Below are 56,652 nucleotides of genomic sequence, written 5' to 3'. Positions count from 1 at the left end.
GTTTCCCTGGCGCGGAACAGCGTACAGGGCGGCGATATTACGCTGCGCAACGCGTCGACGCTGAAGGTGCAAAACGCGAACGCCAGCGCCGTGACGGCCTACGGCAGCCAGGTCACGCTGATGGAGGGCGGCGCGAACCAGGGGCGCATCGATCTGCACGACGGATCCACCCTTGACATCCAGCGACGTAATCACGGCGCGGTGACGGCGGATCACAGCCAGATCACCCTGGGTGAACAGGCAAATAATCAGGGGGAGATCGCGCTGCGCAATGACGCTGTGCTGCTCAGCGACGGCAGCACCACCAATGCGATTGCCGCCGACAATAGCGTGATTGTGCTGAGACACGGCGGGGTGCATCAGGGGACGATGACGCTGAGCAACGACGCGACCCTGTGGAGTCAGGCAGAGGCGAGCCGCGGCGCGATCTCGGCTGATGCCAGCCGCGTGATCGTGGGCGCCGGCGGCAGTCAATCGGGGAATATCACTCTGACCAACGGCGCGGACTTGATCCATCGTGGCGCGCTGCTGGCCGGTGAGATCACGGCGTCCGATAGCCAGGTGCTGCTGGACAGCGGCAGCGTTCATGTTGGCGCGACGACCCAGCTGACGGATAACGCCACCCTGACCGTGAAGGGGGAGAGCCGCGCCGATGCGATCCTGGCTGACAATAGCCATATCGTTCTTAGCCGCGGCGGCCAGCTGAAGGATCAGGGCACGCTGGCGCTGAAAAATGGCTCGACGCTGGCGCTGGAAAACCAGGATAGCAGCGTCATTACGGCCGCGGCCAGCCAGATTACGCTGGCCGCGGGCAGTGAGCACACCGCCGCGATCGCGCTGAGCGATCGCGCCAGCCTCGATATTCAGGGGCAAAACCGCGGCGTCATCAACGCGAACAACAGTCAGGTGACGCTGTCAGACGCCGGGCAGCACCGCGGGGCGATTAATCTGGCAGAACACGCGGCGCTGACGCTGCAGATGTCGCTGGACGCCATCGCGCCCCGCACGACGGTACGCGCCCTCGCGGCGCGGCCGCCTCAGGTCGATGGCGATATCGATCTGCGCGGCGCCTCGACGCTGAACTCAATGGGGCAGAGCAAGGGAACGATGACCGCCGCCGGCGGTAGCGTCCTGAATTTGGGAGCGCAGAGCGCACATCAGGGCGATATTACGCTGAGCGACAGCGCGCAGCTTAACGCGGGGGGCCGCACCGAGGGGACACTGAGCGCCGATGCCAGCCGCGTGACGCTGCAGGCGGGCGGGCAGCATACGGGGGCGGTGGCCCTGAACCGTGGCGCTACGCTGACCATTCAAGCGCCGACCCCGGCGCCGGAGGCGATCGCCATCAGCGCGGATGGCCGCGAGGCGATGCAGCTGCAGGGAGAGGTGACCCTGACGGCGGCGTCATCGCTGATCTCGGCGGGGAGTATCGATGGCGCGGTGAGCGCCTCAGAGAGCGCGCTGTATCTGCTGCCGGGGAGCCTGCACCGGGGCGGCGATATCGCGTTAAGCGATGGCGCGACGCTGGCGCTGGCGGGGCGTAATCAGAGCGCTATCCTCGCCGAGGCGAGCCTGCTGACCCTGGGGCGCAGCGCCGCACAGCGGGGCGATATTGCGCTTAGCCAGGGGGCGCGCCTCGTCAGCGAAGGTCGCAGCCAGGGGAGGGTGAGCCTGAGCGACAGTGAGGCCTACTTTGGGCCGGCGAGTCAGCACCGGGGCGATCTCTTCCTGCAGGGCGACGACGCTCATCTGGCGGTGCTGCCGGGGGCGTCGCTGCAGGGCGATCTGTCTGTCGACGGTGCGAGTCTGCTGCGCTTTGGCGTCCCGCCGGCGCCGGAGATCGCCGCCGCCGCACCGCTCGCCGTCGGGCCGGTGGACTACCGCGGTCGCATCGCGGCGCCGCAGGCCCACGCGGAGATGCGCGATACCCTGTGGCGGGTGAACGGTGATTCCACGCTCGGCTCGCTGCGGGCCGAGGCGTCCCTGATCACCGCGACCGACGGCGCCTTTATGACCCTGAGCGTGGACCGCCTGCACGCCGACGGCGTCGCGCTGGCGCTGCGCGCCGACGCAGAGGCCAGCGATCGGCTGGTGATCAACGAGCGCCTGAGCGGTGGTCACAATACCGTGCTGGTGAACTATCTGGAGCCGACGCTGCCGGAGGCGCCGCTGAACCTAAGCCTGATCAGCGCCCCGGCGGGCAGCGATCGGGAGACCTTTACCGCCCGCCGGCAGCATATGGGCTTTAGCGAGGTGATGCCGGCGCTGGTCACCCGAGAGGCGGACCGTCAGCTGGACTGGGTGCTGATCGGTTTTGATGTGGCGCCGGATAGCGAGCGTGAAGAGGACGCCGCCAGCCTGCTCGCGCTGAACTACCGCAGCTTTATGGCCGAGGTGCAGTATCTGGACAAACGCCAGCTGGATCTGCGCAACGATCCGACGGACAGCGGCGTGTGGGCTCGGGTTCTGCACGGGGCGGGCAGCGCGGCGGAAAACTACCGCGACCGCTATCTGCACCTGCAGGTGGGGGCCGATCGTCGCTATGGGCTGGGGGAAACGGGCGATCTGTTCGCCGGCGCCACCGCTACCTTTACCGATGGCCGGGCCAGCGGCGATGCCTTTAGCAGCAAGAGCCGTGCGCTGGGGGCCGGGCTGTACGCCACCGCGCTGTTCCCCTCCGGACTGTTTGTCGATCTGAACGGCAAATATGTCCACCACAGCACCGAGTACCAGGTCAGCCTGGCGGGGCTGGGGGAGCGCAAGGCGACCAACCATGCCTGGTACGCGCGCGCCGACGTGGGCTACCGCTACGGGCTGAGCGAGAGCGCCTTTGTCGAGCCGCACCTGGAGATGGTGTACGGTACGTACTCATCCACCCGCTTCGACTGGCGGGATCAGGGGATGGCGGTGTCGCTGGCTCAGCCGCGCTTTACGCCGCTGCTGGCGACGGCGGGCGTTGCGTTGGGCAAGCAGTTTACGCTGGGGGAGTGGCAGACCACGCTGCGCGCGGGGGTGGATTACCAGCGCGAGCTGATTTCGGGGGGGGATACGCTGCTGCGTGACGCCAGCGGCGAGCGGACGATCCGCGGCGAGCGCGACGCTCGGCTGCGCTATAGCCTGGGGGCTGAGAGTCGGATAGGCGACGCGCTGCAGCTGGGACTGGAGGTGGAGCGCAGCAGCCTGGGGGATTACAACCTGGACTATAGCGTCCAGGCCACCCTGCGCTATCGCTTCTAAAAGGAGGCGCCCGCGGGAGAGGCGGGCGCGAAGCCGGAGCATGAATGCACTGAGGGGCGGCGGGTGCGCCCCGAACGCGCTCAGCCGTTCAGCAGATGGCCCATTTTGGCGGCCTTGGTCGCCAGGTAGCGTTCGTTCTTCGGGTTGCGGCCGACGATCAGCGGAACGCGTTCGACGATATTGATCCCCGCCTGGGTAAGAATATCGACTTTGTTCGGGTTATTGGTCAGCAGCCGGACCTGGCTGACGCCCAGCAGTTTGAACATATCGGCACACAGGGTAAAGTCACGCTCGTCGGCGGCAAAGCCCAGCTGATGATTAGCCTCGACGGTATCGGCGCCCTGATCCTGCAGCGCATAGGCGCGGATTTTATTCAGCAGGCCAATGTTACGCCCCTCTTGGCGGTGGTACAGCAGAATGCCGCGCCCCGCTTCGGCGATATGCTCCAGCGCGGCCTCGAGCTGAAAGCCACAGTCGCAGCGCAGGCTGAACAGCGCATCGCCCGTCAGGCACTCGGAGTGAACACGCGCCAGCACCGGTGTCTCACCGCTGATGTCCCCATAAACCAGCGCCAGATGATCGTGACCGGTGGCAATCTCTTCAAAGCCGACCATTAAAAAATCGCCCCATGGCGTCGGCAGTTTTGCCTCTGCCACTCGTTTAAGCTGCATGTTTGTCTCCACAACCATATCATTTTTGTCATCGTGACAGCGTCACCTTTTGCGGTGCTCACCGTGGATGTAGATGACACAGTGATGCGCGCGGAGTGCGTGACGCCTTCCTAACTTTGTCCTAAAAGCCTGACGCTATTTTGCCACAAAACGGGCGGCGATCCCGGCTTGGAAAACACATTTATTGCTACCCAGCTTGAAAAAAACGGAATAAAAATGCTGCATGAATAGCAGAAGTATTATTGGATATAGAGATCTGCGAGAAAAGGTTAACGGCTCAGGAACGAACGGATGATGATGATGGTCAAAAAGAGCGCGCCGGCGCTGCTGGTGCTGCTGGTGCTCCCCCTGGCGCTGCAGGTGAGCGGCTGGCGGTGGTCTCCGGCCTCGCTGGGGGGCGACGGCCCATACTGGTTTGTCGTCACGCAGAGCGTCAGCCAGCCATGGGGGATACTCAGCGCCGCGCTACTCGGCGGGGTGGTGGTTCGCCTGCTGGCGCTGCGCGGGCGGGCCGCGCTGCGACTGTTCCTGCTGCTGATGCTGTGCGTCGGCAGCGCGCAGGGCGTCAATGCGGGGATCAAGCGCTGGATCCAGGCGCCGCGTCCCTATGTTCTGAGCCTGACGGCGGCGGCGGGCGTGGCGCCCGCCGATTTTTACGCCCGCAGCGCGGCGGCGCGCCACGTCGCATCGCAGCCGGCGTGGCTGGGCGACCACTGGGCGCGGGAAACGGGGTTTGCCTTTCCCTCTGGCCATGGGCTGTTTGTCGCAACCTGGGTGGCGCTGGCCGCGATCGTACTGCCGCGGCGGCGCTACGCCGTGATGGTGCCGCTGTTGGCATGGGCGGCGGCGGTGATGTACAGCCGTTTTGCGCTGGGGATGCATTGGCCGCGCGATCTGCTGGCCGCCGTGTTGCTGGGCTGGCTATGGGCGCTGCCGTTCGGCTGGTATATTCACCGCCGGGGGCTGAGCGGGGGGCAGATTGGGTAAAATGGCGTCGCTTACCGCTGCGCAAATGTACCGGAGCACAGCGCGGATATAAGAATCCGGTGCCTTTCTGGCGGGCGGGGTTTCCATGCCCCATGACTAAATGTTAATTTAGAGATGGTTTCGATTTTTTAAGCATTATTCATTTGCTTAACCTGAACAACAGGAAGAAATGTGAAATATTTGCTGATTTTTCTGATCGTCCTGGCCATTTTTGTACTGTCTGTCACCCTTGGGGCGCAAAATGATCAGGTCGTGGCCTTCAACTATCTGTTGGCCAAGGGCGAGTATCGCCTGTCGACGCTGCTGGCGACGCTGTTTGCCGCCGGTTTTATCCTTGGCTGGGTGATCTGCGGCCTGTTCTATCTGCGCGTACGCCTGGGTCTGGCGCGGGCGCAGCGTAAAATTCGCCGCCTAGAGCAGCAGTTGGCGCCGACGGAGCCGCAGGGCAGCAGCGCCGCGGCTTCGGCTACGAAGGAATAACCGCTATGCTTGAGCTGCTGTTTCTGCTTCTCCCGGTAGCGGCTGCCTACGGCTGGTATATGGGGCGCAGGAGCGCACAGCAGGATAAACAGCAGGAGGCTAACCGCCTGTCGCGCGAGTACGTGACCGGGGTGAACTTTCTGCTGTCTAACCAGCAGGATAAAGCGGTTGAGCTGTTTTTGGACATGCTCAAGGAAGACAGCAACACCGTTGAGGCTCACCTGACGCTCGGCAACCTGTTCCGCTCCCGCGGCGAGGTCGATCGCGCCATCCGCATTCACCAATCCCTGATGGAAAGCGCCTCGCTCTCCTTTGAGCAGCGCCTGCTGGCCGTACAGCAGCTGGGGCGTGACTATATGGCGGCGGGGCTGTATGACCGGGCGGAGGAGATGTTCAGCCAGCTGGTGGATGAGGCGGATTTCAGGGTGTCCGCCCTGCAGCAGCTGCTGCTGATCCATCAGGCGACCAGCGACTGGCATAAGGCCATCGACGCGGCCGAAAAGCTGGTGCGGTTGGGCAAAGATCAGCAGCGGGGCGAAATCGCGCACTTTTACTGTGAGCTGGCGCTACAGGCGATGGGCAGCGACGATCTCGATAGGGCGCAGAGCCTGCTGAAGAAAGCCGCGGCGGCGGATAAGGGCTGCGCCCGCGTCTCGATAATGCGCGGGCGGGTGTTCCAGGCGCTGGGCGAACCGGCCAAAGCGGTTGCCGCCTTTTCTCAGGTGCTGGAGCAGGATAAGGCATTTGTCAGCGAAGTGCTGCCGCTGATGGAGACGTGCTACCAGGCGCTGGGGCAGCCTGAGCCTTGGCATGACTTTTTGCGTCGCTGCGTCGATGAGGACGCCGGCGCCAGCGCAGAGCTGATGCTGGGACAGGTTATCGAGGCGCAGGAAGGGCTGGAGGCGGCGCAGGTGTACGTCAGCCGTCAGCTGCAGCGCCACCCGACGATGCGCGTATTCCACCGCCTGATAGACTACCATCTGGCCGAAGCGGAGGACGGACGCGCCCGCGAAAGTCTGCAGCTGCTGCGCGATATGGTCGGCGAGCAGATCCGCACCAAGCCGCGCTATCGCTGCCTGAAGTGCGGGTTTACGCCGCACAGTCTGTACTGGCACTGCCCCTCCTGTCGGGCCTGGGCGACCATCAAACCGATCCGCGGCCTGGACGGCCAATAGGCGCGATTTTACGGCGCACTGCACGTACGCCCTAGGCAGAGCGGGGCGTGCTGTGTACAATGCCGCTCCTGAAAAAGGTATTTCTCCGCTAACGCCAGATTCAGGAACCCACCATGTCAATATCTACTCCGATGCGTGCCCATAGCCACTCTCCGATCGTTGTCGCCCTTGATTATGCCGATCGCAACGCCGCCCTCGCGCTGGTGGATGCGCTCGATCCGCGCGACTGTCGGCTGAAGGTCGGTAAGGAAATGTTCACCCTGTTCGGCCCCGAGTGGGTTCGCACTCTGCAGCAGCGCGGATTCGATGTTTTTCTGGATCTTAAGTTTCACGATATCCCCAATACCGTCGCACGCGCCGTGGCAGCGGCGGCGGATCTGGGGGTGTGGATGGTCAACGTGCACGCCAGCGGCAGCCTACGCATGATGAGCGCGGCCCGAGAGGCGCTGCGGCCCTACGGCAAGGAGGCGCCGCTGCTGATCGCCGTGACGGTGCTGACCAGCATGGAGCAGGCCGATCTGCAGGCGATCGGTATCGACGAGGCGCCGGCCGACTATGCCGAGCGCCTGGCGCGTCTGACGCAGCAGTGCGGGCTGGATGGGGTGGTCTGCTCGGCCCAGGAGGCGGTGCGCATCAAAGCCGCCTGTGGCTCCGCATTCAAACTGGTGACGCCGGGGATCCGGCCCGCGGGCAGTGAGGCCGGCGATCAGCGTCGGATTATGACGCCGCAGCAGGCCGTCGCCGCCGGGGTCGACTATATGGTGATCGGACGTCCGATCACCCAAGCGGCGCAGCCGGCCGAGGCGCTGCGCGCCATTCTGGCGACGCTGGCCTAAATCGAGACGGGAGCAGGTAAAAATGCAAGAGAGTAACAGTCGCCTGGTCTACACCACCGACGCGGGGCGTATTCATGAAACGGCGGCCGCGGCGCCGCGGCCAAAGGGTGACGGCACGGTGCGTATTCAGCGTCAGACCAGCGGACGTAAAGGCAAAGGGGTATGCGTGATCACCGGCCTGGATCTGGACGACGCGGCGACGCTGGCGCTGGCGGCCGAGCTGAAGAAGCGCTGCGGCTGCGGCGGCAGCGCGCGCGATGGCGTTATCGAGATCCAGGGAGATAAACGCGATGTGATTAAGCAACTGCTGGAAGCGAAAGGGATGCGAGTCAAGCTGTCCGGGGGCTGATCGTGCGCGCATTCTGACAAGAAAGCCGGCGTAAGCCGGCTTTTTTATCGGTGAGAGGGGGGATTACTTGCCCACCTGGTGGCCGATAAGACCGCCGATGGCGGCGCCGCCCACGGTGCCGAGCGCGCTGCCGTCGGTCAGGATTGCGCCGCCCAGGGCACCGGCGCCCGCGCCGATGGCGGTATTGCGATCGCGTTTGGACATGTTGGAACAGGCGCTGAGCGAGGCGGCAAGCGTCAGCGCAAGGGCAACTGTAGCGACGCGTGTTAAGGTACGATTCATATTGGGCTCCTTACTGCGTTCCGACACGTGTTGAGTATAGTCTATGCGCTGACGGAACAGGGGGATGACGGTGAGAGCAGTATAGGCGCAGGAGAAAGGGCGAACAGGTAAATAGTCTGATTTGCAGCGTCGCCCTACGCTGGACGACGCTGCGACGGCGGTGCTCGCCGCGATCAGCCGTGCGGCTGACGGCGTCGGCGCAGCAGCAGCATCAGGGTGCCCAGCAGTCCGCTGACCAGCAGAACCACCGGCAGGATGAGCAGGATGGACATCACCTGATCCTGGTGCTGTTTAACGAAGGGAATGTTGCTGATGGCCAGCCCCAGCCCCATGACCACGCCGACCCACAGCAGGGCGCTGAGCCAGTTGAAGAGCTGAAAGCGGGCGTTATGCAGCCCGGATAGCCCGGCCAGCACCGGCAGAATGGTGCGGACAAAGGCCAAAAAGCGGCCGATCAGCAGCGCCATCAGACCGTGGCGATGAAACAGATTGTAGGCGCGCTGGTGGTACTGGGGCGGTAGCCGCAGCAGCCATCCCTGAACCAGGCGGGTATCCCCCAGCCAGCGCCCCTGCAGATAGCTGAGCCAGCAGCCCAGGCTGGAGGCCACGACCAGCAGGCACAGGGTGGGGAAAAAGGGCAGTACGGAGCGGGCGATCAGGGCTCCAGAGAGCAACAGCAGGCTGTCGCCGGGCAGAAAGGCGGCGGGCAGCAGGCCATTCTCCAGCACCAGCGTGGTGAACAGAATGGCGTAAATGACCCAGACGATATGCGGATCGCTCAGCACGGCGAAATCTTGTGCCCACAGTGCATGCAGGATCTCTTTAATGACTTCCATTACCTTACCTTAATTAACTGCGGACAGGCGCCTGGGGAAACATTGGATCGGATGCCCCTGACCCAGAGAGCGTAACAGACGCTGCGCCAGTCTGATAGACAGCGTAATTACCTACCCAATATAGCACAAGGCCGCCGAAAAACGGACGCGCTGCGATGTTACCATAAATAAAATCATACAATTGTAAATCAATCTGAAATAGCGTGCGGTAATGTGACATCGTCGGCAACGGGCTGAAAAACGGGGGGAATATCGGATGAACCGCAGACGTTTTCGTAAGCCGTTTGGGCGCCATCGCGTGGGCGAGGCGGCGTTTGCGAGGGAAACAGACTGATACAGAATGGTTGCCGCCACAACAGATTGGCGCTTTCATTGTATTATTGACGGATTAGGATAGTAGCAGACCGTTTTTAGGGGAAAGTATAATGAGTAAAGCCGTTCTATGGCTGGGTGTCGGCCTGATGGCACTGTACGTCGGCGGCGCGGCGGCGGAGCCCAATACCTCCGTGGCGATCGATGCGCCGCAGCCCGTCATCGCCTCCCACGCCGCGGCGTCGCCGTCCGCCGCACCCGCGGCACCGTCCGGTGCGGCGCAGGCGCAGATTAAGGTTCCCGCCGCCAGCCTGCGCTATGCGCAGGCGCTGCAGCTGGCGTTTTATCATGAGGTCTACCGGCGCTGTAATCAGCAAAATAGCCTGTCGCCGCTGTATAGCGCCACGGTAGATGCGCTGCGCACGGTGACCTCGCTGGGGGAGAAGAATCGCCTGACGGATCTGCTGTATAACGAGATGGCGGGTAACGCGCTGGGAATGGCGATGGCCAGCGATCCGGATCGCCAGCGCTGCGCCGTGGCCGGCGATATTTATCAGCAGCTGCTGAACAGCGCCGCGCCCGGCGCTCTGCAGCAGGATTTCCGCCTGCAGCTGCCGGCCGATGAGCCGCCCCACGCCTAGCGCTGCGTTTAGGCGAGCCCCAGCTCTTTGGCGGCGTTGGCGATGATCTCCAGCGCCCGCCGGATCTTCACTTCAGACAGGGCGCTAAATCCAAACAGCATCAGCGGCGCGCCGTTGTGCTCCATATAGGCGCATTCCGAGCCGTTGCACATGCTTTGCAGCGTATCGAAGCGCACGCCGTCGCGCAGGCAGCGCTCGCGCAGCTGATTAACCCGCTGCGCCGGGAGATCGGTCTTCAGGGTCAGGTGCAGTCCCGATGAGGTGCCCAGCAGACGCGCGCGTGGAAACAGGGCGCTTAGCCCTTCGCGCAGCAGCTTCTGCCGCGCAGCGTACTCCAGCTCCAGCTTGCGCAGGTGGCGGTGATAGCCCTGATCCTGCATAAAATCGGCCAGAAACTGTTGATATAGCCAGCTGGCGCCGTGGTTCCACAGCGCCTTCAGATTAAGGATCGGCTCCACCAGCCGATCCGGGCAGACCATAAATCCGAGCCGCATGCCCGGCCCCAGAGTTTTGGAGAAGCTGCTCAGGTAGATCACGTTGTTAGCGTCCTCCAGCGACTTTAGCGCCGGCAGCGGCTGCGTCCCGTAGAGGAACGTGGTGTCGTAGTCATCTTCGATCACGTAGGCGTTGGAGCGGCGCGACCAGTCGAGCAGGGCCAGGCGGCGCGCCAGCGGCAGGGTGCTGCCCACCGGATATTGGTGCGACGGGGTCACATAGGCCAGCGCGCACTGCTGCTCAGGCAGCAGATCGGTGCGCAGTCCGCCGTCATCGACCGGGATGGCGTGAATATGGGGAGCGAAGCTGTTGAACAGGTTCCAGGCGCCGGAGTAGCACGGCGATTCGACGGCGATGTGCTCCTGCGGCGTCAGCAGGGTGCGCGCCAGCAGCGCCAGCCCCTCCTGCACGCCGTTGGTGACGATGATGTGCTGCGGATCGGTGTGGATGCCGCGGGCGCTGGCCAGGTATTTAACCAGCTCCTGGCGCAGCGACAGCAGTCCGGCCGGAGGATGATAGCGGGTCATCAGCAGGTGCTTGCTGCGCGAGGCCTTGTTGTTCCAGCTGCGCCAGCGCTGCCAGGGAAAGGCCGACTCATCGGGATTGCCCAGGCTGAAGAACAGCGGGCTGTTGACGTCGACGTAGGTTTCCGGCGCCTGGGTACACAGCACGCTGGGCGGATGATCCAGCTCCTGCTGCGCCGCCGGGGTCTCCGGCAGATCGATGTGGCTGGCCAGCACGACGTTATAGCCGACGCCGGGGCGACTGGCGATGAACCCCTCCTGCAGCAGCTTCTCATAGACGGCGGTAATGGTATTGCGTGAGACCTGCAGCTTGCTGCCCAGCTCGCGAATCGAGGGCAGGCGTTCGCCGCACTGCAGCGAACCATCGTGCAGGGCGGTATGAAACTGTTGGTAGATTTGTTTTTGCAGCGAAAGTGGGCTGTTACGGTCCAAAGTAAACGACAGCATGCCTGTTCCAAACGGGATCAATGACCTAATGGATCCACTATTATCACAGTGGATGGCGATGTGCACGCGGCATGCGCGGCTGTCCACATAAATTGTACGGCGCTGTCAGCGCTTGGCGTTTACCTTGGATGCTCAGGCAAACCACAGGTAGTAGAGATCAAAGGCCAGCAGCAGCAGTGAGACGGCCAGATAGAACAGCAGGTGGTGACGGACGTTATCGATAAAGCGGTGAATCAGGCGATTGAACATGGGCTTTCACGGCGCAGGAGACGGAGCCTGAGTATAGGTAAAATGGCGCGCGCCCTCAACCCGGGCGCAGACCGCGGCGTTAGGCCGCGCGGACGGACGCGACGTCAGTAAATATGGCGGATCAGGTTATACAGATAGCACAGTTCGATGCGATTCTTGACCCGGATCTTTTCGACCAGACGGCGCTTATAGGCATAGACGGTGCGCGGGCTGAGGCGCAGGCGCTGTGCGATACGGTGGTTGGGCGTCTGCTGCATCCAGTCGTGCATCACCATGATTTCACGCGTAGTCAGCAGCGGCCAGGCGCCGTAGCGCTGCTCCAGCAGGTGCGCCGGCGGCGTCTGGCGCGGGGCGTGACAGCAAAGCAGGCGCAGCAGGGTTGGCGTCATTTTTTTATTGATGAGGTAGATGTTGCGCTGAAGGTAGAGCGGCAGCTGCGTATAGGGATAGTGAGCCTGGGTGTAAATAAAGCAGGTCGCCCGCTGCGGATAGCGAAAGAATGCCTGCAGCGGCAGGTCGAGAGGATCGTGTTTACAATAAGGCGTCAGGTTGGCAAAGATAATATCTGGGTTTTTCTCCATTCCGCCGGCGATGAGCGCATCCAGGGTTGAGACATAATTAACATTTATATTTTTTTCATTTTGAATAAAAAGACTGATCCCCAGCCGGGTATAGCGGCAGGGTTCAAGCACCAGTAGTTCCATGGGGTATCCTTAACGCTGGCATCGTCCGTGTTTGCCGTTATCGCCGCTATTACCGTTGTGCCGGGGTGCAGGCAGGAATAAACGCATGCGGAGGGGCGCAGAGAGAAAACGGCGGATAATACAGGAGCACAGCCTAGGGTTTTATTACCTACGCTGTCAATGGAAAATATATTATTGCGTCAACTAATGCATTATTTCTATCTGTAAATAATAAAATATATAAAGAATGAATTTATTATTGTCACTATTTTCGTTTTTATCAAAAATAATCCGATCGGTCGCGCGTCCCCGATCGGTAGAGGACTATTCCGTGCGCGGCGCAAAGCGGCTCAGGCGGAAAGGGGTTAAATCGTAGCCGGGCGCGGCGTCCGTCGCCAGGCGCACCACCAATTCTCCCAGCGCGGTGGCGAACTTAAAGCCGTTGACGCCCAGTCCGCTGACGATGCTGATGGCCGGGGCGGTGGGCAGCGTATCGATTATAAAGTGGCCATCCGGCGTCATGGCCACGCTGGCAATATCACCGTAGAGGCAGTCGCCTGTCTGGGGCAGAAAGGCGCGCAGGTAGTCGTGGATTTCGATATCTTCGCCGACGTCCCGCGCGCTGGGGCAGCGGGCGCTGGGCGAAGGGGGGATGAGGCCGCCATCGTAGCGCCCGGCCTTCAGGGCGCCGTCGACGGCGGGAAAGCTGTAGAAGTGGGCGCCCTGGGGCATCATCGTATGCAGGGCCGGGAAATGGCGCTGTTCGCTGAAGCGAGCGTCGGCCTGATACCAGGCAAAGGGTTTACACCGGGTTTGCAGCGGCAGCGTAGGCAGCAGCGCGCGCACCCCGGCGCCGGCGCAGAGGGCGACGCGGCGCGCCCGCCATTCGCCGCGCGGGCCGAGCAGACGCACGCCATCGCGCTCGGCCAGCACGGCGTGCAGCGGACAGTCAAAATAGGGGTGAGCACCCAGCTCAACGGCTTTTTCAAGCAGGGTGGCGATAGCCAGATGGCACTTCAGATAACCGGCGTTGGGCTCCAGCAGGGCGGCGTAGTGCTCCGGCGCGGTAATCGTCGGCCAGCGTTCGCGCAGCGCGGCGCGATCCAGGGCGTGGATGGCGATCCTGTGGGCGCGGGCGCTGGCGTGGATCTCGCGGAGAAAGGCGGTATCTCGCGGCGCCAGGCTGAGCACGCCGCAGCGGTGAAACAGGGGCAGGGCGCTGATCTCCTCTAGCGCCTGCCACAGCTGCTGGGCTCGCAGGGCCAGCGGCGTATAGATATCTCCGCCGGCGCCGGCGTGGCGGATAATCCGGGTGTCACCGTGGTGGCCACCCAGGCGGTGCGGCGGGCTGTGGCTGTCAAACAGCGCGACGCGCAGACCGGCCAGCGCCGCGTAGTAACCCGCTGCCGCGCCGACGGAGCCACTGCCAACGATAGCCAGATCATAATCCATATCCGCCTCCGAGAGGTGGGGCCCAGCCCCGTGGCCCGCGCATCGCCGCGGGATATGGATAAGTATATATCGGGATAGCGGGCGCTGCATGGCACCCCGCTATCGCGCGCGGCGGGATGGGAAAAAGAAACACCGCCGCGGCGGTGTTGGTGTGGGGTGTCGGCCACCGCCGTGGGCGGCGGGGCGGGATCGGACGGGGGCGCGGTGCTAATCCCACCGTCCCTAGTGCCTGATGTAGTCACTCTGCAGGCAGTCGCCGGACTCAATTTTGGCAATGCCCGCTTCCAGTATGGTGATCAGTTGCCGGGCAACGTCGGTGGTTAACCACAGGGTACGGTCAACCCGAGCATCTTCCGGTGGCTGATTCTGTGATGAAAGATAGTGAAGGCGGATCATGAGAGCGTCGTAGCTGTCTACGGTACTGATATCCCAACCAATAACGGGATGCGTCTGGATAACTTCATCCTTGCCGTTCATAAGACCCCCTTAAGCGTAGTGACTGACATGAGTTACTCACCAGGATCAATAAACGCATACCATGCGCTTTCTCAGTATATGCATCTCTGGGCCGCCCGGCCTATTTTTTCTGCACGCGGGGCGGCGTCGCTACTCGGGGTCGTCGGGAGAGAACCAGTCGTCGGCGCTTTCCCAGGTCTCCTGCAGGATGGTTTCGACGATCTCCCGATCGCTCTTGATGCCGCCCAGTATGCTCAGGCCGTTGGCGCCGGCCTGGCGCACCTGCACGGCGCAGTCGGGGTAGTGGCGCTGGATTCGGCGGGAAAATTCCTGGTGAAAGGCGTCAAGCGCACCCGGAGGCAGAGGGTTGCGCTTGTCCAACGTCAGTTCGATGCGCATGGGTAACTCCCTATGAGTAATTTACTGTAAATATATACAGCTATTATCTTAGGGTTGCAAGGGGCGCCCGGGATTTTTCTCTGCGCAGGATCAGCGGATGCCGTTTTCAGAGACTTTATCGACCGCGATGCCCAGCGCCTCCAGCGAGCCGCGCTGCGCATCGCTTAAGCGGTAGTCGGTGATCACCCGGCTGATGGCGCCGATGGGCTGCAGCGGGTTGGGGTGGATCTGGCCGAACTTGGAGGCGTCGGTCAGGATGATGTTCTCCACGCCCTTGGCCAGCACGGCGTTGACCACCTCGGCGCGCATCATGTCGCGCCCGGTAAAGCCGGCCTCGGGATGAAAGCCGTCGATGCCGATGAAGGCCTTACTGAAGTAGACCTGCTGGATGCACTGGCGAGTCAGCGGGCCGACCACGGTTTCACTGCGCTTCTGATGCAGACCGCCCATCAGGATCACGTCGCAGTCGGTCTCTTTCAGCAGATGGGCGATATAGGTGCTGACGGTGACCAGAGTGACCTGCTTGCGCTCGGCCAGATAGCGGGCCAGCAGGGCGTTGGTGCTGCCGCTTTCGATGAAGATGGTCTCCCCGTCGTTGACCAGGGACGCCGCGTAGGCGGCCAGCTGCTGCTTCAGGGTGAAGTTAATCATCATGCGAGCATCGACGTCCTCGCTCTCCAGGGCGACGGCGAAGCCGTGCACCCGCTTGAGGTAGCTGCGTTTTTCCAGCTGCGTCAGATCCTGACGGATGGTGACCTCGGAAACCTGGCAGGTGCGGGCCAGGTCGGCGACGCTGATGCGACGCTGATCGTTGACCAATTGCAGAATGCGTTGTTGTCTGGCGTTCATAGTGTCCTGTGCGGGCAGACGGCGGATGCCGGTGTGTTTCCATGCCGTCGTTTTTCGCCATGATAACACCGCAGCCCGGCGGGATGAATACGCCGCGGGGCGTTCGCGCCGCAGAGGCGCGCGGTGGCGAGGGGTGCGGAGTGTAAGGCGTCTGTTGCGCTTATGCTGCCTAAGGTCAAAAAATCAGCTCTAGCGCACAAAAAACAGGCGAACAATCTCTGCTTTATTTGATTTGAATCAATTTTGGTATGACCAAATTACCCTTTGTGGTATCGTGGCCACCGTGAACGAACGACAGTAACCTTCGTCAGCCAAGCCGCCACTCTGGGTCATGCGGAAGTCATCTTTGGTTAACGAATGGTTTGCATTTTTTACCAAGGGAGAAAGCTTTGAGCGCAGCAAAGAAAAAAATCGTGATTGTTGGCGGTGGTGCCGGCGGACTCGAACTGGCAACCAGCCTGGGGCATTCGCTGGGGCGCAAGGGTAAGGCGGAGATCGTGCTTATCGATCGCAACCACAGCCACCTGTGGAAGCCGCTGCTGCATGAAGTGGCGACGGGATCGCTGGATGACGGCGTCGATGCGCTGAGCTATCTGGCCCATGCGCGTAACCACCATTTCACCTTTCAGCTGGGCAGCATGACGGCGCTCGATCGTCAGTCCCGCCGGGTCACGCTGGCGGAGATCCGCGATGAGCAGGATACGCTGCTGGTTGCCGAGCGTCAGCTGGACTATGACATTCTGGTGATGGCCCTGGGCAGCACCTCAAACGATTTCGGCACGCCGGGCGTGAGTCAGAACTGCATCTTCCTGGACAGCCCGCAGCAGGCGCACCGCTTCCATAACGAAATGCTTAATCTGTTCCTGAAGTACTCTGCGGCGGGAAAAACGGACGAGCAGGTGAATATTGCCATCGTCGGCGGCGGGGCGACCGGCGTCGAACTGTCCGCCGAGCTGCACAACGCGGTGAAACAGCTGCAGAGCTACGGCTATGAGAATCTGAGCAGCGCCGCGCTAAACGTGACGCTGGTGGAGGCGGGCGAACGCATTCTGCCGGCGCTGCCGCCGCGTATCTCCGCCGCGGCCCACCAAGAGCTGACCAATCTTGGGGTGCGTGTCTTGACCAACACCATGGTGACCCGCGCCGAGGCCAACGGCCTGCAGACCAAAGCGGGCGAGTTTATCCCGGCCGATCTGATGGTGTGGGCGGCCGGGATCAAGGCGCCGGACTTCCTGCGCGATATCGGCGGCCTGGAGACCAACCGAATCAATCAGCTGGTGGTGAAGCCGACGCTGCAGACTACCCTGGATAGCCATATCTTCGCCATCGGCGACTGCGCGGCCTGCGCACAGCCGGACGGGCGCAATGTGCCGCCGCGCGGCCAGGCGGCCCACCAGATGGCGACGCTGTGCGCCGCCAATATCCTGGCGCTGCTGAAGGCGGCGCCGCTGAAGGATTATCTCTATCACGATCGCGGGTCGCTGGTCTCCCTGTCGGAGTTCAGCACCGTGGGCAGCCTGATGGGGAATCTGACGCGGGGCTCAATGATGATCGAAGGGCGTATCGCGCGCATCATGTATGTCTCGCTGTACCGCATGCACCAGATTGCGCTGCACGGATATATGAAGACCGGTCTGATGATGCTGGTCGATAGCATCAACCGGGTGATCCGCCCGCACCTGAAGCTGCACTGATCGCATCGCGAGACGACGGACGCCGCCGCGGCGCCCGTCGCTTTCCCCCCCTTGACCCTGCCCAGCGCGGCGCGCACACTGGATAGCTCATTAATATCGCAGTGGTTGTCCATAATGCCTCGTCTATCCGCCGTCCGCTTCTCCCTGACGCCGCAAGAGCTGATCCTGATCTTCATCACCATGCTGTGGGGCGGCACCTTTCTGATCGTGCACCGCGCCATGACGGTGAGCGGCCCGTTTTTCTTTGTCGGCCTGCGCTTTGCCGCCGCCACGCTGGTGCTGGGGGCGATCTCCTGGCGTCATCTGCGCGGTTTTACCCGGCGGGAGCTGCTGTGGGGGCTTTGCATCGGGGCGGCGATCGCCGCCGGCTATGGCCTGCAAACCTATGGGCTACAGACCATCAGCAGTAGCAAGTCCGCCTTTATGACCGCGCTGTATGTGCCGCTGGTGCCGCTGCTGCAGTGGCTGTTTCTGGGGCGTCGCCCGCGTCTGATGGCGTGGCTGGGCATCGGGCTGGCATTTGTCGGGCTACTGCTGCTGGCCGGGCCGCAGGATGGCACGCTGACGCTGGGGGCCGGAGAGACGGCGACGCTATTCAGCACCTTGGCCATTGCGGCGGAGATCATCCTGATCAGCGGCTGCGCCGGACGGGTGGACGTGCGGCGGGTCACGGTGATCCAGCTGGCGACGGCCTCGCTGCTCGGCTTTGCGCTGATGGCGCCAAACGGCGAATCGGTGCCGCCCTATTCAGGCTACCTGCTGCTCAGCGCGCTGGGACTGGGTCTGGCCAGCGGGATCATTCAGGTGACCATGAACTGGGCGCAGCGCAGCGTTTCGCCAACCCGCGCCACGGTGATCTACGCCGGCGAGCCGGTGTGGGCCGGGGTGGTGGGGCGTATCGCCGGTGAGCGTCTGCCGGGGGTGGCGCTGCTGGGCGCGGCGCTGATCGTGGTGGGGGTGCTGATCAGCGAGCTGAAGCCGCGCCGCCGCGGCCGCCACCGCCCGACGTCAGAATTATCCTGAATCTGCTCCATGCCGCGGCCGCGCGGTGATTTTCTCCCTTATTCCGATTGTTGCCCGGGCGTAGGCTGCGCACACTGGCGGCGATTATTGCGAAATCACCGGTCGCGCCCGTGCCCACTTCTGCGCACGGCGGACCGCTAAGGGAGAAGATCGGGATGAATAAATCCATGCTGGGCGGTATCGGTATTGGGGTGGCGGCGGCGCTGAGCGTGGCCGCCGTGGCCGGGCTGAAGGTGTTTGATGCGCCGCCGCAGTATGCGCAGGTGCTGTCGGCGGTGCCGATCCATGACACCATCAAGACGCCGCGTAGGGTGTGCCGCGACGTGGCGGTGACCCACCGCCGGGCGGTGCAGGACGAAAACCGGCTGGCGGGCTCGCTGCTGGGGGCCGTGGCCGGCGGGGTGCTGGGTCACCAGGTCGGCAACGGTCGAGGACGCGATGTGGCGACCGTGCTGGGCGCGCTGGGCGGCGGCTATGCCGGTCATCAGATCCAGGGGACGATGCAGCAGAATGACACCTACACCACCCGTGAGCAGCGCTGCACCACGGAGTATGATAAATCCCGTCGTCTGCTAGGCTACGATGTGACCTACCGCATCGGCGATCGGCGCGGTCGGGTGCGCATGGAGAGCGATCCCGGCCAGCAGATCCCGCTGGACGGCAACGGCCAGCTGATCATCGGGCAGGGCGATCGCCGGGCCTGAGGCGAAGAGACGCGGCGCGGCCAGAGGCCGACGCCGCTCTTCTGAGCGGGTGCGCCGCCGCTAGATGCGATGTTCGGCGAAGTCGGCCAGCAGACGCTCGACGAAGGCGAGGCGCGCCTGACGCTCGCTGAGATCGCAGATGAACTTCAGCTTACTGGGGCCATCCAGTCGGAAGACGCCCGGCTGCTGCTGCAGCAGGCCGATCAGATACAGCGGATCGACGTGGTTCTTTTCGCTGAACTCGATGAATCCCCCCTTATCGTGCCCCTCAATCCGGCGGATCCCCAGCGCCGCGGCCTGCTGGCGCAGTGCGGCGCACTGCAGCAGGTTACGCGCCGCATCGGGCAGCGCCCCGAAGCGATCGATCAGCTCCGCGCGCAGGTCGGCGAGGGTATCCCCATCGCTGGCGCTGGCGATACGCTTGTAGAAAGAGAGACGGGTGCCGACGTCGGGGATCATCTCCTCCGGCAGCAGGGTAGGCATACGCAGCTCCACCTCGGTCTGCTGGCTGGTGAGATCCTCCAGGGAGGGTTCGCGCCCCTCTTTCAGCGCCGTGACCGCGCTTTCCAGCAGCTCCATATACAGCGAGAAGCCTACGCTGGCCATCTGACCGCTCTGATCGTCCCCCAGCAGCTCGCCGGCGCCGCGGATCTCCAGATCGTGCGTCGCCAGGGCAAAGCCGGCGCCGAGATCCTCCAGCGAGGCAATCGCCTCCAGCCGCTTCTGCGCATCGACGGTCATCGCCTTGGGCGGTGGGGTGAGCAGGTAGGCATAGGCCTGATGATACGAGCGCCCGACGCGCCCGCGCAGCTGGTGCAGCTGCGCCAGGCCAAAGTGGTCCGCTCGCTCAATGATGATGGTGTTGGCGCTGGGAATATCGATACCGGTTTCGATTATGGTGGTGCAGACCAATACGTTAAAGCGCTGGTGGTGAAAATCATTCATCACCCGCTCCAGCTCGCGCTCGCGCATCTGCCCGTGGCCGATGGCGATGCGCGCCTCCGGCACCAGGGTCGCCAGGCGATCGGCGGCTTTCTGGATGGTGTCGACGTCGTTGTACAGGTAGTACACCTGACCGCCGCGCAGGGTTTCACGCAGAATGGCCTCGCGCACCACCAGGCTGTCATATTCGCGGACAAAGGTCTTTACCGCCATGCGCCGCGCCGGCGGGGTGGCGATGATGGAGAGATCGCGCATGCCGCTCATGGCCATGTTCAGGGTGCGCGGGATCGGCGTCGCCGTGAGCGTCAGAATATCCACATCGGCGCGCATCGCCTTGATGCGCTCCTTCTGGCGTACGCCGAAGCGATGCTCTTCGTCGACGATCAGCAGCCCCAGATCGCTCCACTGTACGTCGTTCTGCAGCAGCTTGTGGGTGCCGATCAGAATATCGACCTTGCCGTCGGCGGTGTCCGCCAGCACCTGCGCCTGCTCTTTGGCGCTGCGGAAACGGGAGATCAGCTCAATGCGCACCGGCCAGTTGGCGAAGCGGTCGCGGAAGTTATCGTAGTGCTGCTGGGCCAGCAGGGTGGTCGGCACCAGCACCGCTACCTGCTTGCCGCTGTGCACCGCCAGGAAGGCGGCGCGCATGGCCACTTCGGTTTTCCCGAAGCCGACGTCGCCGCACACCAGGCGATCCATGGCCAGCGGCTGGCACATGTCGCTGAGCACCGCGTTGATGGCGATCTCCTGATCCGCGGTGGTTTCAAACGGGAAACCTTGACAGAACAGCTGGTAGGCCTCGCGGTCGTGACGGAAGGCAAACCCCGCCTTGGCGGCGCGCATCGCATAGATATCCAGCAGCTCGGCCGCCACGTCGCGCACCTTTTCCGCGGCCTTTTGCCGGGCGCGGGTCCAGGCATCGCCGCCCAGGCGGTGCAGCGGCGCGCTGTCATCGGCGCCGCCGGCGTAGCGGCTGAGCAGGTGCAGCGAGGAGACCGGAACGTACAGCTTGGCGTCGCCGGCGTAGCTGAGGATCAGGTATTCGCCCTTGATCCCGCCCGCCTCCAGGGTGGTCATCCCGCCGTAGCGGCCCACGCCGTGCTCCAGGTGTACGACCGGTTGACCGGGCGTCAGCTCCGCCAGGTTGCGGATCAGCGTATCGGTGTTGATGGTGCGGCGGCTATCCTGGCGACGGCGGCTAACGCGCTCGCCGAGCAGATCGCTTTCGCAGATCAGCGCCAGCGCCAGCGGTGCGTTGATAAAACCGTGCTCGCTGGCGCCGACCATGATGTAGCGACCGCCGGGCTCGGCCTCCTCAAGCCGGGCGATCAGCCGCGGCGCCACCTGAATGCGCGCCAGCAGCTCCAGCAGGGTTTCGCGGCGGCCTTCGCTTTCTGCGCTGAACACCACGCTGCCGCTAAACTCCGCCAGGAAGCGCTGCAGATTAGCCAGGGGCTTCTTGCTCTGCGCCTCTACCGCCAGGGTCGGCAGCGGCTGGTAGTGCAGGTTGGTGTGACCGGCGTGGTCGTCGAGCGCGTCGCGGGTCAGCTGAATGCGCGGCCACTGCTTGAGGGCGGCGAACAGTTCATCCACGCGCATCCACAGGCTTTCCGGCGGCAGCAGCGGACGCATCGGGTCGATGCCGCGGCTGGCCCGGCGCTGTTCAATGTCCTGCCAGAAGCGTTCGGCGGCCTGGTGCAGATCGCCCAGCCCCAGCAGCAGCGTACCCGCCGGCAGGTAGCTGAACAGCGTCGGCAGCGGCTGGTTAAAGAACAGCGGCTGCCAGTATTCGATCCCGGCGGGCCAGATCCTTTTACTGACCTGCTGGTAGATGTGCTCGGCGTCACGGCGCACCTCAAAGTGTTCGCGCCACTGGCTGCGGAACAGTTCGATGGCCGTCTGATCGGTGGGAAACTCGTGGGCCGGCAGCAGATCGATGCGCTCGACCTCGTTCAGGGTGCGCTGACTGTCGACGTCGAACAGGCGCAGGCTGTCGATCTCATCGTCGAAAAAGTCGATGCGATAGGGTTCGTCGCTGCCCATCGGGAACAGGTCGAGTAGGGCGCCGCGGGTCGCGAACTCCCCGTGCTCCATCACCTGATCCACGCTGCGGTAGCCCGCCTGCTCCAGCTGGGCGCGCAGGACATCGCGCGACAGGCGCTGCCCCTTTTTCATCACCAGCGCATGTCCGTGCAGGAAGCTGTGCGGGCAGACGCGCTGCATCAGCGTATTGATCGGCAGTATGATGATCCCGCGCTCCATCCCCGGCAGATGGTAGAGGCAGGAGAGGCGGGCGGAGATGATATCCTGGTGCGGCGAGAAGCTATCGTAGGGCAGCGTCTCCCAGTCGGCCAGGGTCGTGACCCACTGGCGGCTGAACTGGGGAATTTCGTCGCGCAGGCGCAGGGCGGTCTGCATGTCGGGCACCACCAGCATCACGGGGCCGGCGTGCCGCTCAGCGATTTCGGCGCACTCCAGCGCGCAGGCGGAGCCGCTCAGCTGGCCCAGTTGGCGGACGTCGCCCGCGCGCGCGGGCAGCGGGTAACGTTCTGGCAGGGTAAGACGGTATTGTTCAGACATAGGGCGTTTGAGGATCTCGTGTACGTCGTCTCCCGGTGCGGGGAACTCAACGGATGTCAGCGTAGATAATATCACTATAAACCCGCAGGGAGACAAGCGTGGGTTTCACGCGTGCGCTGCGTGCGTCTCTGCGCGGCGGGCGCGGAGATGACCATTGTGATAACCTGTTCACAGACATATACTTGCCAATCACTTTGCGCATTGCAAGAAAGAGAGCCATGCATCAACCTGTCGCCCTATTTATTGGCCTGCGCTATATGCGTGGGCGCGCCTCGGACCGCTTCGGGCGGTTTGTGTCCTGGCTATCCACCATCGGTATTACGCTGGGGGTGATGGCGCTGGTCACCGTACTGTCGGTGATGAACGGCTTTGAGCGCGATCTGGAGCAGAGCATTTTAAACCTGATGCCGCAGGCGGTGGTGACCACCCCGCAGGGGCAGCTGGACCCCGCCCGCTATCCGGCGTCGCTGCTGCAGGGGCTGCCCGGCGTACACCGGGTGGCACCGCTGACCACCGGCGATGTGGTGCTGCAGAGTCCGCACAGCGTGGGTGTCGGCGTGATGATCGGCGTCAATCCCGCCGAGGCCGATCCCTTGGATCGCTATCTGAACGGCGTTAGCCAAAGCGCGCTGCAGCCGGGCCAGTACCGCGCTATCCTCGGTAGCCAGCTGGCCGCCGAGCTCGGTGTCAAGGCCGGCGATCGGGTGCGCCTGATGGTGCCGAGCGCCAGCCAGTTTACCCCGATGGGGCGGATTCCCAGCCAGCGCATCTTTACCGTGATCGGCACCTTTAACGCCGACAGCGAGGTGGATCAGACGCAGCTGCTGGTGAACCAGCAGGATGCCTCGCGGCTGATGCGTTACCCGCTGGGTCACATCAGCGGCTGGCGTCTGTTTATGGATCGTCCGCTGGATATCGAGGCGCTGGTGGCGCACGCGCTGCCCGACGGATTGGTATGGCAGGACTGGCGCGCCCGCAAGGGTGAGCTGTTCCAGGCGGTGAAGATGGAGAAAAACATGATGGGGCTGCTGCTCAGCCTGATCATCGCCGTGGCCGCCTTCAATATCATTACGTCGCTGGGGCTGCTGGTGATGGAGAAGCAGGGCGAGGTGGCCATTCTGCAGACCCAGGGGCTGACCCGACGTCAGATCATGAGCGTCTTTATGGTGCAGGGCGCCAGCGCCGGGATCATCGGCTCGCTGCTGGGGGCCCTGCTGGGGGCCCTGTTGGCCAGCCAGCTGAATACGCTGCTGCCGGGGCTGGGCGATATGCTCGGCGGCGGCACGCTGCCGGTCGATATTCACGGTGGTCAGGTGGTGACCATCGCGCTGGTGGCCATGCTGCTCTCCCTGCTGTCAACGATTTATCCTTCATGGCGCGCCGCCGCCGTTCATCCTGCCGAGGCACTACGTTATGAGTAACCCTTCATCCCGGACCCCCGCACTGCTGCAGTGCAAGGGGCTGAGCAAAAGCTACCAGGAGGGCAAACTGAGCACCGACGTTCTGCGTCAGGTCTCGTTTGATATCCATCCGGGAGAAATGATGGCGATCGTCGGTAGCTCCGGCTCCGGCAAGAGTACCCTGCTGCACCTGCTGGGAGGGCTGGATACCCCGACCAGCGGCGAGGTGATCTTCAAGGGGAATTCGCTGAACGCCATGTCGGCGTCGGCCAAGGCGGCGCTGCGTAACCGTGAGCTGGGATTCATTTATCAGTTTCACCACCTGCTGCCGGACTTTAATGCGCTGGAGAACGTCATGATGCCGCTGCTGATCGGCGGCATGAAGCCTAAGCAGGCGCAGCCGCAGGCGCTGGCGATGCTCAAGGCCGTCGGGCTGGCGCACCGCGCCCACCATCGGCCATCGGAGCTGTCGGGCGGTGAGCGGCAGCGCGTCGCCATTGCGCGGGCGCTGGTGCATAACCCATCGCTGGTGCTGGCCGATGAGCCGACCGGTAATCTGGATATGCGCACCGCCGATACCATCTTCGATCTGCTGGGCGAGCTGAACGTACGTCAGGGGACGGCCTTTTTGGTGGTGACGCACGATCTGGCCCTGGCGAGCCGTCTGCGCCGCCAGCTGGAGATGCGTGACGGTCAGCTGACCCAGGAGCTGACGCTGATGGAGACTCGCTGATGGATCTGGCGCTCGCGTTACACATCGCGCGCCGCTTCAGCCGCGGGCGGCGTCGGGGCGGCATGGTATCGCTGATCTCGGTGATTTCCACGGTCGGTATTGCGCTCGGGGTGGCGGTGCTGATCGTCGGCCTCAGCGCGATGAACGGGTTTGAGCGCGAGCTGGATCAGCGCATCCTGTCGGTGGTACCGCACGGCGAGATCTACCCGGTGGAGCAGCCCTTTAACGACTGGCAGTCGGTGCTGGCGCGCGTCGATCGGGTGAAGGACGTGGTCGGCGCTGCGCCCTACGTCAATTTTACCGGACTGATGGAGCACGGCAGTCAGCTGCGTGCGGTACAGGTGCGCGGGGTCGATCCCGCCCAAGAGAGCCGGGTTAGCTCCCTGCCGCGCTATGTTCTGGATAACGCCTGGGCGGACTTTCGCGCCGGTGGACAGCAGGTGATCCTGGGTAAGGGGGTCGCCGATGCGCTGGGCGTCCGGCGCGGAGACTGGGTGACGGTGATGGTGCCCAACAGCGATCCGCAGATGAAGCTGCTGCAGCCCAAGCGCATTCGACTGCAGGTGGGGGGGATTCTGCAGCTGAGCGGAATGCTGGACCATACCCTGGCGCTGGTCCCCTTGGCCGATGCCCAGCAGTATCAGGATCTGGGCGACAGCGTGACCGGGATAGCCATCAGGGTCGCCGATCCGTTCCAGGCCGACAAGGTGGTGCGCGCGGCGGGGGAGGTGACTAACGACTATGTCTACATCCGCAGTTGGAAGGGCACCTACGGCTATATGTTCCGCGATATTCAGATGATCCGCGTCATCATGTATCTGGCCATGGTGCTGGTGATCGGCGTCGCCTGTTTCAATATCGTCTCGACCCTGGTGATGGCGGTGAAGGACAAGAGCGGCGATATCGCCGTGCTGCGTACGCTGGGCGCCCGGGATGGGCTGATCCGCGCCATCTTTATCTGGTATGGACTGCTGTCCGGGCTGGTGGGCAGCCTGTGCGGGGTGGCTATCGGCGTCGCGGCGTCGCTGAAGCTGACGCTGATTGGCCGCCTGATCGAGCGCCTGCTGGGACATCGCCTGCTCTCGGGCGATATCTATCCCATCGACTTCCTGCCCAGTCAGCTGCAGTGGAGCGACGTGTTGGCGGTGCTGCTGACGGCCATCGTGCTGAGTCTGCTGGCCAGCTGGTATCCGGCGCGGCGCGCCAGCCGCATCGACCCTGCGCGGGTGCTGAGCGGCGGTCAGTGACGGGGGGGCCGATGTACTACGGTTTCGATCTCGGCGGCAGTAAGCTGGCGCTGGGGGTGTATGATGAGCGCCTGAGCCAGGTCGGCTACCGGCGCGTGGCGACGCCGCGCGAGGATTACGCCGCGCTGCTGACGGCGCTGGAGTCGCTGATCCACGAGGCCGATCGCCGCTACGGCACATGCGGCTGCGTCGGGATCGGTATCCCCGGCCTGCAGCGCCCGGACGGCACCCTGTTTTGCGCCAATGTGCCGGCGGCGATGGGGCGTCCGCTGGCCCAGGATCTGGCGGCGCGCGTTGGCCGCGAGGTGCGGGTAGAGAACGATGCCAACTGTTTTACCCTGTCCGAGGCGTGGGACAGCGCGGCGCAGGCCTACCCCAGCGTGCTGGGGATCATTCTGGGCACCGGCGTCGGCGGCGGTCTGGCGATCGACGGGCGGGTATACCGCGGCGCTAACGGCGTCGCCGGCGAGTTTGGCCATTTGCGCCTGCCGCTGGATGCGCTCGATTTGCTGGGCGCGGATACGCCGCGTCTGGCCTGCGGCTGCGGTCAGCGCGGTTGTATGGAGAACTACATCTCGGGGCGCGGATTTGCCTGGCTGTACCATCATCTCTATGGCGAGGCGCTGACGGCGCCGCAGATCGTGGCCCGCTATCGGGAAGGCGATGCGCGGGCGCAGGCCCACGTCGCGCGCTTCGCCGATCTGCTGGCCATCTGTCTGGCCAATCTGTTCACCGTCCTCGATCCCCATCTGGTCGTGATCGGCGGCGGGCTGTCTAACTTTAGCGAGCTGTTTGCCCTGCTGGAAACGCGGATTGCGCGTTACCTGCTGCGCGTCGCCCGGGTGCCGCCGATCATTGCGGCCCGCTATGGGGACGACGGTGGCACGCGCGGCGCCGCTTTTTTACATCTGAGCGACACCCGCTGCATGGCCCGCACGGCGGCCTGCGCGGATAAGGAGTCATCATAATGAAAACGCGTCATCGTATTTGTCGCATCAGGAAAAACAAACGGCTACGCCACCAGCGTCTGCGCTCTCTGGTCTATTATCAGGATATCGTCTGGGGGCACGCCGCGGAGGCCGATAGGGGGGAGACCATGAAGTTACCTTTCATCGTGGTACTGACGGGGGCCGGCGTATCGGCGGAGTCCGGGATCCGGACCTTCCGCGCGGCGGATGGCCTGTGGGAAGAGCACCGGGTGGAGGACGTGGCCACGCCGGAGGGCTATCAGCGCGATCCCGCGCTGGTGCAGGCGTTCTATAACGATCGCCGCCGCCAGCTGCAGCAGCCGGCGATCCAGCCCAACGCGGCGCACCTGGCGCTGGCGCGTCTGGAGCAGGCGCTGGGCGACCGTTTTTTGCTGGTCACCCAGAATATCGATAACCTGCACGAGCGCGCCGGGAGCCAGCGGGTGATCCACATGCACGGCGAGCTGCTCAAGGTGCGCTGCACCCAGTCCGGTCAGGTGTTCCGCTGGGGCGGCGATCTGAGCGTGGACGACCGCTGCCACTGCTGCCAGATCCCGGCACCGCTGCGCCCGCACGTCGTGTGGTTCGGTGAGATGCCGATCGGGATGGATGAGATCTACCAGGCGCTGCAGCAGGCCGATGAGTTTATCGCCATCGGCACTTCGGGCCATGTCTATCCCGCCGCAGGGTTTGTCCATGAGGCGCGTCTGTGCGGCGCCCATACGGTGGAGCTGAATCTGGAGCCGAGCCAGGTGGAGAGCGAGTTCGATGAGCGACACTACGGGCCGGCCAGTCAGGTGGTGCCGCAGTATCTGCAGCAGCTGCTGATCCGCTGCGGCTTTCCCTCCAACGGGCAGTAATGCCCGCGCCCGCCGCGGTGCGGTGGCGTCAAGGGCGGCTGACGGCCGCCCCGTTTACGGCGCGACTTGTGCGCGCGTTCAGTCCTGGAAGAACCAGTAGCCGCTGTTGATAAGCCCGGTCAGGGCGGTCAGGAAGGCGGGATCGTCCAGCGCACAGCCCAGCGCGGCGGCGTTCAGGCAGGTATGACGCGCCAGCGTATCGAGCGCGACGGCGTTCTCGCAGTCGAGGGGCTCCCCGTTGATATAGCAGCGCTCCGCGATACGCAGCACCCGAATTCCCCCCAGACGCTCCAGCACCTCACCGGCCTGCAGCAGCTCATACACCTCGCCAGCCTGGTAGGGCGGCTCCGGCGGCGCGATGTCCAGTTCGTGGCGAGACTGGCTGATGAACTCGCCGAACCAGCGCTGGAAGCTGTCGCCGTCGTTGAGCTGGGCCACCATCATGGCGCGCAGGGCCTCCAGCTCCTGCGGCAGGATCTCCGCCGGATTGTCGCGCAGCGCCAGCTGCGGATCGGCATAGTGGTTGCCGCCGAGATCGTGGGCCAGCATGTGATCGGCAAAGCCGCTGATCAGCTCGCGGGCATTGGGCGCCCGGAACCCCACCGAGTAGTTCAGGGCGTTCTCCAGCGCATAGCCCTCATGGGGGAAGTGGGGCGGGATATACAGGATATCGCCCGGGGACAGCTCGACGTCGATGATGGCGTCAAAGGGATCGACCTGCAGCAGATCCGGGTGCGGGCAGTGCTGGCGGCGCTGTCCTTTCTCGCCGACGCGCCAGCGTCGCCGCCCGCTGCCCTGGATGATAAAGACATCATACTGGTCGATATGGGGGCCGACGCCGCCGCCGGGGACCGAAAAGGAGATCATCAGATCGTCGAGGCGCCAGTCCGGCAGGCGCCGAAACGGCCGCATCAGCGCCGCCGCCGGCGTGTGCCAGTGGTCGACGGCCTGCACCAGCAGCGACCAGTTGGTCTCGCCCAGGTGATCGTAGCTGGTAAACGGGCCGTGGGACACCTGCCACTGCGCGTCGTCGCGGCAGACCAGGCGGCTATCCACCTCTTGCTCCATCGCCAGTCCGGCCAGCTCATCCGGTGAGAGCGGATCGATGAAGTTCTTGAAACCGTGCCGGATAACCAGCGGGCGTTTTTGCCAATAGTTTTGCAGAAAGTCCTGCCAGTCGAGATCGAGCTGATAATCCATGGTGAGTGTCCTGTGATGGTGGTGGGCACAGCGGTCGCAGGTGCTCCGCCGCGCGAGGACATCGGGGTCACAGCGCGCGGCGGGGTACAGCCTAGTATAACGGATGATGCGGGGCGATCCGCCGGGCTAAGGGGAATATTGTGCGGCCGGTGGCCGATTTAATCGCAATCCGGCTGCTGCTGGCCAAAGCGTACGCAGATGCGTGCGCCGCCCAGCGGGCTGTCGCCGACGGTGATGCTGCCGTCGTACTGATTGACCAGCTCGTCCACCAGGGCCAACCCCAGCCCCTGGCCGGGGCGCAGAGTGTCGGCGCGCTGACCGCGGGCGAACACCAGCTCGCGTTTGTCGCGCGGAATGCCGGGGCCGTCGTCGTCGACCCACAGCATCAGGCCGTCGCCGTGCAGGCAGGCGCTGACCTCCACAAACTCCAGGCAGTATTTGCAGGCGTTATCCAGCAGGTTCCCCATCACCTCCATCAGATCGTTTTTTTCACCGATAAAGGTGAGCTCCGGCGGGATATCCAGCGAAATGTCCACCCCCTTGCGCTGGTAAACCTTGTTCAACGCCGAGGTCAGGGCGTCGAGGATCGCCGATACCGAGTGTACCTCGCGGTTGAGCACGCTGTGCTCCGAATGGGCGCTGGCGCGGTGCAGGTAGTAGCCGATCTGCTGGGAGATACGGCTGATCTGCTCCAGCATGATCGGCTCGGCCTGTTCGACGCTCAGCGTTTTGCCGTTGCGCAGGGAGCGCAGGGTGCTTTGCAGCACCGCCAGCGGGGTCTTCAGACTGTGGGTCAGATCGGCGAGGGTGGTGCGGTAGCGGGTATAGCGCTGGCGCTCGTTGCTCAGCAGAATATTAAGGTTGCGCACCAGCCCGCGCAGCTCATGGGGCGGATTTTCGCTGAGGCTATCGCGCTGCCCCTTCTCCAGCTCGCGCACCTGGGTGGCCAGGGCCTTGATCGGCTGCAGGCTCCAGTAGGCGGCGAGCCACAGCAGGGGGATCACCAGCAGCACGTTGGCGATCAGCACATAGCTGAACCAGCCCCAGACCATGTCGGAGTTTTGCAGCTCTTGGGGGATGGTATCGACCACCACGATGGTCAGCGCCGGCAGGTGCGCGGTGGCGGTATATTGGCTGACGGCGACGGAGTGGGTCATGGCGTCGGCGCTGTCGTCGTCGTAGTCCTTCAGCTGATCCTGCATCTGCGGGTTGTCGCCGAGCACCGTGCTACTGAAATGCTTGTTGCTGTCGATCTCATAGAAGCCCGGCTTCTCCAGCCAGCTGCGCGCAATGCGCTTTTCCAGCGCCGGCACCTGGCGCTGAGACCAGAGCAGGCGCCCTTCGCGGTCGTAAATCATCACTAGCGTCGGGGTATTCAGCGCCATGTTGGGCGGCGGGGTGATGGTCAGGCGTCCATCTTGCCAGTGGGCCAGGCTAAAAAACAGATTACTCTCGCCGCGCAGCAGGCGATAGGTGGTCTTGTCAAAGCTGACGGCGTAGCCCACCACCGCCACCAGGCCATAGGCCAGCGAGAGCAGAAACACCATCGCGGCGGTGGCCAGCATAAAGCGGGTGCGCAGCGAGAAGGGGCGGGCTTTCCATGCCCGCCAGCGCTGTAGCATCATGCCGGCACGTCGAAGCGGTAGCCCTGACCGCGCACGGTGGTGATGACGTCGCCCGGGTACTCATTCTGCAGCTTTTTGCGCAGGCGTCCCATCAGTACGTCGATGGTATGGCTTTCGCGCAGCTCGGCGTCGGGATAGAGCTGCAGCATCAGGGCATCTTTGCTGACCACTTTGCCGCTGTTGCGGATCAGGGTCTCTATGATGGTGTACTCGAAAGCGGTGAGCTTGATCAGCGTTTCGTTGACCCGCAGCTCGCGGCGAGAGAGATCCGCCTGGAAAGGGGGCATGCTGATGATCTGTGAGGCCAGGCCGCTGTTGCGGCGCATCAGCGCCTGCATGCGCGCCAGCACCTCTTCTAAATGGAAGGGTTTGGTGACATAGTCATCGGCGCCCGCCTCCAGCACCGCCACCTTTTCCTGCCAGCTCTCCCGGGCGGTGAGCACCAGAATGGGCAGGGTGATCTGCTCGCTGCGCCAGCGGCGGATCATGCTCATGCCGTCTTCTCCCGGCAGGCCGAGGTCGACGATCGCGATATCAGGGCTCTGTTCGCGGACAAAAAAGTCCGCCTCTTTGGCGTTTTCCGCGGCATCGACCTGGTGGCCCAGCTCGCGCATCTGTACCGACAGGTGATGGCGCAGCAGATTGTTGTCTTCGACGACTAAGATACGCATGTATAGGTTCTTTCACTCCCGAATCGGGTTACCGGCCGTTCGCCGGATCCACTGTTTCACCCTAGCGGAAAGTCTGTGTAGCGTCCATGCATAATGATGCCGAGAACGACTCTCCCTAGGCCGCGGTGGGGCGCCGTAGCGGAGCCTCCGTCGGCTAACCATAAACACCGTAGCGTCAACGGTAGGTAAACTGACGGAGAGGCTGGGGTGATCGTGGGCACTTGTATGACGGAATAATGTGATCGAGGGCGAAGGTCGACGGGGGCGCTGTCGTAGACTGTCTCTTGTGGTATTATTAAGGTACTATGTGGCGCCGCGGCAGCGTCGCCGTCGGACAGAGAGAGAGGAAGGTATGACATTATCCACCGCACAGGCAACCGCACAAACCACGGGCGAAGCCGAGATCGAGCAGCGCATTCTCGGCGCGCTGTACGGGCAGATGCTGGGCGATGCGCTGGGGATGCCGTCGGAGCTGTGGCCGCGTGAGCGCGTGCGCCGTCACTTTGGCTGGATAGACCGCTTTCTGGACGGGCCGCAGGAGAACTGCGCCGCCTGCTATTTTAGCGCCGGGCAGTATACCGATGATACCGCGATGGCGCTAGCGCTGGCCGATGCGCTGCTGGAGGCGGAGGGCGAGGTCGTCCCTGAGCTGATCGCGCGCAATATCATGGCCTGGGCGCAGGGGTTTGACGCCTTTGAGCGCAATATTCTTGGCCCCAGCTCTCGCCGCGCGCTGAGTGCGCAGCAGGAGGGGGTGGCCATCGCCGATCTGGAGAACAACGGGGTGACCAACGGCGCCGCCATGCGGGTCTCCCCGCTGGGCTGTCTGCTGCCGTCGGCACCGCTGCCGGCGTTTGTCGAGCAGGTATGGCTGGCCTCCAGCCCCACCCACAAGTCGGATATCGCGGTCGCCGGCGCCGCGGTGATCGCCTGGGCGGTCTCCCGCGCCATCGACGGGGCCGACTGGGCGACCATCCGCCTGGCGCTGCCGGGCGTTGCCGACTATGCCCAGCGCTATCGCCCGTCGACCTTCAGCCCCTCGCTGGCGGCGCGGATCGAGCTGGCGCTGTCGCTGACGGCGGCGACGACGGGCTATGAGCAGGGCAGCGAGCGGGTGTATCAGCTGATCGGCGCCGGGGTTGACACCGTTGAGTCGGTGCCGGCGGCGATCGCCATGGTCGATCTGGCCGGCGGGTGCCCCAATCGCTGCGCCGAGCTGTGTGCCAACCTGGGCGGCGATACCGACACCATCGGGGCGATGGCGACGGCGATCTGCGGGGCGCTCTCCGGGGTTCAGGGGATCCGCGCTGACTGGCTGGCGACGCTGCGCCAGGTGAATCCGCGCGATATGGGTCACTACGGCGCCGAGCTGCTGCGTCTGCGTCAGCGGCGCTGCGCGGGCTGATCCGCGCCGTCGCCGCCAAGGCCGGGCCGTCGCGACGACGGGCCGCGCCGCTTACTCTTCCGCCGTATATTCGTACATGTCCCCGCGACAGTAGTTAATGCTGTACTCCAGGGGACGCTGGGCGCGATCGCTAAGCACCTGACGGATCACCAGCATGGCGGTCGGTGCGCCGATCCCCAGCTTCTGCTGCAGCGAGGGGTCGGCCAGACAGGCGCCGATTTGGCTGGAGAGGCGGCCGAACTGGATCTGACGCGCGCGCAGGTAGTCATACAGCGACTCGCCGATCGCCTGACAGTCATCGATAGCCTCGCGAATCACGTAGGAGATGGCGACGGAGAGCGCCTGGCCGTCCACGGTGCGAATGCGCTCCAGACGGTAGACCGGGGTATCGATCGCGATGTCCAGCTTGTCGGCGATGGTCGCCGAGGCGGGCACCAGCTCACGCGATAGCCAGCGGGTGCCGGGCTGGCGCCCCTGCATAGCGACCTCGCCGGAGAAGCCCTTGATGTTGGCCAGCGAGTAGGCCAGCGAGGACATTGGCACCTGCTTGATCTGGGTACCAAAGCCGCGTCCGCGACCAATGATGTCATCCTGCTCAAGGCAGGCCAGCGCCTTGCGTACCGTAATGCGTGAAATTTTCAGGGCATCGGTAAAGGCGCGCTCGCTGGGCAGAAAGTCGCCCGGCTGCAGCATGCCGTGGGCGATGGCCTGGCGGATGGATTCGTTAAAGCGCAGATAGATCGGCATTGAGCCGCTTTGCGCGAGATCGTCACGCAGCTTTTGTAACAGTGGGGTCGGGTCGGCACTCATAGCGTTCAGGGTCCGGAGATGGTCTCAATGATAAGCAATATTGTAGGATATCAGTGTAGTCGCTGACGGGGCGCGGCAGAAGCAAAAAGTCGGCGCAGTGTGACCGCGGGCGCGTGGAGGAGTACGGCGACGCCACCCGCGTAGACGGGTGGCGTAATTTCATGCAGTTCAGCGTGTTACTTTAATTTATCGACCAGCGCGGCGGCCGCACCGGTATACGCGGCCGGGGTCATGGCCTTCAGGCGCGCCTTCTCCTCTTCCGGCAGCGCCAGACCGTCGATAAAGCGCTGCATCCCGGCGGCGTCGACCCGTTTGCCGCGGGTCAGCTCCTTGAGCTTCTCATAGGGCTTTTCGATACCGTAGCGGCGCATCACCGTCTGCACCGGCTCGGCCAGCAGCTCCCAGTTGTGATCCAGTTCGTCCAGCAGATGATCCTGGTTGACCTCCAGCTTGCTCAGCCCCTTGAGGGTCGAGGCGTAGGCGATCAGGGCGTAGCCGAGGCCGACCCCCAGGTTGCGCAGGACGGTGGAGTCGGTCAGATCGCGCTGCCAGCGCGATACCGGCAGCTTGGACGCCAGGTGTCCCAGCAGGGCGTTGGAGAGGCCCAGATTGCCTTCGGAGTTTTCGAAGTCGATCGGATTGACCTTGTGCGGCATGGTCGAGGAGCCGATTTCGCCAGCGATGGTTCTCTGCTTGAAGTGGTTGAGCGCGATATAGCCCCATACGTCGCGGTCAAAGTCGAGCAGAATGGTGTTAAAGCGGGCGACGCAGTCAAACAGCTCGGCGATATAGTCGTGCGGCTCGATCTGGGTGGTGTAGGGGTTCCACTGGATCCCCAGCGAGGTGACAAAGCTTTCGCTGAAGGCGTGCCAGTCGATCTGCGGGTAGGCGGCCAGATGGGCGTTATAGTTGCCGACGGCGCCGTTGATTTTGCCCAGGATCTCAACCTGCGTCAGCTGACGGAACTGACGCTCCAGGCGGTAGGCGACGTTGGCGAACTCTTTGCCGACGGTCGAGGGAGTGGCCGGCTGACCATGGGTGCGCGCCATCAGCGGAATATCGCGGTAGCGCTGCGCCAGATCGCGCAGGGTATCGATCAGCTGGCGCCAGACCGGCTTAAGCACCTCTTCACGCGCGCTGTTCAGCATCAGGGCATGGGAGAGGTTGTTGATATCCTCGGAGGTGCAGGCGAAGTGGATAAACTCGGAGACCGCGTGCAGCGCGGGCTGGTCAGCCACTTTTTCTTTCAGGAAGTACTCGACCGCCTTCACGTCGTGATTGGTGGTACGCTCGATGGTTTTGATGCGGCGGGCATCCTCTTCGCTGAATTGGTCGACGATCCGGTCAAGGAAAGCGTTTGCGTCCGCGTCAAAAGCGGGAACTTCGCCGATTTCTGCGCAGGCGGCCAGTTTTTGCAGCCAACGCACTTCTACCTGGACGCGAAACTTCAGCAGGCCGAACTCACTAAAGATCGGCCGCAGGGCACTGACTTTGTCGCCGTAGCGGCCGTCGATCGGGGATACGGCGGTCAGGGAGGATAATTCCATCGGTAGCAACTCCTGGGATTGGGAAAGGTTAACTGTGGGTCAATAAATTCTGCGCCATCTGGAACAGGCGGTTACGAGAGAACATCAGCTGCAGTCGGCTGCCGCCGACCTGTTGCCACAGGATCCCGGCGCGGATCCCCGCCAGCAGCGCGGCGCGCACCCGCGCCTGCACCAGGGCATTTTGCAGCACGGCGGGAGAGCCGGTGACCTGAATACGCGGCCCCAGCGGGCTGATCACATCCACATAGATGGCGGCCAGCGCGCTGACGATGGTGTCGGACTCCAGATCGAAGTGCGCCAGCTGGCGATCGAGCTCGCCGATACGCTCTGAGAGGGTGCGCAGGGCCTGCGGGTTGCCGAACAGCTTACGCTCCAGCAGCATCAGGCTAAGGCAGTAGCGGGTCAGCTCTGCGCCCGGTCCCTGGCGGTTGGCGTTCAGTACGTTGAGCAGGGTCTCCAGACCCGGCTTCAGCACGCGCTCATGGTCGCCGAAGACGGCCAGGGTGTTCGGCGGATCGGTTTGAAGAATACTGTTCAGCGAGGTACGCAGCGCGGCATTGTCGCATTGCCCTTCATGGGCCAGCTGCTGAACCAGACGCGCTGACTGACAGATGCCGGCCAGCGCCAGAGTGATGTCATAGTAATTCTTCGCCACGTGGACTCCTGTTTGCGGGCAGCGAAACACCGGCGCCGCGGCGTCGGTGTCAGATTCTGACGCACGATCATGCCATAAACGCGGCGTTAAACCTAGCGGCACGGGCGATTGGCGCGGGTAACTGGCGCACATCTGCGCAAACGATGGCGCCCGCGCGGTGCGTCAGGCGCACTCAACGCGGTTTTTACCGCGGCGCTTGGCGCGGTACAGGGCGCCGTCGGCCCGCGCGATGGCCTGCTGCAGGCTGTCGCGACCGTCGAAATAGCTGAGGCCGAAGGAGGCGGTCACCCGGATTTGCTGGTTATGGCAAAGGTAGATGGGGGTACTGCAGATGGCCTGGCGAATTTGCTCGCAGCGCGCGTTGGCCCGCTCGAGCGTCTTCCCGGGAAACAGGATGACAAACTCCTCTCCGCCGAAGCGGGCCATGTAGTCCCGGGGCTGCAGGGTCTGCGAGGCGATGGCGGCGACGGCGGTCAAGACCCGGTCGCCGCACAGATGGCCGTAGCGATCGTTGATCTGCTTAAAGTTATCGATATCGATCATGGCGATGCAGCAGGCGCTGCGGCTGTGCTCCAGGCGCAGGATCTGCTGCTGGAGCCCCTGGCGATTATTGGTCTGGGTCAGCTGGTCGCGCAGGGCCGACTCGCTCAGGGTGAAATAGGCGCTGATGCTGCGCTGCTTGAGGGCCAGGGTCTGGTAGCAGACCAGCAGGCAGAAGTAGGAGATGGTCTGATGCAGCAGTACGTCCAGCAGATAGATGCGCTGGGTCACATAGGGGATCACGATCAGCAGGCGGAACAGCGTTACCAGCGAAATGCACAGGATAAAGGTGCGCAGGGTATTGCGCCGCCACACGCGTGCCAGCAGCACCGGCGCCAGCATCATCCCGATAAACAGGTTGTCGAGGACAAAGCCACCGGTGGTGACGAAGTTGAGCAGCCAGGCCGTCAGGCCAGCGCACCAGCCGCCGAAGAAGGTCACCAGCAGCATCGGAACGATTTCAAAGGTGTAGTGGATCTGCGCGGTAAAGTACATCTTGCTGCCGGTCAGATACCAGGAGAGCAGGCCGGCGACGATCCCCCACAGAATACGGCCAGAGAGCGGCGATGCGGGCCCCAGGGCCCCCTGTTTACTCAGCGCGAAATAGCTCACGGAGAGCGTGGCGTAGGTAACGCAGGCGTTGATGTACAGAACGTCGAGGGATTGCAGCGGGCTCATCAGGACTACGGGCGCAAAATTAAGATTTTTCTTAGTCTAGCACAGGGAGGCGGGCAGCCGAAAAGCACGGGCGGAATCGTTGCCGGGGGAATGTAAAGCCAGCCAGACACCGGGAAAGACCCGCGCACCGAGGGGGCGCGCGGGAAGCGCTGGTGCGATCAGTCGACCAGGCGGGTTTCGATGATCCCGCCGCCCAGGCAGACCTCATCCTGGTAGAACACCGCAGACTGCCCCGGCGTGACGGCGGCGACGGGTTGGTCAAAGCGCACCGCGATGCGGTCGTCGGAGAGCGGGGTGACCAGGCAGGGAATGTCGGCCTGACGGTAGCGGGTTTTCACCGTGCAGCGCAGCGGCGCGCCGAGGGGACGACGATCGACCCAGTGCAGCTGCTGGGCGATCAGGCCGTTGGAGAACAGGCGCGGGTGGTCATGGCCCTGGGCGACCACCAGAACATTGTTGTCCAGATCTTTGTCCACCACGTACCACGGCTCTTCGCTGCCCTCTTTGGTGCCGCCGATGCCGAGCCCTTTGCGCTGTCCCAGGGTGTGGTACATCAGCCCCTGATGCTCGCCGATCGTCTCACCGTCCACGGTGACGATCTTACCCGGCTGCGCCGGCAGATAGCGGCCCAGAAACTCGCGGAACTTCCGTTCGCCGATAAAGCAGATGCCGGTAGAGTCCTTTTTCTTGGCGGTGGCCAGATCCAGCTGGGCGGCGATGCGCCGCACCTCGGGCTTCTCCAGCTCGCCTACCGGGAACAGGCTCTGCGCAACCTGCTGGTGGCTGAGGGTGTACAGGAAGTAGCTCTGATCTTTATTGGCATCGACGCCGCGCAGCAGTTGGGTGGTGCCGTTGATGTCGCGGCGGCGCACATAGTGGCCGGTGGCAATGTAGTCAGCGCCCAGATCTTCGGCGGCGAACTCCAGAAACGCCTTAAACTTGATCTCTTTGTTGCACAGAATATCCGGATTGGGCGTGCGCCCGGCGCGGTACTCCTGCAGGAACAGCTCGAAGACATTGTCCCAGTATTCGGCGGCGAAGTTGACGGTATGCAGCTCGATGCCCAGCCTATCGCAGACGGCCTGGGCATCGGCTAAATCGGTCGCCGCTGAACAGTATTCGTCGCTATCGTCCTCTTCCCAGTTCTTCATGAACAGGCCAGCAACCTGATATCCCTGTTGTTGTAATAGGTAGGCGGATACGGAGGAATCGACGCCGCCGGACATTCCGACGATCACTTTTTTCTGGCTGTTATCTGACATGAGACTCTCGCAGTCTGAGTGGAACATAAACGAAGCCGCATTTTATCACGTTGCCTACGTGCGCGCACCGCCTCTCCGGTGCCCCGTTCGCCTCAGGGCTGGGTGGGGTAGGCGCACAGCAGGGCCAGCGGGTAGCGTGCGCCCCGCTGGTAACAGCGCAGGCTTTCCGCCACCAGAGGGGAGCGCAGCTGCGTGGCGCGAAGGATTTGCGCCGCGTCTAGCCACAGGCAGCGGTCGATGTCGTCATCATGGGGGACAGCGTCGACCATGCGCGGCAGATCGATGGCGAAGGTAAAACGCAGAAACGGCGTGGCGTCCGGCGCCACCCACTGAAAGATCTGCAGCAGATGCTGCGGATCGGCGCGGAGGCCGCTCTCCTCCCAGAGTTCGCGGGACGCCGCCTGCAGCAGGGTCTCCCCGGCCTCCAGGTGCCCGGCGGGCTGGTTCCAGCGCGGCTGGCCGTCAATGGTCTCTTCAACGATTAAAAAACGCCCTTCGGCCTGAACTACGCAGGCCACGGTCACATGGGGTTTGAGCACGGTGATGCCTCCGTCGCGGCGCTGAGGCCAGAGGCCGTCAGGGCCAGTCGATCAGGCGCCATTCCCCCGGCGCCAGATCCTGCAGGGTAAGAGAACCCATACTATAGCGGATCAGGCGCAGCGTAGGATAACCGATATGGGCCGTCATGCGGCGAACCTGGCGGTTACGCCCCTCATACAGGGTGATTTTAAGCCAGCTGGTCGGGATATTTTTACGTTCGCGGATCGGCGGATTGCGCGGCCAGAGCCACTCCGGCTGTGCGACGCGCTCGGCCAGGGCGGGCAGGGTCGGGCCATCTTTCAGCGTCAGCCCTTGGCAAAAGCGCCGGAGATCCGCCTCGTCAGGCTCGCCCTCGACCTGCACATAGTAGACTTTGCCGGTGCGCTTGCCGGGCTGGGTCAGCTGCGCCTGCAGCCGACCATCGTTGGTCAGCACCAGCAGCCCCTCGCTGTCGCGATCCAGCCGCCCCGCGGCGTAAATCCCCTGCAGCGAGATATAGTCTTTCAGGGTGGCGCGCCCCTGCTCATCGGTAAACTGCGGCAGGACGTCGAAGGGCTTATTAAAAATCACCACCTGACGCGGCGCCGCGGGACGCTTGGCTATACTGGGACGGCGGGAGAATGACGCCGGACGCCGAGCGCGGGAAATGGGGGCTGTTTTTGACATTTCTGTGGCCATATAGGATGTTAGCAAGGAGCTGTCCGCGCAGGATTGTGCGGCGGCGCACGGATTATACCTAAAAATGGATTCCGATTGGCGTCTGTCTTTAATTTCAGTAATATTGACATAAGTTTTACAGTGATTTAACAAAATAGCAGAGAAAGATAAGGTGTAATTTTTATTAAATCAACCGGTTGGCGTCTGTTAACGCAGGCGAGGCCTGAGAGTTACGCGGAGGGATAGGTTAATGGAAAGTAAAGTCGTTATTCCGGTCAACGGGCAGAAGATTAGCGCCGATGCGCAGGGAAAGCTGAGTGTCCCGGCGACGCCGATTATTCCCTTCATCGAAGGCGATGGTATCGGGGTCGATGTAACGCCGGCGATGATCAAGGTGGTGGATGCCGCCGTCGCCAAGGCGTACCGCGGTGAGCGCCGCATCGCCTGGATGGAGATCTACACCGGAGAGAAGGCGACCCAGGTCTATGGCCCGGATGTCTGGCTGCCCGATGAGACGCTGGATCTGATCCGCGAATACCGCGTAGCGATTAAGGGCCCCCTGACGACGCCGGTCGGCGGCGGGATCCGCTCTCTCAACGTGGCGCTGCGCCAGCGGCTGGATCTGTATATCTGCCTGCGTCCGGTGCGCTATTACCAAGGGACGCCCAGCCCGGTCAAACAGCCGGAGCTGACGGACATGGTGATCTTCCGTGAAAACGCCGAGGATATTTACGCCGGCATCGAGTGGAAAGCCGACAGCCCCGAGGCCAAAAAAGTCATCGATTTCCTGCGCAAAGAGATGGGCGTCAATAAGATCCGCTTCCCTGAGCACTGCGGCATCGGGGTGAAGCCGTGCTCCGAGCAGGGGACCCAGCGCCTGGTGCGCGCGGCGATCGAGTACGCTATCGCCAACGATCGCGACTCGGTGACCCTGGTGCACAAGGGCAACATCATGAAGTTTACCGAAGGGGCCTTTAAAGATTGGGGATACCAGCTGGCGCGCGAGGAGTTTGGCGGCGAGCCCATCGACGGCGGCCCGTGGCTGGCGGTGAAGAATCCACACAGTGGGAAAACCATCGTGATCAAGGATGTGATCGCCGATGCCTTCCTGCAGCAGATCCTGCTGCGTCCGGCGGAGTATGACGTGATCGCCTGCATGAACCTGAACGGCGACTATATCTCCGACGCTCTGGCGGCGCAGGTCGGTGGCATCGGCATTGCGCCGGGCGCCAACATTGGCGACGCGTGCGCGCTGTTTGAGGCGACCCACGGCACCGCGCCGAAGTACGCGGGTCAGGATAAGGTGAACCCCGGTTCGATCATCCTGTCTGCCGAAATGATGCTGCGTCACATGGGCTGGACGGAAGCGGCGGACCTGATTGTTAAAGGTATGGAAGGGGCGATCGCCAATAAGACCGTGACCTATGACTTCGAACGTCTGATGGATGGCGCTAAGCTGCTGAAATGTTCAGAGTTTGGTGATGCGATCATCGACAACATGTGATGTTCTGAGTGGTTAGAAAATCAACGGAGGTGTAATAACCTCCGTTTGGTTTTGTCGTATGCGAATGGACATCAAAAAATGACCGACGCTCCCTTCATTACACCGCGACACCGAGTTTGTCGCCCGTTTTTCTCCGCCTATCATCATCGGTATCTCACCGGCTAATTGGATGATTTATGGCTCGACAATTGCCGGGTATACCGCATATAGATAATACGTTTTGCCTGGTATCGTCTGCTGACATCCGCGCATCGCTCCATACTTTTGGGTCGATGGCCCCTTCGTCACGGTAAACGACTTCCCATCAGGCACGGCGTGCTGAATATCGTTTTTGGCTAAACGATCAATCAATCTAAACGTTATGCTTATCTCCACACATTAGCGCCTCGCGCTGATTACGGATAATCAACACGATTGACATATCGGGGAATTTATATAGAGAAGAGAATACTGTCTTTGACAACCTTACGCCACGCTGCGCATTACGCCGGTTCTCCGACGTTACCGCTTCGCTGGTAACATTTTAGTAGGGTTAATCCCGCTGGGATACGCTGATATTTATTGATCGTTTTATTCACTTTGAAATGAATGCCCCGTTTTCGGGGCGTTCTGTTATGAATGACTCCCCAGCCGGCCAAGGCGGCCTCTCTATGGCGTGGTTCGCTCTGCGTTCTCAAAACGCTCGGGGCAGACTGTGGTTTGTCACGAGAGGCAGGGTAAGGCGCCAGCCTACGTCCGAAGGTTAAATCCTCATGCTGCCGTAGAAGCGCGGCGGCTCGTAGCGCGGGGAGTTGATGCGCCAGTGGCCACCAATGGATACAGAGACGAGTGGCTTTCGGTTAAACAATAATACGCTTTATCATCCCTGGTAATGACGGCGCCTCCTATACTTAACGGGCATATTGATAGCCACGATGGGGAATGGAATGAAACAGGAGCTCAGTCAGCAACCGGTGCCCGACCGCGCGGAGCCGAATGCGTTTTTTCCCTCGGCGTTTTCGCTGAATCAATTTACCCGTTCCACCTCCGATCTGAGCGGCGCGGACTATGCGCAGCGCTACGACGGCGGTAAAAAAATCTTAGTTATTGCGACGGATGAGCGCTATCTCGCGATGGCGAACGGTACGCTTTTCTCCACCGGGAACCATCCGGTAGAGACGCTGCTGCCGATGTATCATCTGCACCAGGCGGGCTTTGCGTTTGATATTGCGACGCCCTCGGGCCTGATGGTGAAGTTTGAGCATTGGGCCATGCCCTGTGAAGATGCGGCGATTCAGGGGCTGTACCAGCATTATCTACCGCAGTTTCGTCGCCCGCGTCGTCTGCGAGAGGTCCTGTCGGCGCTGACGGCGGGAGAGCAGGACTATGCCGGCGTATTTATTCCCGGCGGTCACGGCGCGCTGATCGGCCTGCCCTTTGACGCCGACGTGGCGGAGACGATCCGCTGGACCATGCGCGAAGATCGCTATCTGATCGCCATTTGTCATGGTCCGGCGGCGTTTCTCTCTCTGGCGCTGGGGGAGAACCCGCTGCGGGGCTATGCCCTGTGCGCCTTTCCCGACAGCGCCGATCGACAAACGCCGGCGATCGGCTATATGCCGGGCGAGCTGCCGTGGTTTTTCGGGGAGCGGCTACAGGCGATGGGAATGACCTTGGTCAATACGGCGATTTCGGGGCAGGTGCACCAGGATCGCAAGCTGCTGAGCGGAGACAGCCCGTTTGCCGCCAACGCGCTGGGGCAGCTGGCCGCGCGGACGCTGCTGGCGCAGTACGGCGCCTGAGGCGCTGCGGCGCGTTTTCTGTGAGTGGGGATGCTTAACGTCCCCACAGCAGGATCAGCAGCGCGGCGGCGATCCCCCAGGCGACGACGGCGCTCAGCAGCGCCAGGGAGAGGCGAAGGTGGGGAACCAGCAGGTACAGCGAGAGCAGGTAGACAAGATAGGGAATGATGGCCCAGATGCCGAACAGGATCGTCCGACGCAGGGCATCGACGCTGTGTTCACGGCCGACGATATAGTGCGCGATCAGCGCGAAGGTGGGGAACATGGGCACCAGCCCAGCCAGGTAGTAGCTTTTACTGCGCGAGAGCAGGGCGATTAGCAATACCGCCAGCGCGCCAATCAGCGCTTTGAGGGTGAGTCCCATGGCGCGGCACTCCTTTGCGGATGGGCTGCGGAGGAGACCCCCGACGCGGATGCGCCGTTGACAACGGCACCCGCCGCGCCGGGGAGAACCGGTTACTGGCGGTAGACGTGCTTGATCTGCGCCATGGTTTTCTTAAAGGCGTCGGATTGGTCCTGATCCTCGATGCGGGCGGCGTATTTTTCCATGTTGATGATCACTTTACCGGCGTCGGCCTGGCCCATCGCCTTGAGCATCTCGGTCAGGGTCGCTTTCAGGCAGGTGACCTCGTGCGTTAAGGCTTCAATGGTCGCTTCGGTAGAAAAATCAACGTTACTCATAGGTTACCTTTCGTTCAGATAATATACCGCTCGCCTGTGGCACACGGCTGTTCATAGGGGGTCGATAGCAATTGCGCAGGGCAAAATCGATAGCGGAGTATATCACAAAACCCAGTTTATTGCGCTGTAACGTTACGGGGATTGATCCGATTATAGCGCCGTTTATTTTTTACTTTATATACACAGAAAAATGTCGTTTTTGTATACACTAAGGCGATAGGCACGCCATTTATCTGCGGTGGGATTAAGTCATTTTTGTCGTGTATTTTCTCAATGCGCTGATTATATTCAGCCTATTACGAGGCTGCGTCAAAATCGTGTTTTTTTACGCGGCAGTTTATGGGGTAGCGCAGCGTTTTTAAACGATTTACAGATAACTTATTGGTTTTAAAGGAGTGTTTCGGTGCGATGCCGGCGCGTGAGGATATCGGTACACGCCAACCGCCTTATCAATATTTCCGCATTAAGTAACATTTACACTATTCATTCTTTCGGCAAAAAACAGTAAACTGAGACAGTTTGGTATAAAAGTATGCTGTTGTTTCCTCTAGCTGGGAGATTTATCTTTGATTAGCGTTCTTCTTGTTGATGACCACGAACTGGTGCGCGCAGGGATCCGACGCATTCTTGAAGATATCAAAGGGATTAAAGTGGTAGGCGAGGCGCAGTGCGGCGAAGATGCGGTGAAGTGGTGCCGCAGCAACTGTGCAGATATCGTATTGATGGACATGAACATGCCGGGCATCGGCGGGCTGGAGGCCACACGTAAGATCCTACGGGTAAAGCCGGAGATCAAAGTCATCATGCTGACCATTCATACGGAAAATCCGCTGCCGGCGAAGGTGATGCAGGCCGGCGCGTTCGGCTATCTGAGCAAAGGGGCGGCGCCGCAGGAGATGATCAGCGCGATCCGGGCGGTATACGCCGGTCAGCGCTATATCGCCTCTGATATCGCCCAGCAGATGGCGCTGAGCCAGCTGACGCCGCAGAGTGAATCCCCGTTTGGCTCGCTTTCTGAGCGCGAGCTACAGATTATGTTGATGATCACCAAAGGCAGCAAGGTGACCGAGATTTCTGAACAGCTGAATCTGAGCCCAAAAACAGTGAACAGCTATCGTTACCGTATGTTCAGCAAGCTGAACATCAGCGGGGATGTCGAGTTAACCCACCTGGCTATCCGTCACGGGCTGTGCAACGCAGAGAAAATCTTGAGCAGTGAGTGAGCGCTTTGATGCGGTCGCCTTCCTAAAGACGGTGACCAACCAACCGGGTGTATACCGGATGTACGATGCCGGCGCAGAGGTTATTTATGTCGGTAAGGCAAAAGATCTCAAAAAACGCCTCGCCAGCTACTTCCGTCGCCAGCTTGCCAGCCGTAAAACCGAAGCCCTGGTACGTCAGATAGCCCAGATCGACGTGACCGTGACCCACACGGAAACGGAGGCGCTGCTGCTGGAGCACAATTACATCAAGCGCTACCAGCCCCGCTATAACGTGCTGCTGCGCGACGACAAATCCTACCCCCTGATCTTTCTCAGCGCCGAGCGCCACCCGCGTTTGGCGGTACACCGCGGCGCCAAGCGCGCCCGGGGCGACTACTTTGGCCCGTTTCCCAACGCGAACGCGGTGCGTGAGACGCTAGCTCTGCTGCAGAAGCTGTTCCCCATTCGCCAGTGTGAAGACAGCGTCTACCGCAACCGCTCACGTCCCTGCCTGCAATACCAGATCCAGCGCTGCCTGGGCCCCTGCGTCGCCGGGCTGGTCAGCGATGAGGAGTATGCCCGCCAGGTAGAGTATGTGCGGCTGTTCCTCTCGGGAAAGGACAGTCAGGTGATCGACGCGCTGGTGGCCAGGATGGAGGAGGCCAGCCGGGCGCTGCGCTTTGAGGAGGCCGCGCGGCTGCGCGATCAAATCCAGGCGGTGCGACGGGTGACCGAGCGCCAGTTTATCTCCGGCGATCACGATGATATCGACGTGATTGGCGTCGCCTTTGAGGCGGGGATGGCCTGCATCCATGTGCTGTTTATTCGCCAGGGGCAGGTGCTGGGCAGCCGCAGCTACTTCCCTCGGGTTCCCGCCGGCACGACGTTGGCTGAGGTCCTGCAGACCTTTGTCGGCCAGTTTTACCTGCAGGGCAGTCAGATGCGCACGCTGCCGGGAGAGATCCTGATCGACTTTGCCCTGCCGGATCGCCAGCTGCTGGCGGACTCCATCAGTGAGCTGGCCGGACGACGGATCCACATCCAGTCGCAGCCGCGCGGCGATCGCGCCCGCTACCTTAAGCTGGCGCGCACCAACGCCTCGACGGCCTTGAACAGCAAGCTCTCCCAGCAGTCGACCATTCTGCAGCGCCTGGTGCAGCTGGAGCAGGTGCTGCGACGGGCGGACATTCAACGCATGGAGTGTTTTGATATCAGCCACACCATGGGGGAGGAGACGGTGGCTTCCTGCGTGGTATTCGATCGCAATGGACCGCTGCGCAGCGAATATCGGCGCTATAATATCAGTGACATTACCCCGGGCGACGACTATGCCGCCATGCGCCAGGTGCTGCGCCGTCGCTATGGTAAGGCGCTGAACGAAGAGAAAATCCCCGACGTTATTTTTATCGACGGCGGCAAGGGACAGCTGGCGCAGGCTAAGCAGGTGTTTGCCGAACTGGAGGTGCCTTGGGATACGCATCATCCGCTGCTGCTGGGGATTGCCAAAGGGAGCGATCGCAAGGCGGGGCTGGAGACGCTGTTCTTTGAAGCACAGGGGGAGGGCTTCTCTCTGGCGCCAGACTCAGCGGCGCTGCATTTGATCCAGCATATCCGCGATGAGTCGCATAACCACGCGATCGCCGGGCATCGGAAAAAACGGGCGAAGGTACGCAGCACCAGCGCGCTTGAGTCCATTGAAGGCATCGGACCCAAGCGGCGCCAGCAGCTGCTCAAATATATGGGCGGAATGCAACCGCTGCGCGATGCCAGTGTTGATGAGATCGCAAAAGTGCCCGGTATTTCAGTCGCATTGGCGGAAAAGATCCACTATGCGTTGAAACAATGAGGGCGTTGTAGCAACATAAACGCAGTATCCACGAAAGGAAGATAGTCCAGTACTATGCGATTAAATATCCCCACGTTATTAACGCTGTTCCGCGTTATATTGATTCCGTTTTTTGTTCTGGCGTTCTATCTTCCGTTTGCCTGGGCCCCCTTCGCCTGCGCGCTGATCTTTGTGGTGGCAGCGGTGACCGACTGGTTTGACGGCTATCTCGCCCGCCGCTTGAAGCAGACCACCCGCTTTGGTGCCTTCCTTGATCCGGTGGCCGATAAAGTGATGGTGGCGACGGCGCTGGTGCTGGTCACGGAGTATTACCACGTTTGGTGGGTGACCCTGCCGGCCGCGACCATGATCGCCCGCGAAATTATCATCTCTGCCCTGCGTGAGTGGATGGCGGAGATCGGCAAGCGCAGCAGCGTCGCCGTCTCTTGGATCGGCAAGGTGAAAACCACCGCGCAGATGATGGCGCTGGTCGGCCTGCTGTGGCGCCCGGACATCTATATCACCGTCGCCGGGATCGTCGCGCTGTATATCGCCGCGGTGTTGACCTTCTGGTCGATGTTCCAATACCTGAGCGCCGCCCGCAGCGATCTGCTGGACTCCTGATGACGTTGCGTTAAAAAGCGGCAAACGGGCGGCCGATGCGAAAAAGAGAGTTGACGCCGCCGGTCAGATAAGTAGAATGCATCGCATCGGACGGCAATAATGAAAAGCCAGAAGATACAACTAAATAAGTTGATTATGCGGGAATAGCTCAGTTGGTAGAGCACAACCTTGCCAAGGTTGGGGTCGCGAGTTCGAGTCTCGTTTCCCGCTCCAAATTTAAGATCTTGCTCCACGGCAGGGTCAATCAGTTTGGCGCGTTAACAAAGCGGTTATGTAGCGGATTGCAAATCCGTCTAGTCCGGTTCGACTCCGGAACGCGCCTCCATTTTATTTGTCGCCGCCCGGATGGTGGAATCGGTAGACACAAGGGATTTAAAATCCCTCGGCGTTCGCGCTGTGCGGGTTCAAGTCCCGCTCCGGGCACCATGACAAAATAGTATAAAAATCAAAACAATATGTTTTGTATTTAAGCCACCGAAAGGTGGTTTTTTTGTGTCTTAAATTTGTTCAGTGGCGATAGAGTGGCGATAAAATGGCGATAGAGTGGCAGCAGATAAAAACGCGCCACCGGCTTCTCCGTGTTTTTCTACCCGCGGTTTCCCCGCCATGCAACGTATAAACAGAAAAGCCCGCAGGTCTCCCTGCGGGCTTTTTGTGTTACTGAGGTTTGGGTGCCTTGGGGCCATGAGTTCAGACAAAGCGACAGGGGCGGCGAACCGCCCCTGTCGCTCACTTACTCGGATCCGTAGGCCATGTGAGCCACTATCTCCACTTTGCCGCTTCGGAAGCTAACGTCGCAGAGATTTTGTTTTGTCAGCAGTAATATGCCTAATAGCGTGATACTGATAACGATTAGCGCGATAAGCGCTGGTTTGTGTGGCTCCATAGCCGACTTCTCTTTGCCATTTGGCGAGTAAGTGGGCTACTATCATGTTGTCATGCATAAGAGAGGCTCCACGTTGATTTATCGTCAGGTGGGGCTTTTTCTTTGCCTGCAGGTTGCCCAGACAGACAAGTCCAAGGCATCCGCGGCTAATCTATCGCCTTTCGCTGTTCAGCGCAAATAATCACCGCATACTCATTCTGCCGCCGCGTAGTCTACGGTCCGTTTTGCGTGGGGTTTCTGCGGAGGGTCGCGATACGGTCACTGGCTTGCCTATGCGGCTGCCCCTCAGCTTTCTCGTTGCGATGAAATGGCGATAGGGTGGCGACGTAGCCATGCAACGTATAAACAGAAAAGCCCGCAGGTTTCCCTGCGGGCTTTTTGTGTTACAGAGGTTTGGGTGCCTTGGGGCCATGCGTTCGACAAAGCGATCGGGGCGGCGAACCGCCCCTGTCGCTCACTTACTCGGATCCGTAGGCCATGTGAGCCACTATCTCCACTTTGCCGTTTCGGAAGCTAACCTCGCAGAGACTCTTGTTTGTCAGTAGCAACACGCCCAGCAGGGTGATGCTAATAACGATCAGCGCGATGAGCGCTGGCTTTTGTGGCTCCATAGCCGACTTCTCCTTGCCATTTGGCGAGTAAGTGGGCTACTATCATGTTGTCTGTGCATGAGAGAAGCTCCACGTTGATTTATCGTCAGGTGGGGCTTTTTCTTTGCCTGCTGGTTGCCCAGACAGACAAGTCCAAGGCACCCGCGGCTAATCTATCGTCTTTCCCTCTTCTGCGCAAATAACCAAAAAATAACGCCCGTCGAGCGAGTTAGGCCCTTGGGTTTTGGGTGCTACAGAGCTATTGCACACCCCCTCATAAACTCACTTTTTGGTGAGATTAAAAAATTATCTGGGGAAAACTCTCTGGTTTTATGACATAGCTCAGCGATAGGTCAGCACAGACAATTTGATGTGTGTTCGTATCAACGGCTAGATGCGGCTTTCGTCAGATACGACGGCGCCATTTATCATTTTTTACTTGCTATGGTTTATTTGGAATAGGTCTCCATATTTTCCAGAGAATCAACACATTCATCAAATCAATATTAATCGATTGGCTCATATTGTTCTGGTGGTATTTATTTATTGGGTGTATGTAACAAAGTTTGGTGAAAATCAAAAAATTCCGATAATAACTGAATTAATTTCGGATCTTTCTGAAATAAATATAATTGCCTTGCTTTTCGTTCTGGAATATTGATCAATGACTGCACCTTAGTCTAGCTGGCGTTTAGGTATTTCTTGGGCCGCTACAGTGATATAAACAGGATGGGGTGTATGGCAGAGAGTTTCCAGGGTGAGGTGCCGAAGGCACGGGTTAATATTAAATTAGATCTGCACACGGGACAGGCAAAAAAACAGGTTGAATTACCCTTGAAGTTACTGGCGGTAGGCGACTTCAGCAATGGCCAGGAGCAGCGACCTTTATCCGAACGGAGTAAGGTTGACGTTAATAAAAACAATTTTAACAACGTGCTGGCCGATATCCACCCGAGCGTCAGAATGCGCGTTGAAAACACCCTGACTGGTGAAGGGCAAGACACCGCTATTTCGCTTGCATTTCAGCATATTGATGACTTCTCACCGGAGCAGGTTGCCCGTCAGATCCCACAGCTGCGCGCGATGTTGGCCATGCGCAATTTGCTGCGCGATCTGAAATCTAACCTCCTGGACAATACGGCATTTCGTAAAGAGCTGGAGCTGATTTTAAAAGATCCGACATTGAGTGATGAGCTGCGTAATGAGCTGTCCGCTCTGGCGCCAAAGCAGGCGTAATCGCTGATTTATTAATGGATTAATACGAGAGAATGCTAATGTCTGTACAGAATACTACCTCAGAGTCGGGTGAGCGTCTTGCGCTGGAAAAGGCCGCGGGCGGTAATGTGTATGCCTCACTGTTTGAAAAAATTAATTTAACGCCGGTGGAACGGCTCAGCGATATTCATATTTGGCAGGATAGCCAAGCGATGGCAGAAGCCAGCGCGGATGAGCGTATTACCGCGGCGATGCAGGTTTTTTTGCAGCGTCTCAAGCAGTCGGGGACGTCAATTGAAAAGCTGGATAAGACATTATTGGATCATCATATTGCCGAATTAGATCACCAGATCAGTCGACAGCTGGATGCCGTGATGCACCACCCCGAATTTCAACAGGTGGAGTCGCTGTGGCGCGGTTTAAAATCGTTAGTCGATAAGACTGACTTTCGCCAGAATGTGAAGCTGGAAATCCTTGACCTGTCTAAAGACGATTTACGCCAGGATTTTGAAGACGCGCCGGAGATTATTCAGAGCGGCTTATACCGACAGACCTATATCGCCGAATACGATACGCCGGGGGGAGAGCCGATAGGTGCGCTGATCTCAGCCTATGAATTTGATGCGTCGGCTCAGGATATGGCGTTACTGCGTAATATTTCTAAGGTGTCTGCGGCGGCGCATATGCCATTTATTGGTGCCGTGGGGCCGGCGTTCTTCCTCAAGGATTCAATGGAAGAGGTCGCGGCGATCAAGGATATCGGCAATTACTTCGATCGGGCTGAGTACATCAAATGGCAGTCCTTTCGTGAAACGGATGATGCGCGCTATATCGGCTTAACGCTGCCACGGGTACTGGGGCGTTTGCCCTATGGCCCGGATACCGTCCCGGTGCGCAGCTTTAACTATGTGGAGGAGGTCAAGGGGCCGGATCACAGTAAATACCTGTGGACCAATGCGGCATTTTCCTTTGCGGCCAACATGGTGCGCAGCTTCATCAACAACGGCTGGTGTATACAGATCCGCGGCCCGCAGGCCGGCGGTGCCGTTCAGGATCTGCCTATCCACCTGTACGATCTGGGTACCGGTAATCAGGTGAAGATCCCGTCGGAGGTGATGATCCCGGAGACCCGTGAGTTTGAGTTTGCCAATTTGGGCTTTATTCCGCTCTCCTACTATAAGAACCGCGACTACGCGTGTTTCTTCTCCGCCAACTCGGCGCAAAAGCCGGCTATTTACGATACCCCGGATGCGACGGCGAATAGCCGCATCAATGCGCGTCTGCCGTATATCTTCCTGCTGTCGCGTATTGCGCATTATCTGAAGCTGATCCAGCGTGAAAACATCGGCACCACTAAGGATCGGCGCCTGCTTGAGCTGGAGCTGAATAACTGGATCCGCGGACTGGTGACCGAAATGACCGATCCGGGCGACGCGCTGCAGGCGTCACACCCGCTACGCGACGGCAACGTGGTGGTGGAGGATATTGAAGACAACCCGGGCTTCTTCCGCGTGAAACTCTTCGCCGTGCCGCACTTTCAGGTCGAAGGGATGGACGTCAATCTGTCGCTGGTTTCTCAGATGCCTAAAGCGAAATCATAAGGCGAGGGAACGTCAGGGATGAAGATTTTTCGCCCACTTTGGGAGGATGGGGCCGCTCTGGCCCCGCAACAGTTCCAGCAGCAGGCCCACTGGAGTGCGTACGTTGCCGACAGGGTCGCACGGATGGGAATTTCTCATCCCTGGGGCGTGGCTGTGGCTGAATTTGATGATGCCGCGCTAGCGCTTTCGCGCCTGAATGCTACCCGTCTGGTGGTCCGTTTCCAGGATGGCACGATTGTTGATACGGATTTGGCAGATACGCTTCCGCCAGTCTGTGATTTATCCGCCGCCTCCGGCGCTGAATCCATTGACGTGGTTGCCGCGCTGCCACTGCTGAGCGCCAGTGGCGGCAACCTGGATAATGGTCAGGACAGTGAGCGCCCGCGCCGCTGGAAAGCTGAGCGCGTTGTGGTCCAGGATCTGGTCGGGCATGAAAGTGGTGAGCTGGCCATTCTGCGTCATGCCATTACGCTTCGTCTGTCCTCGCAGGAAAATAGCGCCTACCTGACCTGTCCGGTCGCTCGCCTAGCACGTAACGCCCTGGGGCTGTGGAGCCGTGACCCGGCCTTTATCCCGCCGATGCTGTCGGCTACGGCAAGCCCTGTGCTAATGACTGAACTGGGCGACCTGCTGGTGCGCCTGCAGGCGCGGCGTACGCGACTGATGGCGATGCGGCGTGAAAGCAACGAGCGTATGGCCGATTTTGCCGTGGCTGATGTCTCTCTGTTCTGGTTGCTTAATGCGCTGAACAGCGCCGAGCCCGTGCTAGTCGAACTGCTGCAGACTCCGGGACGTCATCCAGAGTTGCTGTATCGTGAGCTGGCCCGTCTTGCGGGCAGTCTACTGACGTTTTCACTGGAGCATGGTGCCGGTGATATTCCTGTTTATCAGCATGATATGCCTGAACGTGTGTTCCCGCCGTTACTGACGCTGCTTGATAAGCTGCTGGAAGCCAGCCTGCCATCGCGAGTGATCAGCATTCAGCTTGAGCATCAGGAGCAAATGTGGAAAGGCACCTTGCACGATGCGCGCCTGCGCGAAGGGGCCGATTTCTATCTCTCCGTGCGCTCCTCCATGCCGAATCATGAACTGCAGACCAAATTCCCGCTGTTGTGTAAGGCGGGTAGCTTTGCCGATGTCTCAGATGTGGTGAATGTGGCCCTGAGCGGGATGATGATCAAACCGCTGACGCATGTGCCGGCGGCAATTCCTTTGCGCCTAGAGAACCAGTACTTCTCACTGGATCTGAGCTCAGAGGCGGCCCGTAGCATGCTGGAAATGGGAAGCTGCACCCTCTACACCCCGCGCTCGCTGGGGGAGGTAAAACTTGAACTCTTCGCGGTGTTGCGCACATGAATAGACCCGGTATCAGTCAAATTGAGCAGATTTTTTATCCGGGCTGGCTGATGGCCAGTCAGCTGCGCGGTGGACAGGAAGTCCGAGATGGAGAGGGGCTCTATCGCCGGGCCTGCCGTCTGGTGCAGGAGGCGAGAACTGCGCTGGCGGAGGCCGGCTACAGCGATATCAGCCGGGATCACATGGTATACGCCCTATGTGCCCTGCTTGATGAGAGTGTTCTGAACCGGGGAACCCTCGATGACGGTTACCTGAACTGGCGCCGCGACCCACTTCAGGCCCACTTCTTTGGCACCCTGAACGCCGGGGAGGAGCTGTGGGAGCGTATCCGCAACCTGCTGAAAGCGTCCGCCCCGGACACCGCCGTACTCACCTGCATGTACCGTACTCTGCAGCTGGGGTTCGTCGGTCAGTATCGCGCCCAGGATGACGAGCGCCGTGAAGACGTGGTACGTGCGCTGGGGGAACGGGTGCCGGCCTTTACGGTTGCCCAGGATGCGCCGATGGTTATCCGAGCATCCCACCTGCGCAGCGGCCGCCGACTGTTCTGGATCTCCTGGATTATCGGGGCGGCGGCCCTGGCGGCGCTGTGGTGCATTCTTTCCTCCTCTCTCACCGACCTGGTGGGCCAGACGATCAGGCTGGGGTAACGGATGCGTGATGTTTACCGAGGTCTGTTAACTGCCTTGGCGGGCGTACTGGCACTGTGGCTTATCTTGGGCTTCTGGCCGCTGTCGGTCGGGAGTCGTGTGGCATTCAGCCTGCTGGTCTCTCTGGTATGCGGTGTGATGCTCTGGCGTCAGCAGCGGGCATCGCAGCGGCGAACTCAGGCGCTGAGGGCGACGGTGGACGAGAGCCTGCCGCCGGAAGCGTTTAAGGGATCCGTCATTCTGGTCTGTGGCGATAGCGGCGCGCTTTTCGCTGGGGAGATGCAGCATCGTGAGACGCGTCAGGGGTGGTATCTGCGCGTAAACGACGCCGATCAGTTGCCCGAGCTGGCGCAGTACCTGTGTCAGGCTCGCCCAGCGCTGGAGCCACAACTCTCCGTATTGCTGGCCGTATTGCCAGAGCGTCATACCCGGGACGCTGATTTTACTCAGCATCTGCTCCGCTGGCAGCGTGCGGTGGCGCAGTGTCGCGTGGCGCTTGGCTGGCTTCCGCCATTGTGGGTGGTGGCGTGGCTGTCACCGCCGGCCGCGGGTGCAGATATGGGACCGGTCTGGTTTACCACCCTCAGCCAGCGGTCGGGTATTCAGGTGTATCAGCCTGGACGGGGTCATCAGACTCTGACCGATTGGGGTCGGGATCCGGCGGCGGACGAGCGCCTTTCCCGCTTGAGTCAGGGGCTGTGGCTTGACCGTGGGCTCGCCTGGCTGAATCGCACCGTTATCCGCCCGTTGTCGGCCCGCCACGGTGATTTGCCGACGATGAAACCCTGTGCATTCGGCCTATGTCTGGTGCCGGTGAAGGGGGGTGCCGATAACCTCTGGCAGCATCACATCGCCTCTGTCACTGCGCTGCCACCAGATGCGATGGATAACGATGCGCCTTTGCCGTTGCCTGAGCTTCTGCTGCCGGCGCTGCCGCGTCGGCGTGGTGTCAGCCTTCAGATGGTGTTCTGGCGCTATGCCGGGCTGCTGGGGGGGATTTTCCTGGCGCTGGCGATGCTGGCATCCTGGGTAAACAACCAGCGTTTGATCCGCAATGTCGGTGACCATCTTGCCTTATATCACCATCTTACCGGCACACCCGTCGCGCCGAAGCTCCGTGCGCAGCAGCGGCTGCGCGCCGATGGCGCACGGCTGGACGACTGGCAGCGTCGCGGTGAGCCTGTGCGCTATCGCCTCGGGCTGTATCAGGGGCTGCGTCTGCTTCCCGTCGTGGAGGCGGCAGTAAACGACTGGGCGCCACCTCCGCCGTTATCTCCGCATTCATCTTCACCTCCTGTTATTGAACACACGATCCCGGCGGCGCCGAAAACCATTCGCCTTGACAGCCTGTCGCTGTTCGATCCCGGTAAATCGGTGCTGAAAGCGGGCTCCAGCAAAATGCTGGTCAACGCGCTGGTCGATATCCGAGCCAAAAACGGCTGGCTGATCGTCGTCCGTGGCTACACCGACAGCACCGGCAGCCGCGCACTGAATTACACGCTGTCGCAGCAACGCGCTGAATCCGTACGCAACTGGATACGGGATACCGGCGATGTGCCGGAGCGCTGTTTTGCGGTTCAGGGATATGGAGCGGACCGTCCCATCGCAACCAATGACACCGCGGCGGGGCGTGCGCTCAACCGCCGTGTCGAAATCAGCCTGGTACCCCAGGCCAACGCCTGCCAGATACCGGGCAACACCCTCAGGTCATCGCAGAATGATGACGGTAATAACACTGTAATGGAGTAAATCTCATGGCAATTCCTGTTTATCTGTGGCTGAAAGACGACGGCGGCGCGGCCATTAAAGGGTCCGTGGACGTTCAGGATCGTGATGGCAGCATCGAGGTGGTGGCGCAGCAGCATAACCTGTATATCCCGACCGATAACAATACCGGCAAGCTGACCGGCACCCGTATCCACACCCCGTTCCTGTTCACCAAGGAAATCGACTCCGCCAGTCCGTACCTGTACAAGGCGGTGACCACCGGACAGACCCTGAAGTCCGCGGAGTTCAAGTGGTACAAAATCAACGACGCGGGCCAGGAGGTGGAGTACTTCAACACCAAACTGGAAAACGTGAAGGTGGTGAAAGTGAATCCGGTGATGCATGACATCAAGGATCCGGCCTACGAGAAGCACAACCACCTGGAGCAGATCGAACTGCGCTACGAAAAAATCACCTGGACCTACAAAGACGGCAACATCATTCACTCCGACTCCTGGAACGAGCGCGCCACCGCCTAAGCCCGATGCGGACAGGGTTTCCTGTCCGCAGTTTTTGCTGAGTGCCTGTCGTAAACGGGCGTTCAGCAAAGAAACCCACAGTCTGCCTGCTCGACCGTATGCGCTTCGGTCCCCGGAACGGGAAACAGCGAAGGGCGGTAGCGTGTCCCGGAACCGATAAAGAGAGAACGTCATGGAAAATCCCGCCATCCTGCTACGTCGACTACATCCTTACTGCGCCCGTGCGCTGGAAGGTGCCGCCTCCCTGTGCCAGACCCGCGGCCATGCGGAGATCCTGCCTGAGCACTGGCTGCTTAAGCTGCTGGAGCAGGGCGAAGGCGACCTAACGGTGCTGGCGCGCCGCTACGAATGGGATATGGATGCCTTGTGGCAGGATCTGCTGGCCTGGCTGGATAAACAGCCGCGTTCGGTGCGCAGCCGCCCGCAGCTATCCGCCGCTATCCAGACGCTGATGCAGCAGGCCTGGCTGCTGGCCTCGCTGAACAGCGAAGAGCGCATCCGCAGTGTGCACCTGCTGATGGCGCTGGTGGAGACACCGAGCCTGGCGCGCTGCGATGGCCTGTGGCCGCTGCTGACCCTGGGCCAGCGTCAGCTTGAGCGCCTGCGCCCGCTGCTGGATGCGCAGTCGGACGAACGCCCGGATAGACCGCCGGCGTCGGCGCTTGCGCAGAGTCACGCTGAGGATAGGGCGGGAGCTGAACACCCGGCCGACGCGCAGAGAAATGCGGGCGAACTCAGCCCGGCCCTGCGGAGCGCCCTGGATAAGTTCACTCTCGACGTTACCGCCAAAGCGAAAGCGGGTAGCATCGACCCGGTCTTCGGCCGTGACAGCGAAATTCGCCAGATGGTCGATATTCTCTCGCGCCGGCGTAAGAACAACCCAATCCTGGTGGGGGAGCCGGGGGTGGGTAAAACCGCACTGGTCGAAGGCCTGGCGCTGCGCATCGCCGAGGGCAACGTACCGGACGCCCTTAAGCCGGTCGTCCTGCGCACCTTTGACCTCGGCCTGTTGCAGGCGGGGGCGGGGGTGAAAGGCGAGTTTGAACAGCGCCTGAAAAACGTGATCGACGCCGTGCAGCAGTCGTCGGTGCCTGTCCTGCTGTTTATCGACGAAGCGCACACCATCATCGGCGCCGGTAACCAGGCCGGCGGCGCGGATGCGGCTAATCTGCTGAAACCCGCCCTGGCGCGCGGTGAGCTGCGCACTATCGCCGCCACCACCTGGTCTGAATATAAGCAGTACTTCGAGCGCGACGCCGCGCTGGAGCGCCGTTTCCAGCGGGTGTTGGTGGACGAACCGGATGATGACACCGCCTGCCTGATGCTGCGCGGCCTGAAGTCCCGCTACGCCGAACACCACGGTGTGCACATTACCGATGCCGCGGTGCGC

General features: G+C 61.5%; 53 protein-coding genes, 3 tRNA genes and 1 pseudogene (2 of these 57 only partly in view). 31 read left to right on the top strand and 26 right to left on the bottom strand.

Going from position 1 to position 56,652, the window contains the following annotated elements; genetic code table 11:
* Positions 1-3,237, top strand: partial view of a S6 family peptidase gene (locus tag BRD58_RS10970; RefSeq protein ID WP_073382914.1) — the 3' portion only. It extends 2,250 nt beyond the left edge of the window; only the last 3,237 of its 5,487 coding nucleotides appear in the window; its start codon lies beyond the left edge, outside the window; its stop codon occupies positions 3,235-3,237.
* 80 nt (positions 3,238-3,317) lie between these two features.
* Here the strand turns inward: BRD58_RS10970 and ribA are convergent, their stop codons facing one another.
* Positions 3,318-3,908 (bottom strand): GTP cyclohydrolase II, encoded by a 591-nt coding sequence (gene ribA, locus BRD58_RS10965; RefSeq protein WP_012848921.1) that lies wholly within the window; start codon positions 3,906-3,908, stop codon positions 3,318-3,320.
* A gap of 291 nt (positions 3,909-4,199) precedes the next feature.
* Between ribA and BRD58_RS10960 the strand changes: the two genes are divergently transcribed.
* The 5 genes from BRD58_RS10960 (at position 4,200) to yciH (ending at position 7,735) form a co-directional block, all read left to right on the top strand.
* Positions 4,200-4,895, top strand: coding sequence for a phosphatase PAP2 family protein (locus BRD58_RS10960; protein WP_073382911.1), 696 nt, complete (start codon positions 4,200-4,202; stop codon positions 4,893-4,895).
* Between the two features lie 171 nt (positions 4,896-5,066).
* Positions 5,067-5,375 carry a LapA family protein gene (locus tag BRD58_RS10955; RefSeq protein ID WP_012848919.1) on the top strand — a complete coding sequence of 103 codons (309 nt, stop codon included), beginning with the start codon at positions 5,067-5,069 and terminating at the stop codon, positions 5,373-5,375.
* A 5-nt stretch (positions 5,376-5,380) separates the two neighbouring features.
* Entirely contained in the window at positions 5,381-6,550 is a 1,170-nt protein-coding gene (gene lapB / locus BRD58_RS10950) for a lipopolysaccharide assembly protein LapB (RefSeq protein ID WP_012848918.1), read from the top strand.
* 113 nt (positions 6,551-6,663) lie between these two features.
* The gene (gene pyrF / locus BRD58_RS10945; protein ID WP_012848917.1) at positions 6,664-7,386 is read left to right on the top strand and encodes an orotidine-5'-phosphate decarboxylase; all 723 of its coding nucleotides are present in this window, start codon (positions 6,664-6,666) and stop codon (positions 7,384-7,386) included.
* Positions 7,387-7,408: 22 nt separating this feature from the next.
* Complete coding sequence (gene yciH / locus BRD58_RS10940) at positions 7,409-7,735, top strand: stress response translation initiation inhibitor YciH (RefSeq protein ID WP_015461767.1); 327 nt, start codon at positions 7,409-7,411, stop codon at positions 7,733-7,735.
* 63 nt (positions 7,736-7,798) lie between these two features.
* On the opposite strand, the gene osmB is transcribed toward yciH, so the two are convergent.
* A complete protein-coding gene (osmB, locus tag BRD58_RS10935) occupies positions 7,799-8,017 on the bottom strand; it encodes an osmotically-inducible lipoprotein OsmB (protein WP_012848915.1) in 219 nt (72 codons plus the stop codon).
* A gap of 173 nt (positions 8,018-8,190) precedes the next feature.
* Entirely contained in the window at positions 8,191-8,853 is a 663-nt protein-coding gene (locus BRD58_RS10930) for a DedA family protein (protein WP_012848914.1), read from the bottom strand.
* Between the two features lie 425 nt (positions 8,854-9,278).
* Between BRD58_RS10930 and BRD58_RS10925 the strand changes: the two genes are divergently transcribed.
* On the top strand, positions 9,279-9,806 hold the full coding sequence (locus BRD58_RS10925) for a hypothetical protein (RefSeq protein WP_012848913.1): 528 nt from the start codon (positions 9,279-9,281) through the stop codon (positions 9,804-9,806).
* A gap of 8 nt (positions 9,807-9,814) precedes the next feature.
* Here BRD58_RS10925 and pdxR read toward each other — a convergent pair whose 3' ends face one another.
* The 7 genes from pdxR to BRD58_RS10890 form a co-directional block, all read right to left on the bottom strand.
* On the bottom strand, positions 9,815-11,272 hold the full coding sequence (gene pdxR, locus BRD58_RS10920; protein ID WP_012848912.1) for a MocR-like pyridoxine biosynthesis transcription factor PdxR: 1,458 nt from the start codon (positions 11,270-11,272) through the stop codon (positions 9,815-9,817).
* Between the two features lie 132 nt (positions 11,273-11,404).
* The gene (locus BRD58_RS10915) at positions 11,405-11,521 is read right to left on the bottom strand and encodes a YceO family protein (RefSeq protein WP_012848911.1); all 117 of its coding nucleotides are present in this window, start codon (positions 11,519-11,521) and stop codon (positions 11,405-11,407) included.
* Positions 11,522-11,625: 104 nt separating this feature from the next.
* A complete protein-coding gene (locus tag BRD58_RS10910; protein WP_012848910.1) occupies positions 11,626-12,225 on the bottom strand; it encodes a LuxR C-terminal-related transcriptional regulator in 600 nt (199 codons plus the stop codon).
* A 303-nt stretch (positions 12,226-12,528) separates the two neighbouring features.
* Positions 12,529-13,656, bottom strand: coding sequence for an N-methyl-L-tryptophan oxidase (gene solA / locus BRD58_RS10905; RefSeq protein ID WP_073382906.1), 1,128 nt, complete (start codon positions 13,654-13,656; stop codon positions 12,529-12,531).
* Positions 13,657-13,878: 222 nt separating this feature from the next.
* Positions 13,879-14,133 (bottom strand): biofilm formation regulator BssS, encoded by a 255-nt coding sequence (gene bssS / locus BRD58_RS10900; RefSeq protein WP_012848908.1) that lies wholly within the window; start codon positions 14,131-14,133, stop codon positions 13,879-13,881.
* A 129-nt stretch (positions 14,134-14,262) separates the two neighbouring features.
* Complete coding sequence (gene dinI, locus BRD58_RS10895; protein WP_012848907.1) at positions 14,263-14,511, bottom strand: DNA damage-inducible protein I; 249 nt, start codon at positions 14,509-14,511, stop codon at positions 14,263-14,265.
* A gap of 90 nt (positions 14,512-14,601) precedes the next feature.
* Complete coding sequence (locus BRD58_RS10890; RefSeq protein WP_015461763.1) at positions 14,602-15,360, bottom strand: DeoR/GlpR family DNA-binding transcription regulator; 759 nt, start codon at positions 15,358-15,360, stop codon at positions 14,602-14,604.
* A gap of 389 nt (positions 15,361-15,749) precedes the next feature.
* On the opposite strand from BRD58_RS10890, the gene BRD58_RS10885 reads away from it, so the two are divergent.
* From BRD58_RS10885 to BRD58_RS10875, 3 genes are all read left to right on the top strand, one after another.
* On the top strand, positions 15,750-17,054 hold the full coding sequence (locus BRD58_RS10885; RefSeq protein ID WP_012848905.1) for an NAD(P)/FAD-dependent oxidoreductase: 1,305 nt from the start codon (positions 15,750-15,752) through the stop codon (positions 17,052-17,054).
* A 114-nt stretch (positions 17,055-17,168) separates the two neighbouring features.
* Entirely contained in the window at positions 17,169-18,077 is a 909-nt protein-coding gene (locus BRD58_RS10880; protein WP_034167955.1) for a DMT family transporter, read from the top strand.
* 155 nt (positions 18,078-18,232) lie between these two features.
* Positions 18,233-18,781, top strand: coding sequence for a glycine zipper 2TM domain-containing protein (locus tag BRD58_RS10875; RefSeq protein ID WP_015461760.1), 549 nt, complete (start codon positions 18,233-18,235; stop codon positions 18,779-18,781).
* 60 nt (positions 18,782-18,841) lie between these two features.
* Here the strand turns inward: BRD58_RS10875 and mfd are convergent, their stop codons facing one another.
* Positions 18,842-22,303, bottom strand: a complete 3,462-nt coding sequence (mfd, locus tag BRD58_RS10870; RefSeq protein ID WP_069578773.1) for a transcription-repair coupling factor — start codon at positions 22,301-22,303, stop codon at positions 18,842-18,844.
* Between the two features lie 218 nt (positions 22,304-22,521).
* Between mfd and lolC the strand changes: the two genes are divergently transcribed.
* The 5 genes from lolC to cobB are packed head-to-tail and all read left to right on the top strand — an operon-like array spanning position 22,522 to position 27,511.
* Positions 22,522-23,724, top strand: a complete 1,203-nt coding sequence (gene lolC / locus BRD58_RS10865) for a lipoprotein-releasing ABC transporter permease subunit LolC (RefSeq protein ID WP_034167957.1) — start codon at positions 22,522-22,524, stop codon at positions 23,722-23,724.
* Entirely contained in the window at positions 23,717-24,436 is a 720-nt protein-coding gene (gene lolD, locus BRD58_RS10860; protein ID WP_015461757.1) for a lipoprotein-releasing ABC transporter ATP-binding protein LolD, read from the top strand. The genes lolC and lolD overlap by 8 nt, the downstream gene beginning before the upstream one ends.
* Positions 24,436-25,683: a lipoprotein-releasing ABC transporter permease subunit LolE gene (gene lolE / locus BRD58_RS10855; protein ID WP_015461756.1), complete on the top strand. Its 1,248-nt coding sequence runs from the start codon at positions 24,436-24,438 to the stop codon at positions 25,681-25,683. The genes lolD and lolE overlap by 1 nt, the downstream gene beginning before the upstream one ends.
* Positions 25,684-25,694: 11 nt before the next feature.
* A complete protein-coding gene (gene nagK, locus BRD58_RS10850; protein WP_015461755.1) occupies positions 25,695-26,651 on the top strand; it encodes an N-acetylglucosamine kinase in 957 nt (318 codons plus the stop codon).
* Positions 26,651-27,511: a Sir2 family NAD+-dependent deacetylase gene (gene cobB, locus BRD58_RS10845; RefSeq protein ID WP_012848897.1), complete on the top strand. Its 861-nt coding sequence runs from the start codon at positions 26,651-26,653 to the stop codon at positions 27,509-27,511. Before nagK ends, cobB begins: the two co-directional genes overlap by 1 nt.
* Before the next feature lie 78 nt (positions 27,512-27,589).
* Here cobB and BRD58_RS10840 read toward each other — a convergent pair whose 3' ends face one another.
* From BRD58_RS10840 to phoP, 3 genes are all read right to left on the bottom strand, one after another.
* Positions 27,590-28,711, bottom strand: a complete 1,122-nt coding sequence (locus tag BRD58_RS10840) for a ribosomal protein uL16 3-hydroxylase (protein WP_012848896.1) — start codon at positions 28,709-28,711, stop codon at positions 27,590-27,592.
* A gap of 158 nt (positions 28,712-28,869) precedes the next feature.
* Complete coding sequence (gene phoQ / locus BRD58_RS10835; RefSeq protein WP_012848895.1) at positions 28,870-30,336, bottom strand: two-component system sensor histidine kinase PhoQ; 1,467 nt, start codon at positions 30,334-30,336, stop codon at positions 28,870-28,872.
* Positions 30,333-31,007, bottom strand: a complete 675-nt coding sequence (gene phoP / locus BRD58_RS10830) for a two-component system response regulator PhoP (RefSeq protein ID WP_012848894.1) — start codon at positions 31,005-31,007, stop codon at positions 30,333-30,335. Before phoP ends, phoQ begins: the two co-directional genes overlap by 4 nt.
* Positions 31,008-31,359: 352 nt before the next feature.
* Between phoP and BRD58_RS10825 the strand changes: the two genes are divergently transcribed.
* Positions 31,360-32,412: an ADP-ribosylglycohydrolase family protein gene (locus tag BRD58_RS10825; protein ID WP_015461753.1), complete on the top strand. Its 1,053-nt coding sequence runs from the start codon at positions 31,360-31,362 to the stop codon at positions 32,410-32,412.
* 51 nt (positions 32,413-32,463) lie between these two features.
* Here BRD58_RS10825 and BRD58_RS10820 read toward each other — a convergent pair whose 3' ends face one another.
* From BRD58_RS10820 to rluE, 7 genes are all read right to left on the bottom strand, one after another.
* Positions 32,464-33,222 carry a GntR family transcriptional regulator gene (locus BRD58_RS10820; RefSeq protein WP_073382901.1) on the bottom strand — a complete coding sequence of 253 codons (759 nt, stop codon included), beginning with the start codon at positions 33,220-33,222 and terminating at the stop codon, positions 32,464-32,466.
* A gap of 176 nt (positions 33,223-33,398) precedes the next feature.
* Entirely contained in the window at positions 33,399-34,769 is a 1,371-nt protein-coding gene (gene purB / locus BRD58_RS10815) for an adenylosuccinate lyase (protein WP_012848891.1), read from the bottom strand.
* 28 nt (positions 34,770-34,797) lie between these two features.
* On the bottom strand, positions 34,798-35,424 hold the full coding sequence (gene hflD, locus BRD58_RS10810; RefSeq protein ID WP_073382896.1) for a high frequency lysogenization protein HflD: 627 nt from the start codon (positions 35,422-35,424) through the stop codon (positions 34,798-34,800).
* A gap of 162 nt (positions 35,425-35,586) precedes the next feature.
* Positions 35,587-36,642, bottom strand: coding sequence for a GGDEF domain-containing protein (locus tag BRD58_RS10805; protein ID WP_012848889.1), 1,056 nt, complete (start codon positions 36,640-36,642; stop codon positions 35,587-35,589).
* 158 nt (positions 36,643-36,800) lie between these two features.
* Positions 36,801-37,904, bottom strand: a complete 1,104-nt coding sequence (mnmA, locus tag BRD58_RS10800) for a tRNA 2-thiouridine(34) synthase MnmA (protein WP_012848888.1) — start codon at positions 37,902-37,904, stop codon at positions 36,801-36,803.
* 92 nt (positions 37,905-37,996) lie between these two features.
* Positions 37,997-38,443 carry an NUDIX domain-containing protein gene (locus tag BRD58_RS10795; protein WP_073382893.1) on the bottom strand — a complete coding sequence of 149 codons (447 nt, stop codon included), beginning with the start codon at positions 38,441-38,443 and terminating at the stop codon, positions 37,997-37,999.
* Positions 38,444-38,480: 37 nt separating this feature from the next.
* Positions 38,481-39,110, bottom strand: coding sequence for a 23S rRNA pseudouridine(2457) synthase RluE (rluE, locus tag BRD58_RS10790; protein WP_370686058.1), 630 nt, complete (start codon positions 39,108-39,110; stop codon positions 38,481-38,483).
* A 241-nt stretch (positions 39,111-39,351) separates the two neighbouring features.
* On the opposite strand from rluE, the gene icd reads away from it, so the two are divergent.
* Positions 39,352-40,605: an NADP-dependent isocitrate dehydrogenase gene (icd, locus tag BRD58_RS10785; protein WP_012848885.1), complete on the top strand. Its 1,254-nt coding sequence runs from the start codon at positions 39,352-39,354 to the stop codon at positions 40,603-40,605.
* Between the two features lie 926 nt (positions 40,606-41,531).
* On the top strand, positions 41,532-42,386 hold the full coding sequence (gene hchA / locus BRD58_RS10780) for a glyoxalase III HchA (RefSeq protein WP_015461697.1): 855 nt from the start codon (positions 41,532-41,534) through the stop codon (positions 42,384-42,386).
* A gap of 34 nt (positions 42,387-42,420) precedes the next feature.
* Here the strand turns inward: hchA and BRD58_RS10775 are convergent, their stop codons facing one another.
* Entirely contained in the window at positions 42,421-42,750 is a 330-nt protein-coding gene (locus BRD58_RS10775) for a GlpM family protein (RefSeq protein ID WP_012848882.1), read from the bottom strand.
* A 92-nt stretch (positions 42,751-42,842) separates the two neighbouring features.
* Entirely contained in the window at positions 42,843-43,067 is a 225-nt protein-coding gene (locus BRD58_RS10770) for a DUF2594 family protein (RefSeq protein ID WP_012848881.1), read from the bottom strand.
* Positions 43,068-43,633: 566 nt separating this feature from the next.
* On the opposite strand from BRD58_RS10770, the gene uvrY reads away from it, so the two are divergent.
* The 6 genes from uvrY (at position 43,634) to BRD58_RS10740 (ending at position 47,144) form a co-directional block, all read left to right on the top strand.
* Positions 43,634-44,290 (top strand): UvrY/SirA/GacA family response regulator transcription factor, encoded by a 657-nt coding sequence (uvrY, locus tag BRD58_RS10765; protein ID WP_012848880.1) that lies wholly within the window; start codon positions 43,634-43,636, stop codon positions 44,288-44,290.
* Positions 44,283-46,115, top strand: a complete 1,833-nt coding sequence (gene uvrC / locus BRD58_RS10760) for an excinuclease ABC subunit UvrC (protein WP_015461696.1) — start codon at positions 44,283-44,285, stop codon at positions 46,113-46,115. Before uvrY ends, uvrC begins: the two co-directional genes overlap by 8 nt.
* A gap of 54 nt (positions 46,116-46,169) precedes the next feature.
* A complete protein-coding gene (gene pgsA, locus BRD58_RS10755) occupies positions 46,170-46,718 on the top strand; it encodes a CDP-diacylglycerol--glycerol-3-phosphate 3-phosphatidyltransferase (RefSeq protein ID WP_012848878.1) in 549 nt (182 codons plus the stop codon).
* Positions 46,719-46,855: 137 nt separating this feature from the next.
* Positions 46,856-46,931, top strand: a tRNA-Gly gene (locus BRD58_RS10750).
* 38 nt (positions 46,932-46,969) lie between these two features.
* A tRNA-Cys gene (locus tag BRD58_RS10745) sits at positions 46,970-47,043 on the top strand.
* A 14-nt stretch (positions 47,044-47,057) separates the two neighbouring features.
* Positions 47,058-47,144, top strand: a tRNA-Leu gene (locus tag BRD58_RS10740).
* A 307-nt stretch (positions 47,145-47,451) separates the two neighbouring features.
* Here BRD58_RS10740 and BRD58_RS10735 read toward each other — a convergent pair.
* From BRD58_RS10735 to BRD58_RS18385, 3 genes and pseudogenes are all read right to left on the bottom strand, one after another.
* Entirely contained in the window at positions 47,452-47,604 is a 153-nt protein-coding gene (locus BRD58_RS10735) for a Hok/Gef family protein (RefSeq protein WP_071890301.1), read from the bottom strand.
* A gap of 458 nt (positions 47,605-48,062) precedes the next feature.
* Positions 48,063-48,215 carry a Hok/Gef family protein gene (locus tag BRD58_RS10730; protein WP_071890298.1) on the bottom strand — a complete coding sequence of 51 codons (153 nt, stop codon included), beginning with the start codon at positions 48,213-48,215 and terminating at the stop codon, positions 48,063-48,065.
* A gap of 283 nt (positions 48,216-48,498) precedes the next feature.
* A pseudogene (locus BRD58_RS18385) lies at positions 48,499-48,600 on the bottom strand (IS5/IS1182 family transposase); the annotation flags it as partial.
* 332 nt (positions 48,601-48,932) lie between these two features.
* Here BRD58_RS18385 and tssB point away from each other — a divergent pair.
* The 7 genes from tssB to tssH all read left to right on the top strand — a co-directional run.
* Entirely contained in the window at positions 48,933-49,430 is a 498-nt protein-coding gene (gene tssB, locus BRD58_RS10725) for a type VI secretion system contractile sheath small subunit (RefSeq protein ID WP_069578766.1), read from the top strand.
* A gap of 32 nt (positions 49,431-49,462) precedes the next feature.
* The gene (tssC, locus tag BRD58_RS10720) at positions 49,463-51,010 is read left to right on the top strand and encodes a type VI secretion system contractile sheath large subunit (protein WP_073382889.1); all 1,548 of its coding nucleotides are present in this window, start codon (positions 49,463-49,465) and stop codon (positions 51,008-51,010) included.
* Between the two features lie 18 nt (positions 51,011-51,028).
* Entirely contained in the window at positions 51,029-52,366 is a 1,338-nt protein-coding gene (tssK, locus tag BRD58_RS10715) for a type VI secretion system baseplate subunit TssK (RefSeq protein WP_015461691.1), read from the top strand.
* On the top strand, positions 52,363-53,016 hold the full coding sequence (tssL, locus tag BRD58_RS10710) for a type VI secretion system protein TssL, short form (protein ID WP_015461690.1): 654 nt from the start codon (positions 52,363-52,365) through the stop codon (positions 53,014-53,016). The genes tssK and tssL overlap by 4 nt, the downstream gene beginning before the upstream one ends.
* A gap of 3 nt (positions 53,017-53,019) precedes the next feature.
* A complete protein-coding gene (locus BRD58_RS10705; protein WP_162274055.1) occupies positions 53,020-54,765 on the top strand; it encodes an OmpA family protein in 1,746 nt (581 codons plus the stop codon).
* A gap of 5 nt (positions 54,766-54,770) precedes the next feature.
* A complete protein-coding gene (gene hcp, locus BRD58_RS10700) occupies positions 54,771-55,262 on the top strand; it encodes a type VI secretion system effector Hcp (RefSeq protein WP_015461688.1) in 492 nt (163 codons plus the stop codon).
* A gap of 172 nt (positions 55,263-55,434) precedes the next feature.
* Positions 55,435-56,652 carry the beginning of a type VI secretion system ATPase TssH gene (gene tssH, locus BRD58_RS10695; RefSeq protein WP_073382884.1) on the top strand. 1,458 nt of this gene lie beyond the right edge of the window, so the window shows 1,218 of its 2,676 coding nt (coding positions 1-1,218); the start codon lies at positions 55,435-55,437; the stop codon falls past the right edge of the window.

This window comes from Edwardsiella piscicida (genome assembly GCF_001896205.1).
In the GTDB taxonomy this organism is placed as follows: domain Bacteria; phylum Pseudomonadota; class Gammaproteobacteria; order Enterobacterales; family Enterobacteriaceae; genus Edwardsiella; species Edwardsiella piscicida.
This window is presented reverse-complemented; position numbering and strand designations above follow the sequence as displayed.

Bases quoted from the DNA above. Each gene is read 5' to 3' on its own strand.
- phoP (WP_012848894.1), bottom strand. From the start codon at position 31,007: ATGCGTATCTTAGTCGTCGAAGACAACAATCTGCTGCGCCATCACCTG.
- BRD58_RS10910 (WP_012848910.1), bottom strand. From the start codon at position 12,225: ATGGAACTACTGGTGCTTGAACCCTGCCGCTATACCCGGCTGGGGATC.
- purB (WP_012848891.1), bottom strand. From the start codon at position 34,769: ATGGAATTATCCTCCCTGACCGCCGTATCCCCGATCGACGGCCGCTAC.
- BRD58_RS10735 (WP_071890301.1), bottom strand. From the start codon at position 47,604: ATGGAGCCACACAAACCAGCGCTTATCGCGCTAATCGTTATCAGTATC.
- hcp (WP_015461688.1), top strand. From the start codon at position 54,771: ATGGCAATTCCTGTTTATCTGTGGCTGAAAGACGACGGCGGCGCGGCC.
- BRD58_RS10805 (WP_012848889.1), bottom strand. From the start codon at position 36,642: ATGAGCCCGCTGCAATCCCTCGACGTTCTGTACATCAACGCCTGCGTT.
- phoQ (WP_012848895.1), bottom strand. From the start codon at position 30,336: ATGATGCTACAGCGCTGGCGGGCATGGAAAGCCCGCCCCTTCTCGCTG.
- tssB (WP_069578766.1), top strand. From the start codon at position 48,933: ATGGCAGAGAGTTTCCAGGGTGAGGTGCCGAAGGCACGGGTTAATATT.
- rluE (WP_370686058.1), bottom strand. From the start codon at position 39,110: ATGTCAAAAACAGCCCCCATTTCCCGCGCTCGGCGTCCGGCGTCATTC.
- BRD58_RS10730 (WP_071890298.1), bottom strand. From the start codon at position 48,215: ATGGAGCCACAAAAGCCAGCGCTCATCGCGCTGATCGTTATTAGCATC.
- BRD58_RS10840 (WP_012848896.1), bottom strand. From the start codon at position 28,711: ATGGATTATCAGCTCGATCTCGACTGGCAGGACTTTCTGCAAAACTAT.
- pdxR (WP_012848912.1), bottom strand. From the start codon at position 11,272: ATGCTGTCGTTTACTTTGGACCGTAACAGCCCACTTTCGCTGCAAAAA.
- hchA (WP_015461697.1), top strand. From the start codon at position 41,532: ATGAAACAGGAGCTCAGTCAGCAACCGGTGCCCGACCGCGCGGAGCCG.
- BRD58_RS10915 (WP_012848911.1), bottom strand. From the start codon at position 11,521: ATGTTCAATCGCCTGATTCACCGCTTTATCGATAACGTCCGTCACCAC.
- osmB (WP_012848915.1), bottom strand. From the start codon at position 8,017: ATGAATCGTACCTTAACACGCGTCGCTACAGTTGCCCTTGCGCTGACG.
- nagK (WP_015461755.1), top strand. From the start codon at position 25,695: ATGTACTACGGTTTCGATCTCGGCGGCAGTAAGCTGGCGCTGGGGGTG.
- mfd (WP_069578773.1), bottom strand. From the start codon at position 22,303: ATGTCTGAACAATACCGTCTTACCCTGCCAGAACGTTACCCGCTGCCC.
- pyrF (WP_012848917.1), top strand. From the start codon at position 6,664: ATGTCAATATCTACTCCGATGCGTGCCCATAGCCACTCTCCGATCGTT.
- lolD (WP_015461757.1), top strand. From the start codon at position 23,717: ATGAGTAACCCTTCATCCCGGACCCCCGCACTGCTGCAGTGCAAGGGG.
- tssK (WP_015461691.1), top strand. From the start codon at position 51,029: ATGAAGATTTTTCGCCCACTTTGGGAGGATGGGGCCGCTCTGGCCCCG.
- BRD58_RS10960 (WP_073382911.1), top strand. From the start codon at position 4,200: ATGATGATGATGGTCAAAAAGAGCGCGCCGGCGCTGCTGGTGCTGCTG.
- BRD58_RS10825 (WP_015461753.1), top strand. From the start codon at position 31,360: ATGACATTATCCACCGCACAGGCAACCGCACAAACCACGGGCGAAGCC.
- BRD58_RS10770 (WP_012848881.1), bottom strand. From the start codon at position 43,067: ATGAGTAACGTTGATTTTTCTACCGAAGCGACCATTGAAGCCTTAACG.
- lolC (WP_034167957.1), top strand. From the start codon at position 22,522: ATGCATCAACCTGTCGCCCTATTTATTGGCCTGCGCTATATGCGTGGG.
- BRD58_RS10925 (WP_012848913.1), top strand. From the start codon at position 9,279: ATGAGTAAAGCCGTTCTATGGCTGGGTGTCGGCCTGATGGCACTGTAC.
- tssL (WP_015461690.1), top strand. From the start codon at position 52,363: ATGAATAGACCCGGTATCAGTCAAATTGAGCAGATTTTTTATCCGGGC.
- tssC (WP_073382889.1), top strand. From the start codon at position 49,463: ATGCTAATGTCTGTACAGAATACTACCTCAGAGTCGGGTGAGCGTCTT.
- BRD58_RS10930 (WP_012848914.1), bottom strand. From the start codon at position 8,853: ATGGAAGTCATTAAAGAGATCCTGCATGCACTGTGGGCACAAGATTTC.
- BRD58_RS10705 (WP_162274055.1), top strand. From the start codon at position 53,020: ATGCGTGATGTTTACCGAGGTCTGTTAACTGCCTTGGCGGGCGTACTG.
- mnmA (WP_012848888.1), bottom strand. From the start codon at position 37,904: ATGTCAGATAACAGCCAGAAAAAAGTGATCGTCGGAATGTCCGGCGGC.
- icd (WP_012848885.1), top strand. From the start codon at position 39,352: ATGGAAAGTAAAGTCGTTATTCCGGTCAACGGGCAGAAGATTAGCGCC.
- solA (WP_073382906.1), bottom strand. From the start codon at position 13,656: ATGGATTATGATCTGGCTATCGTTGGCAGTGGCTCCGTCGGCGCGGCA.
- BRD58_RS10880 (WP_034167955.1), top strand. From the start codon at position 17,169: ATGCCTCGTCTATCCGCCGTCCGCTTCTCCCTGACGCCGCAAGAGCTG.
- lapB (WP_012848918.1), top strand. From the start codon at position 5,381: ATGCTTGAGCTGCTGTTTCTGCTTCTCCCGGTAGCGGCTGCCTACGGC.
- bssS (WP_012848908.1), bottom strand. From the start codon at position 14,133: ATGAACGGCAAGGATGAAGTTATCCAGACGCATCCCGTTATTGGTTGG.
- BRD58_RS10820 (WP_073382901.1), bottom strand. From the start codon at position 33,222: ATGAGTGCCGACCCGACCCCACTGTTACAAAAGCTGCGTGACGATCTC.
- dinI (WP_012848907.1), bottom strand. From the start codon at position 14,511: ATGCGCATCGAACTGACGTTGGACAAGCGCAACCCTCTGCCTCCGGGT.
- pgsA (WP_012848878.1), top strand. From the start codon at position 46,170: ATGCGATTAAATATCCCCACGTTATTAACGCTGTTCCGCGTTATATTG.
- BRD58_RS10775 (WP_012848882.1), bottom strand. From the start codon at position 42,750: ATGGGACTCACCCTCAAAGCGCTGATTGGCGCGCTGGCGGTATTGCTA.
- yciH (WP_015461767.1), top strand. From the start codon at position 7,409: ATGCAAGAGAGTAACAGTCGCCTGGTCTACACCACCGACGCGGGGCGT.
- BRD58_RS10890 (WP_015461763.1), bottom strand. From the start codon at position 15,360: ATGAACGCCAGACAACAACGCATTCTGCAATTGGTCAACGATCAGCGT.
- ribA (WP_012848921.1), bottom strand. From the start codon at position 3,908: ATGCAGCTTAAACGAGTGGCAGAGGCAAAACTGCCGACGCCATGGGGC.
- BRD58_RS10875 (WP_015461760.1), top strand. From the start codon at position 18,233: ATGAATAAATCCATGCTGGGCGGTATCGGTATTGGGGTGGCGGCGGCG.
- cobB (WP_012848897.1), top strand. From the start codon at position 26,651: ATGAAAACGCGTCATCGTATTTGTCGCATCAGGAAAAACAAACGGCTA.
- lolE (WP_015461756.1), top strand. From the start codon at position 24,436: ATGGATCTGGCGCTCGCGTTACACATCGCGCGCCGCTTCAGCCGCGGG.